45 protein-coding genes (1 of these 45 only partly in view) are annotated in these 47,375 nt (G+C 71.2%); 14 read left to right on the forward strand and 31 right to left on the reverse strand.

Annotated features, from left to right (window positions below):
- The 8 genes from ACFE8Y_RS03025 to ACFE8Y_RS03060 all read right to left on the reverse strand — a co-directional run.
- On the reverse strand, window positions 1–347 hold the 5' portion of the coding sequence (locus ACFE8Y_RS03025; RefSeq protein WP_375462907.1) for an FAD-binding oxidoreductase. 1,033 nt of this gene lie to the left of the window's left edge; 347 of the gene's 1,380 nt are visible here — the first part of the coding sequence; its start codon is at window positions 345–347; its stop codon lies off the left edge, out of view.
- A gap of 1 nt (window position 348) precedes the next feature.
- Window positions 349–1,320, reverse strand: coding sequence for an isopenicillin N synthase family dioxygenase (locus ACFE8Y_RS03030; protein WP_375462908.1), 972 nt, complete (start codon window positions 1,318–1,320; stop codon window positions 349–351).
- A 19-nt stretch (window positions 1,321–1,339) separates the two neighbouring features.
- Window positions 1,340–2,317: an ABC transporter substrate-binding protein gene (locus ACFE8Y_RS03035; protein ID WP_375462909.1), complete on the reverse strand. Its 978-nt coding sequence runs from the start codon at window positions 2,315–2,317 to the stop codon at window positions 1,340–1,342.
- Window positions 2,318–2,591: 274 nt separating this feature from the next.
- Entirely contained in the window at window positions 2,592–3,536 is a 945-nt protein-coding gene (locus ACFE8Y_RS03040) for an isopenicillin N synthase family dioxygenase (protein WP_375462910.1), read from the reverse strand.
- Window positions 3,537–3,714: 178 nt separating this feature from the next.
- Window positions 3,715–4,788 (reverse strand): Rieske 2Fe-2S domain-containing protein, encoded by a 1,074-nt coding sequence (locus ACFE8Y_RS03045; protein WP_375462911.1) that lies wholly within the window; start codon window positions 4,786–4,788, stop codon window positions 3,715–3,717.
- Window positions 4,789–4,846: 58 nt separating this feature from the next.
- On the reverse strand, window positions 4,847–5,638 hold the full coding sequence (locus ACFE8Y_RS03050; protein WP_375462912.1) for an ABC transporter permease: 792 nt from the start codon (window positions 5,636–5,638) through the stop codon (window positions 4,847–4,849).
- Window positions 5,635–6,516 carry an ABC transporter ATP-binding protein gene (locus ACFE8Y_RS03055; RefSeq protein WP_375462913.1) on the reverse strand — a complete coding sequence of 294 codons (882 nt, stop codon included), beginning with the start codon at window positions 6,514–6,516 and terminating at the stop codon, window positions 5,635–5,637. The genes ACFE8Y_RS03050 and ACFE8Y_RS03055 overlap by 4 nt, the downstream gene beginning before the upstream one ends.
- A gap of 7 nt (window positions 6,517–6,523) precedes the next feature.
- On the reverse strand, window positions 6,524–7,534 hold the full coding sequence (locus tag ACFE8Y_RS03060) for an ABC transporter substrate-binding protein (RefSeq protein ID WP_375462914.1): 1,011 nt from the start codon (window positions 7,532–7,534) through the stop codon (window positions 6,524–6,526).
- A gap of 359 nt (window positions 7,535–7,893) precedes the next feature.
- On the opposite strand from ACFE8Y_RS03060, the gene ACFE8Y_RS03065 reads away from it, so the two are divergent.
- Window positions 7,894–8,799 carry a LysR family transcriptional regulator gene (locus ACFE8Y_RS03065; protein WP_375462915.1) on the forward strand — a complete coding sequence of 302 codons (906 nt, stop codon included), beginning with the start codon at window positions 7,894–7,896 and terminating at the stop codon, window positions 8,797–8,799.
- Between the two features lie 41 nt (window positions 8,800–8,840).
- Window positions 8,841–10,205 carry a cytosine deaminase gene (locus ACFE8Y_RS03070; RefSeq protein ID WP_375462916.1) on the forward strand — a complete coding sequence of 455 codons (1,365 nt, stop codon included), beginning with the start codon at window positions 8,841–8,843 and terminating at the stop codon, window positions 10,203–10,205.
- A gap of 45 nt (window positions 10,206–10,250) precedes the next feature.
- On the opposite strand, the gene ACFE8Y_RS03075 is transcribed toward ACFE8Y_RS03070, so the two are convergent.
- Complete coding sequence (locus tag ACFE8Y_RS03075; RefSeq protein ID WP_375462917.1) at window positions 10,251–10,685, reverse strand: ureidoglycolate lyase; 435 nt, start codon at window positions 10,683–10,685, stop codon at window positions 10,251–10,253.
- Window positions 10,686–10,855: 170 nt separating this feature from the next.
- On the opposite strand from ACFE8Y_RS03075, the gene ACFE8Y_RS03080 reads away from it, so the two are divergent.
- From ACFE8Y_RS03080 to ACFE8Y_RS03100, 5 genes are all read left to right on the forward strand, one after another.
- Window positions 10,856–11,761, forward strand: a complete 906-nt coding sequence (locus ACFE8Y_RS03080) for an aromatic ring-hydroxylating dioxygenase subunit alpha (RefSeq protein WP_375462918.1) — start codon at window positions 10,856–10,858, stop codon at window positions 11,759–11,761.
- Window positions 11,762–11,783: 22 nt separating this feature from the next.
- Window positions 11,784–13,538 (forward strand): Rieske 2Fe-2S domain-containing protein, encoded by a 1,755-nt coding sequence (locus tag ACFE8Y_RS03085; RefSeq protein ID WP_375462919.1) that lies wholly within the window; start codon window positions 11,784–11,786, stop codon window positions 13,536–13,538.
- Between the two features lie 9 nt (window positions 13,539–13,547).
- Window positions 13,548–14,195, forward strand: coding sequence for a glutathione S-transferase family protein (locus tag ACFE8Y_RS03090; protein WP_375462920.1), 648 nt, complete (start codon window positions 13,548–13,550; stop codon window positions 14,193–14,195).
- A gap of 246 nt (window positions 14,196–14,441) precedes the next feature.
- Window positions 14,442–14,804 (forward strand): ArsR/SmtB family transcription factor, encoded by a 363-nt coding sequence (locus ACFE8Y_RS03095; RefSeq protein WP_375462921.1) that lies wholly within the window; start codon window positions 14,442–14,444, stop codon window positions 14,802–14,804.
- A complete protein-coding gene (locus ACFE8Y_RS03100) occupies window positions 14,801–14,974 on the forward strand; it encodes a metallothionein (protein WP_375462922.1) in 174 nt (57 codons plus the stop codon). The genes ACFE8Y_RS03095 and ACFE8Y_RS03100 overlap by 4 nt, the downstream gene beginning before the upstream one ends.
- A 57-nt stretch (window positions 14,975–15,031) precedes the next feature.
- Here the strand turns inward: ACFE8Y_RS03100 and ACFE8Y_RS03105 are convergent, their stop codons facing one another.
- A complete protein-coding gene (locus ACFE8Y_RS03105; RefSeq protein WP_375462923.1) occupies window positions 15,032–17,173 on the reverse strand; it encodes a TonB-dependent receptor in 2,142 nt (713 codons plus the stop codon).
- A gap of 829 nt (window positions 17,174–18,002) precedes the next feature.
- Here ACFE8Y_RS03105 and ACFE8Y_RS03110 point away from each other — a divergent pair.
- On the forward strand, window positions 18,003–18,338 hold the full coding sequence (locus ACFE8Y_RS03110) for a hypothetical protein (RefSeq protein WP_375462952.1): 336 nt from the start codon (window positions 18,003–18,005) through the stop codon (window positions 18,336–18,338).
- A gap of 163 nt (window positions 18,339–18,501) precedes the next feature.
- Complete coding sequence (locus ACFE8Y_RS03115; RefSeq protein ID WP_375462924.1) at window positions 18,502–18,966, forward strand: DUF3597 domain-containing protein; 465 nt, start codon at window positions 18,502–18,504, stop codon at window positions 18,964–18,966.
- A 179-nt stretch (window positions 18,967–19,145) separates the two neighbouring features.
- On the opposite strand, the gene ACFE8Y_RS03120 is transcribed toward ACFE8Y_RS03115, so the two are convergent.
- The 5 genes from ACFE8Y_RS03120 to ACFE8Y_RS03140 form a co-directional block, all read right to left on the reverse strand.
- Complete coding sequence (locus ACFE8Y_RS03120) at window positions 19,146–20,048, reverse strand: hypothetical protein (protein ID WP_375462925.1); 903 nt, start codon at window positions 20,046–20,048, stop codon at window positions 19,146–19,148.
- A 173-nt stretch (window positions 20,049–20,221) separates the two neighbouring features.
- A complete protein-coding gene (locus ACFE8Y_RS03125; RefSeq protein WP_375462926.1) occupies window positions 20,222–21,439 on the reverse strand; it encodes a cytochrome P450 in 1,218 nt (405 codons plus the stop codon).
- Window positions 21,436–22,746, reverse strand: coding sequence for an NAD(P)/FAD-dependent oxidoreductase (locus tag ACFE8Y_RS03130; RefSeq protein ID WP_375462927.1), 1,311 nt, complete (start codon window positions 22,744–22,746; stop codon window positions 21,436–21,438). Before ACFE8Y_RS03130 ends, ACFE8Y_RS03125 begins: the two co-directional genes overlap by 4 nt.
- Window positions 22,743–22,949, reverse strand: coding sequence for a ferredoxin (locus tag ACFE8Y_RS03135; protein WP_375462951.1), 207 nt, complete (start codon window positions 22,947–22,949; stop codon window positions 22,743–22,745). The genes ACFE8Y_RS03130 and ACFE8Y_RS03135 overlap by 4 nt, the downstream gene beginning before the upstream one ends.
- 552 nt (window positions 22,950–23,501) lie before the next feature.
- Window positions 23,502–23,678 carry a hypothetical protein gene (locus tag ACFE8Y_RS03140; RefSeq protein WP_375462928.1) on the reverse strand — a complete coding sequence of 59 codons (177 nt, stop codon included), beginning with the start codon at window positions 23,676–23,678 and terminating at the stop codon, window positions 23,502–23,504.
- Between the two features lie 198 nt (window positions 23,679–23,876).
- On the opposite strand from ACFE8Y_RS03140, the gene ACFE8Y_RS03145 reads away from it, so the two are divergent.
- Window positions 23,877–24,104, forward strand: a complete 228-nt coding sequence (locus ACFE8Y_RS03145; RefSeq protein WP_375462929.1) for a hypothetical protein — start codon at window positions 23,877–23,879, stop codon at window positions 24,102–24,104.
- Window positions 24,105–24,107: 3 nt separating this feature from the next.
- On the opposite strand, the gene ACFE8Y_RS03150 is transcribed toward ACFE8Y_RS03145, so the two are convergent.
- The 5 genes from ACFE8Y_RS03150 to ACFE8Y_RS03170 form a co-directional block, all read right to left on the reverse strand.
- Window positions 24,108–24,554 (reverse strand): hypothetical protein, encoded by a 447-nt coding sequence (locus tag ACFE8Y_RS03150; protein ID WP_375462930.1) that lies wholly within the window; start codon window positions 24,552–24,554, stop codon window positions 24,108–24,110.
- Between the two features lie 165 nt (window positions 24,555–24,719).
- Window positions 24,720–28,472: a methionine synthase gene (gene metH, locus ACFE8Y_RS03155; protein ID WP_375462931.1), complete on the reverse strand. Its 3,753-nt coding sequence runs from the start codon at window positions 28,470–28,472 to the stop codon at window positions 24,720–24,722.
- 115 nt (window positions 28,473–28,587) lie between these two features.
- Window positions 28,588–28,809 (reverse strand): hypothetical protein, encoded by a 222-nt coding sequence (locus ACFE8Y_RS03160; protein ID WP_375462932.1) that lies wholly within the window; start codon window positions 28,807–28,809, stop codon window positions 28,588–28,590.
- A 27-nt stretch (window positions 28,810–28,836) separates the two neighbouring features.
- Window positions 28,837–29,757 carry a methylenetetrahydrofolate reductase [NAD(P)H] gene (metF, locus tag ACFE8Y_RS03165; RefSeq protein ID WP_375462933.1) on the reverse strand — a complete coding sequence of 307 codons (921 nt, stop codon included), beginning with the start codon at window positions 29,755–29,757 and terminating at the stop codon, window positions 28,837–28,839.
- Between the two features lie 64 nt (window positions 29,758–29,821).
- Window positions 29,822–30,832, reverse strand: a complete 1,011-nt coding sequence (locus ACFE8Y_RS03170; RefSeq protein WP_375462934.1) for an ArsR/SmtB family transcription factor — start codon at window positions 30,830–30,832, stop codon at window positions 29,822–29,824.
- Between the two features lie 143 nt (window positions 30,833–30,975).
- On the opposite strand from ACFE8Y_RS03170, the gene ACFE8Y_RS03175 reads away from it, so the two are divergent.
- A complete protein-coding gene (locus ACFE8Y_RS03175; RefSeq protein WP_375462935.1) occupies window positions 30,976–32,046 on the forward strand; it encodes an NAD(P)H-dependent flavin oxidoreductase in 1,071 nt (356 codons plus the stop codon).
- Window positions 32,047–32,143: 97 nt separating this feature from the next.
- Here the strand turns inward: ACFE8Y_RS03175 and ACFE8Y_RS03180 are convergent, their stop codons facing one another.
- Together ACFE8Y_RS03180 and ACFE8Y_RS03185 are read right to left on the reverse strand one after the other, a co-directional pair.
- Window positions 32,144–33,067 (reverse strand): ROK family protein, encoded by a 924-nt coding sequence (locus ACFE8Y_RS03180; protein WP_375462936.1) that lies wholly within the window; start codon window positions 33,065–33,067, stop codon window positions 32,144–32,146.
- Window positions 33,067–34,437: a dicarboxylate/amino acid:cation symporter gene (locus ACFE8Y_RS03185; protein ID WP_375462937.1), complete on the reverse strand. Its 1,371-nt coding sequence runs from the start codon at window positions 34,435–34,437 to the stop codon at window positions 33,067–33,069. Before ACFE8Y_RS03185 ends, ACFE8Y_RS03180 begins: the two co-directional genes overlap by 1 nt.
- A gap of 274 nt (window positions 34,438–34,711) precedes the next feature.
- Here ACFE8Y_RS03185 and ACFE8Y_RS03190 point away from each other — a divergent pair, with 274 nt between their 5' ends.
- Entirely contained in the window at window positions 34,712–35,140 is a 429-nt protein-coding gene (locus ACFE8Y_RS03190; RefSeq protein ID WP_375462938.1) for a L,D-transpeptidase, read from the forward strand.
- A 135-nt stretch (window positions 35,141–35,275) separates the two neighbouring features.
- Here ACFE8Y_RS03190 and ACFE8Y_RS03195 read toward each other — a convergent pair whose 3' ends face one another.
- From ACFE8Y_RS03195 to ACFE8Y_RS03220, 6 genes are all read right to left on the reverse strand, one after another.
- Complete coding sequence (locus ACFE8Y_RS03195) at window positions 35,276–36,199, reverse strand: hypothetical protein (protein ID WP_375462939.1); 924 nt, start codon at window positions 36,197–36,199, stop codon at window positions 35,276–35,278.
- Between the two features lie 271 nt (window positions 36,200–36,470).
- Entirely contained in the window at window positions 36,471–36,905 is a 435-nt protein-coding gene (gene msrB / locus ACFE8Y_RS03200; protein ID WP_375462940.1) for a peptide-methionine (R)-S-oxide reductase MsrB, read from the reverse strand.
- Between the two features lie 60 nt (window positions 36,906–36,965).
- Window positions 36,966–38,138 carry a YihY/virulence factor BrkB family protein gene (locus ACFE8Y_RS03205; protein ID WP_375462941.1) on the reverse strand — a complete coding sequence of 391 codons (1,173 nt, stop codon included), beginning with the start codon at window positions 38,136–38,138 and terminating at the stop codon, window positions 36,966–36,968.
- Window positions 38,139–38,260: 122 nt separating this feature from the next.
- Entirely contained in the window at window positions 38,261–39,781 is a 1,521-nt protein-coding gene (locus ACFE8Y_RS03210) for a malonyl-CoA synthase (protein ID WP_375462942.1), read from the reverse strand.
- A 40-nt stretch (window positions 39,782–39,821) separates the two neighbouring features.
- Entirely contained in the window at window positions 39,822–41,225 is a 1,404-nt protein-coding gene (locus ACFE8Y_RS03215; RefSeq protein WP_375462943.1) for a malonyl-CoA decarboxylase, read from the reverse strand.
- Between the two features lie 201 nt (window positions 41,226–41,426).
- Complete coding sequence (locus ACFE8Y_RS03220; RefSeq protein ID WP_375462944.1) at window positions 41,427–41,630, reverse strand: hypothetical protein; 204 nt, start codon at window positions 41,628–41,630, stop codon at window positions 41,427–41,429.
- A 327-nt stretch (window positions 41,631–41,957) separates the two neighbouring features.
- Between ACFE8Y_RS03220 and ACFE8Y_RS03225 the strand changes: the two genes are divergently transcribed.
- Window positions 41,958–43,148: an MFS transporter gene (locus ACFE8Y_RS03225; RefSeq protein ID WP_375462945.1), complete on the forward strand. Its 1,191-nt coding sequence runs from the start codon at window positions 41,958–41,960 to the stop codon at window positions 43,146–43,148.
- On the opposite strand, the gene cobD is transcribed toward ACFE8Y_RS03225, so the two are convergent.
- Window positions 43,141–44,175: a threonine-phosphate decarboxylase CobD gene (gene cobD, locus ACFE8Y_RS03230; RefSeq protein ID WP_375462946.1), complete on the reverse strand. Its 1,035-nt coding sequence runs from the start codon at window positions 44,173–44,175 to the stop codon at window positions 43,141–43,143. The genes ACFE8Y_RS03225 and cobD overlap by 8 nt on opposite strands.
- Between cobD and cbiB the strand changes: the two genes are divergently transcribed.
- On the forward strand, window positions 44,152–45,144 hold the full coding sequence (gene cbiB / locus ACFE8Y_RS03235) for an adenosylcobinamide-phosphate synthase CbiB (RefSeq protein WP_375462947.1): 993 nt from the start codon (window positions 44,152–44,154) through the stop codon (window positions 45,142–45,144). The two genes, cobD and cbiB, sit on opposite strands and share 24 nt — an antisense overlap.
- A gap of 29 nt (window positions 45,145–45,173) precedes the next feature.
- Here cbiB and ACFE8Y_RS03240 read toward each other — a convergent pair whose 3' ends face one another.
- Window positions 45,174–46,544 (reverse strand): MFS transporter, encoded by a 1,371-nt coding sequence (locus ACFE8Y_RS03240; protein WP_375462948.1) that lies wholly within the window; start codon window positions 46,542–46,544, stop codon window positions 45,174–45,176.
- Between the two features lie 203 nt (window positions 46,545–46,747).
- Window positions 46,748–47,026, reverse strand: a complete 279-nt coding sequence (locus ACFE8Y_RS03245; RefSeq protein WP_375462949.1) for a hypothetical protein — start codon at window positions 47,024–47,026, stop codon at window positions 46,748–46,750.
- Between the last annotated feature and the right edge of the window lie 349 nt (window positions 47,027–47,375).

Genomic DNA, 47,375 nt, shown 5'->3' on the forward strand with positions numbered 1-47,375 from the left:
ACGGTATCGAGACCGGACACGTCGAGGACGACACCCCCGTGCAGCGGCACGGCCTGCCCGTAATTGCCGGTGCCGCCCCCGCGCAGGGTCAGCGGCACGCCGTGGCGGGCGCAGGCGCCAGCCACGGCGACGACCTCGGCCTCGCTTGCCGCCTCCGCCAGGATGTCGGCCGACAGCCCGTTCAGCTCCGCGTCGAGGATGGGCGAGTACCAGAAGAAGTCGCGCGAGCGCTTCCGCACGCGGGCCGGGTCCTCGACCAGGACGACGCGGCCGGCGAGGTCGGCCTTCAGGGCGGCCAGGGTCTCGGGCGAGGGGCGCGCGTGCCCGTCCTTCGCAGCCTGGGTCATGTCAGGGCCTCGCCGTGAGGTTCATGGAGGTTTGCAGCTTCGACATGACGTACGCGCCGGCGTTGACCGGCTCGAAGCGCGCCGGGTTCCCGGCATCGCAGCAGCTCGGCAGGCAGGCGACCTCCGCGCTCTCGTTCGGCCCGGTGAAGGCGACCATCGACAGCCGCGCCGTCGAGCCCGTGAGCCCGCGGTCCGGGTTGGAGACGCGGTGCAGCGTCGAGCGCCAGCGTTCGTTGGTCCAGCGCGACATGAGATCCCCGACGTTGATCACGAAGGAATTCGGCACGATGCCGGCCTCGTGCCACCGGCCCTCGCGGTCGGCGACTTCGAGGCCGCCCGGGGATGCGTCCTGACGGAGGATGGTCAGGCCGCCGTAATCGTGATGCGCGCCGTAGCGCAACTGGCCCGGGGCGGGCGGCTCCGGCTGATCGGGATAATGAACGAAGCGCAGGACGAGCGAGGGGTCGTCGTACCACGGCGCGAAGTAGTCCTCGGGCAGATCGAGCCCGAGCGCCGACAGCGCCGTGAGCCGGCCCGACAGCTCCACGATCGCGCGCGTCCACGCCTCAACGAGGCCGCGGAGTTCCGGCGGCGCGGACGGCCAGACGTTGGGCCTGCCGGTCCCTCCCTCGCGATGCGGCGCGGTGAACACGAGCGCCTCGCACAGGTCGCTCGGCGTTTCCCCCGCGAGCGTCCTGGCGACGCTCTCGATGCCCATCGGCAGGTAGCCGCGCCCCTTCGTCTTCTCGGGGGGGCTGTCGCGCAGCTTGGTTTCGACGGCCTGCGCGAAGTAGCGCTTCATGGCGTCGTAGACGTCGGTGGCGAGCCGCTCCGGAACGCCGTGACCGACCACCACCGCGAAGCCGGTCGTCTCGAAGGCGTGGCCGAAGGCGCGCCCCACCGCCTTCCGGGCCGCGGCGTCGCCCGACGCGAAGGGCGCGATGTCGACGATCGGCAGGTCCATCCTCGTCATGATCGGCTCCTCCCGGTCCTCAGCGCTTGCCGAGGAAGTCGAGCGTGTAGGCCTGTCGCACGTCGAGGGAGGCCGGATACACCCCGGCCTTGGCCATGACGTCGAAGAAGGACTTCCAGCGCGCGTCGGTCATCGCGCCGAGGCCGAGCGCGGCGGCGTCGCCGCCGTCGACGAGCCCGCGCTTCTTCATCTGGTCGATCTTGAACCGGAACAACTCCTCGCCCCCGGTCGGCACGATCTCCAGGATCGCCTTCATGGCCGGCGTCGGGTCGCCGCTCATGCACGCCTCCCAGCCCTTGCGGCTGGCGTCGACGAAGGCTTGCACCGTCTTCCGGTGGGCGGCGATGTAGGCCTCGGTCGCGAAGATCGAGGTGGCGTAGTTGTCGTAGCCGTAATCGGCGAGCAGGACGGAGACCGGCGGCTCCGGCAGCGCCTTGCCCAGCAGCGCGGCGTCCTCCGTGATGTAGCCCTGCTGGACGGCGCGCTTGTCGGCCAGGAACGGGGCTGCGGAGTAGGCGAACGGCCGCAACTGCTCGTCGTCGAAGCCGTAGCGCGCCTTCAGGAACTGCCAGAACTCGTTGCGCGAGAACCCGCCGACCATGATCGGCCGGCCCTTGAGATCGGCCAGCGTCGAGACGCCCTGGCCGGGATGGGCGACGAGGGTCTGCGGGTCCTTCTGGAAGAAGGCCGCGACCGTCCGCGCCTTGATCCCTCTGTTGACGAGGTTGAGCGTCGTGAAGCTCGACCCCATGCCCATGTCGAGCTCGCCCGAGGCGACGAGCAGGGGCATGTTCACGTTGGGGTTGCCGGGCCGAAGCTCGACGTCGAGCCCGGCCTTCTCGTAGAGGCCGGTGGCCTTGGCCTGGAAGAAGCCGCAATGCTCGGCCTCCGGCACCCAGTTGAGGCCGTAGGAGACCTTGTCGAGGGCGAGGGATGGGCAGGCCGCGAGCGTCCAGAGCGCGACGGAGACCGCTGCGGTACGCCTGCTCGCGCCCACCCTCCGATGCGACACGAGGGCCGATGCGCGTGAAACCAAGCCGGCGGACAATGCCCTCGCCGGGCTGAACCTCGTGGATCGCATCCGTACCCTCCACCCTGTGTCTGACACTTGGCGAAACCACACTTGGCAAGATCGTACTTGGCGGAACCAAGCTTGCCGAAACTGCGCTCGGCGAGACGCACAACCTGCTTCGGTGGCGGCTCGGGAACATCCAGGCGGCGCAATCAGGGGCCTGGAGCCGCGATCCGTTTCGACGCGATCGGGCGCGGCCCTAGGCAGCCCGGGTGAGGCGGACCATCTCTGCCAAATGCTCGCTGACGGACAGCGGCGCGTAGCGCGGGCTCTCTCCGGCCCGCAGGCAGGTCGGAACGGTCTGTGAGACATAGTCGCCTCGTCCATCGAAGAAGAACGGAACCGAGTAGCGCTCGCGGCCCGAGCGATTGATGACGCGATGAACGGTCGATCGGTACAGGCCGTTGGTCCAGCGCGGCATCAGATCGCCCAGATTGACGACGAATGCGCCCGGTAGCGGAGGCGCCTCGATCCATCCGTCGCCTTCCTTCACCTGCAGGCCGCCGACCTCGTCCTGCAACAGGATGGTGATCGCGCCCCAGTCCGTGTGGGCTCCGGCCCCGCGCGCGTCCGCACCGGCTTCGGCGGGCTGGGGCGGGTAATGCAGCAGCCTCAGACTGGCGATGGAATCCACGAAGCAGGCGTCGAAATAGGTCTCCTCGACCTCGAGCGACAGCGCGATCGTGCGCATGATCGTGCCGGCGAGGTCCAGCATCCTCGCGTAGTAGCCCTCGACCCGCTCCCGCCAGCCCGGAAGATGCGCCGGCCAGACATTGGGCCCATGGTGCGACCAGCGCGCCTGGACGCGCCAGTCGTCGGCTGGAAGGTCGAGCCCGACCATGAAGCCTTCCTTCAGATCCGCCTGGGCACCCGCTTCGAGCCTCTGCCCGCGCAGTCTCTCGTAGCCGCGGCCGGCGAGGGACAGGTCCGACGACACGGCGCGCTTCTCATGCTCGGCCCGTGCGAAGAAGGTCTCGGCGGCCGCGAGGATGTCGTCGGTCGCCTCGCGGGGGATGCCCGTGTGGGTCGCATAGAAGAAGCCGTTGTGGATGCAGGCGGCGCGCAGGGCCGAGGCGACCTGCTTGCGCTCGGCAGGGTCCGGCGATTTGGCGAGCGAGAAATCGATCAGGGGCAATTGGCTCATCGCATCATCCTCACGGGACGGCAGGGCGGGCTCGGGGGGCTCATGCGTCGTTCGCCCGTCGGGCGCGGGCCTGCGGCTCCCCTCGTCCGCCAGCGGCTGGAGGACGCCGTCCCGGGGGACAGGCCGCACGGCCGCCCTGGGCCGGCCGCCGCGGTCAGCGCCGTCGCGAGACGCCTCATCAGGCCACCTGCTCGTGCGGCATCAGGGTCGGCGCGCTCGGCACCGAGACCGCGGGCACCGTCTCCGCGACCTCCTCCTCGCCGTGCTCGCGCAGGAGCGCGAGCAGGCGGCGGCGCATGATCATACCGGGCCGATCGGAGGGCATGTGGCTCTCGACCTTGCGGCCCATGTCGACGGTGGCGTCCGGGTCGGTCGATTCGAGGATGTCGCGGTCCTCCTCGACGATCACCGCGTCCCAGGCGATCAGCGCCTCGGTCGAGCAATCCGCCTCCGTGTCGTTGCGGTAGAGGATCTGCGCGAGGCGGATGGTGCCGTCGTCGATGGGGGTCGCCGAGTTGAAGATGATGTGGCGCAGGCCCGACGGGTATTCGATGTCGAGCCGGCGGCAGAACGGCATGAACCACTTGTTGCGCATGTGGCGCTTGGTGGTGGGCTCCGTGGTCCCCGAGATGCGGTGGGCCATGGGCGGGTTGGCGATGGTGATGAGCGTCTCCGCCTCGAAGCCGTAATCGGTCTCGGTGATCTCGTACTTCTCCGGGATCGGCTGGTCGATCTGGCCGAAGGTGTTCTGGTGGACGAACGCGAAGTGCGCGTTGTCGAACGAGTTCTCCATCAGCCGCAGCGGCGAGGTCTTCCAGATGTCGTGGAACTGCTGGATGCGGCGGTAGCCGGGCATCGTGTCCTCGGGGATCACAGGGATGTCCGCGTAGGGCTCCTCCAGGCAGACCCAGGCGTAGCCGTAGCGGGCTTGGCAGTGGTAGGACCGCACGGCGAGCCGGGGCACGACCTGCTCGGGGGTGAATTGCGGGATGCGGGCGAGCGCCCCCGAGCGGTCGTAGGACCAGCCGTGGTAGCCGCACACGATCAGGCCGGCCTCGCACCGGCCCTTGGAGAGCTTGGCCGTGCGATGGCAGCAGCGGTCCATCAGCGCCGCCGGCTCGCCTTCGCCGTCGAGGAACAGCACGATCCGCTCGCCCATCAGCGTGAACGGCTTCGGGCCGTCCTGGAGATCGGTGATGCGCAGGGTCGCGTACCAGTAGTGGCGCCAGAGCTTCTGTCGGGTGGTCAGCATGCAAAGTCTCCTTCGATGATGCCCGGCGTGAAGCCCTCCGGCACGGTGGTGGACGCGCTCACGCGCGTTCGACGTTCCCCCAGGAGCCGAGCGCGAGGCGGCTCAGCCCGCTCATGGCGAGGAACAGGAGGATGCCGGCGGCCGTGATCAGCGACAGCGCGGCGAACATGCGCGGGATGTCGAGCTGGAAGCCGGCCTGGAGGATCTCGTAGGCCAGCCCCGCGCTGCGCCCGCCGGTGCCGGCGACGAACTCCGCCACCACCGCGCCGATCAGCGCCAAGCCCGAGGAGATGCGCAGGCCCGCGAAGAAGTAGCCCAGCGCGCTCGGGATGCGCAGGCGCAGGAGCGTCTGGAGGCGGCTCGCCCGGTAGACCCGCATCAGGTTGACGAGGCCCGGATCGACGCTGCGCAGGCCCACCGTGGTGTTCGAGATGACGGGGAAGATCGCGATGATGGTCGCGCAGATCACCAGCGCGACCTGCGTGTCGCGCACCAGGATGATGATCAGCGGCGCCACCGCGACGACGGGCGTCACCTGGAGCATCACGGCGTAGGGGAAGAAGCCGCGCTCGATGAAGCGGCTCTGCACGAACAGGAAGGCGACGAGGGTGCCCAGCACCGTCGAGGCCAGGAACGCGATCAGCGTCACCCGCAGGGTGCTCCACAGCGCCCGCAGCAGGTCGGGGCCGTTCTGACCGAGCGAGGCGGCGACGGCGGAGGGCGCCGGGAACAGGTACTCGGGGATCGCGAAGCCCCGGCAGACCAGTTCCCACAGGCCGAGCGCGCAGATCCCGACGACGACGGGCGGCATGATCGCCTGGAAGCGGGGCGAGCGGGCGAGCGGCGTCATCGGACGGCGGCAGCGGTCGTCGGATCGCTCGCCAGCGACGCCTCGGTCAGGATCGTCGAGAGCTGCTTGCAGGATTCCGCGAAGCGCGGGCTCCGGCGGAAGGCGTCCCCGCGCGGGTGCGGCTCGTCGATCGTGATCTGCGAGAAGATGCGGCCGGGCCGCGCGGCCATCACCACGATGCGGGTGGACAGGAACACCGCCTCGTAGATCGAGTGGGTCACGAACAGCACGGTGAGCGAACGGCGCCACCACAGATCGACGAGGTCGGCGTCGAGCCGGTTGCGGGTGAATTCGTCGAGCGCGCCGAAGGGCTCGTCCATCAGGAGCAGGTTCGGCTCGGTGACGAGGCCGCGGGCGATGGCAGCCCTCATGCGCATGCCGCCGGAGAGCTGACCCGGGTACTGCCTGCCCTGCCGTCCGAGGCCGACGAGGTCGAGGGCGGCCTGCACCCGGGGGGCGGCGTCGGCCCTCGAAACGCCCGCGAGGTCGAGGGGCAGGCGCACGTTGCCCGCGATGCGCAGCCACGGCATCAGGGTCGCGTCCTGGAACACGACCGACATGCCCCGGCCGGCGGCGCCGACGCGGTCGAAGCCGCCGCGCCACCACAGCAGGCGCCCGTCGCTCGGTTCGTTCAGGTTGGCGACCAGCGAGAGCAGGGTGCTCTTGCCGCAGCCGGACGGACCGATCAGCGACAGGAACTCGCCCTCGCGCACGGTCAGGTCGATGGGCGCGAGGGCGCGGGTGCCGTCGGGAAACACCTTCTCCGCCGAGAGCACCTCGACGGCCGGCGCCGCGTCGGCGGCGGGCCGCGTCATCCGCTCGAATGCCGAGGACGCGGCGGGCGCCGCGAAGCGCCTTGCTTGCAGCAGGGCCGACATCGCGCCCTCATTCGGCCTTGGCGGTGAGCACGGGCATGAAGTCGAGGCTGTAGGCCTTGTGCCAGTCGGTGCCCGCCTTGAGGAGGCCGGCCTCCACGAGGTAGTCGTAGCTCGCCTTCCAGCGCGCCTCGGTCATGGTCCCGATCGGCACGTTCTCGTCGCCGCCGAGAACCTTCAGCGCCCGCATCTTCTCGATGCCGAAGGCGATCTGGCCGTCGCTCATCTTCGGGTTCTGCGCCTTGATCAGGGCGTTGGCCGGGCCCGGGTCGCTCATGTAGCCCTTCCAGCCCTCCATCGAGACGGCCACGAAGCGACGCATCACGTCGGGCCTGCTCTCGACCATCTTCCGCGTGGTCACGATGGTCGTGCCGTAGGGCGGGTACCCGTCCTTGGCGAACAGGTAGAAGTTCACCGGCGTGCCCTTCTCCTGGGCCTGGTACGGCTCGGAGGACGGGTAAGCTTGCTGGACGGTGGCCTGATCGGCGAAGAACGGCTGCAGGTTGAAGGTGTAGGCGCGGACCTGGGAGTCGGTGAGCGCGTACTTCTTCTTGAGCCAGGGCCACCACGTGGTCATGCCGGACGCGGAGACCAGGATGGTCTTGTCCTTGACCCCGGCGAGGCTCTTCACGTCCGCGTGGGTCATCATGCCCTGAAGGTCGTACTGAAACGAGGCCGCCACCGTGACCGCGGGCAGGCCCTTCTCGACCGCCTGGAGCACCTGGATGTCGTAGCCCAGGATCGCGTCGGCCTCGCCCGCGAGCAGGAGCTGCATGCCGTTGACCTGCGGTCCGCCCATGCGCACCTCGACGTCGAGGCCGGCCTTCTCGTAGAGGCCGGTGGCCACGGCCTGGTAGAAGCCGCCGTGCTCGGCCTGCGCGTACCAGTTTGTCAGGAGCACGACCTTCTCGGCGGCCGAGGCCGGCGCGGCCAGCGCGAGGGCGGCGCCCGAGACTGCCGCCGCGAGCAGGTACCGCCGGTGCGGGCGGCGGCGCGCGGGGGCGATGCTGATCGTCGGCATGTCAGGACCTCTCCCCTTCGCGGCCCGCGATGGCCGCGGCTTCACGCGAAGCATGGGCCGTGCCGGAACCGGGCATGGCGGGATTCAAACCCTGTTGAGCGCTGCTTGAAAAGCATCAATTTCCGCTCATCCTGCGCGCAGAATGCGCGCGCTGCATCGATCCTGTGCCTCTGCCTAATCGTAACGCTCGGGGTTCCGGGCGACGGGCCGCGCGCCGGCGCCGTCCTGGAGCGAGGGGTCGCGGACGGCCGGCAAGGTCCGCTTAGCAAGGTCCGATTGGCAAGGTCCGCTTGGCAAGATCCCTGCAACCGCGTGTCGGCCGCGAGCCGGCCGAGCGCGACCGAGGGACGCCGGATCTCATGCTGCATCATCGCCTGCTGGGCTACCTCGACGAGGTCGCCCGCAGTGGATCGATCCGCCGGGCGGCCGCCCGGCTCAACGTCGCGTCGAGCGCGGTCAACCGCCAGATTCTGTCCCTCGAGGCGCAGATGGGCACGCCCCTGTTCGAGCGCCTTCCCCGCGGCCTGCGCCTCACCGCCGCCGGCGAGGTGTTGATCCGCCACGTGCGGGAGACCCTCACGGCGCAGGAGCGGATGATGGCCCAGGTCGCCGCGCTGAAGGGCCTGACCCGGGGCCAAGTGACGATCGCCACGATGGGGAGCCTCGCCGTGGGCGTGCTCGCCGGCGTGATCCGCGCGTTCCGCGAGAGCCATCCCCGCATCGTCGTCAAGGTTCTGGTCCTGCCCGTGGACGCCATCGGCGCCGCCCTCGTGTCGGGGGAGGCCGACCTCGCCCTGGCCTACCGGCTGCCACCCAACCCGCGGATGCGCTGCATCGCCGCGTTCGAGCACCGCCTCGGGGCCGTGATGGCGCCGGGCCACCCCCTCAGCGGCCGCTTCCACGTGCGCATGGTCGAGTGCCTGGACTACCCCCTCGTCGTGGCCGACCGCTCGATGACCCTGCGCGACGTGATCGAGCGTCTCGTGCCCGAAGGCGCGAGCCTCTCGCCCGCGGTCGAGACCAACTCGATCGAGTTGATGAAGCAGTTGGCGCAGGCGCCGCCCCACGTCACCTTCGTGAACCTGTCGGACGTCGGCGAGGAGATCGGCCGCGGGGTGCTCGCCTTCACCCCCCTCAGCGATGCCCGCGCCACCACCCAGACGGCGTGCCTGATGCAGCGCGCCCGCTCGGCCCTCGACGGCCCCGCCCACCTCGTGGCCATCCGCATCGCGGCCGCCTTCGAGACGTACGGCGCCGGCGACTGACGCCTCCCCCGCACCGCCCCGAACCCGCCGAAGGTCCTGCCATGACCCAGCCCCGCTTCGCCCTGCCCGAGACGACGGCCTACGCGCTGCGCAACGCCCGCGTGCCGCGCGCCTTCCTCGGGGGGCCTGCGCCGGAGGGCGCGGAGGCCGACGCCGACGGCGGCGTGCTCCTCGACATCACGGTCGAGGCGGGCCGCATCGCGCGCCTCGCAGGGGCCGGGGGCGGGGCGCCGGACTGTCCCGCCGTCGACCTCGCGGGGCGCCACGCGTGGCCGCGCCTCGTCGATGCGCACGCCCACCTCGACAAGGGCCACAGCGTCGCGCGCACGCCCAATCCCGACGGCGATTTCCCGGGCGCGCGGGACGCCACGACGGAGGATCGGACGCGCCACTGGGACGCGGAGGATCTGCGCCGCCGCATGGCGTTCGGGCTCGCCTGCGCCGAGGCGCACGGGGTGGCCGCGATCCGCACCCACCTCGACAGCCAGGAGGGCGGTCCCCTGCGCGATCAGGCCGCCGTCACCTGGGCGGTCTTCCGGGAGATGCGCGCGGCCTGGGCCGGGCGGGTCGTGCTCCAGGGCGTCGGGCTGACCCCGATCGACGCCTACGCCACCCCGTACGGGGCCCGGCTCGCCGACCTCATCGCGGGCTCCGGCGGCCTGCTCGGCGGTGTGACCCGCCCGACCGGCGGCCTGCACGGCGGGGCACTGGCCGAGATCGACGCCCTCCTCGACGCCCTCTTCCGCTTGGCCAAGGCGCGGGACCTCGACGTCGACCTGCACGTCGACGAGACCGGCGACCCGGCGGCGGCCTCCCTCGACGCGGTCGCCCGCGCGACCCTCCGCCACGGCTACGAGGGCCGCGTCACCTGCGGCCACTGCTGCAGCCTCGCCGTGCAGCCGCCGGAGGTCGCCGCCGCGACGATCGCGCGGGTGGCGCGGGCCGGCATCCGCATCATCACGCTGCCCACCGTCAACATGTACCTTCAGGACCGCGCCCGCGGGCGCACGCCGCGCTGGCGCGGCACGGCGCCCGTGCAGGAACTGCTCGCCGCCGGCGTGGCGGTGGCGATGGCCGGCGACAATTGCCGCGACGCCTTCTATGCCTACGGCGACCACGACGTGCTCGACACCTTCCGCGCGGGCGTGCGCATCCTGCACCTCGACCATCCCCTCGACCGCGCCCCCGCCCTGGTCGGGCCGGTGCCGGCCGCGATCATGGGGCTGCCCGAGGCCGGAACGATCCGCACGGGCGGGCCCGCCGACCTGATCCTGCTGCCCGCCCGCAGCCTCAACGAGGTGATGGCCCGGCCCCATCCCGACCGGATCGTGCTCGCCCGCGGCCGGCGCGTCGCCGCAGCACCCCCTCCCTACGAGGCGCTGACCGGCGAGGTCGCGCCCTGGTAGGGCGTCCCGGGGAAGGCACCGTCGGGCCCGATGGAGGCTCGCGCCTCAACCGACGAGGCGCAGGGCCATGCCGTAGATGTCCGTCAGGAGGCAGGTCCGGTGGTCGACGAGGTTGATGTCGGCGAGTTCCAGGTTGAAGAAGCTGCGCACCTCGCCCTCGGGGAAGAGCGGACCGGCGTGCCACGCGCCGCGATGGAGCATCACGGCAACGTCCCCGGGGATGCGGAAGGCGCGGATGTCGGCGAGCGCCGGTTCGGCCGCCGGGTCGTCCAGGCCCTCGGGCGGGGCCACCGCCACCACCCACGTCCCGCCGCCGACGGCGGCCAGGGTCTGCGTGACCCGGCGATGGCGGGTGATCCCGCCGACGGTCAGGCCGCGGCCGGGGATCGGCATGATGTAGAAGCGCGGCGTGCCCTCGCTCAGCACGAGCCGGGCGTCGCCGGGGCCGAAGGGGGTGCCGTCCGCGCCGGCCTCGATCACCGTGCCGAGCGGTCGTGCGTGTCCTCGAAATCGGCGACGGCGGCGCGCGATCGGTCGCTCATCGCGGATGTGCCTGTGTTGCCAGACGAAACCGGTTGCGCGATGCTGGCCCGCGGACCGGACCGGGCGCCGTCGAGACGGTCCCAGAGGCGGTTGTAAGGAACAGGCCCATGCGCGCGGCGCCCCTCCCCGATCCGGTGACCCGCGATCTCTGGCACCCGATCGCCGCGATCGGGGACCTCCGCCCCGGCGTCGCCGCGGCCACCCTTCTGCTCGACCGGCCGGTCTCCTACGCGGTGGACGCGGACGGCTCGGCCGCGGCCTGGGAGGCGCGGGCCGACCTGCCCGCGGGCGGCCCCGTCACGGCGTCGGCCGTCGCGCCGGCGCTGCCGACCCGCGTGGCCTACGGCTATCTCTGGACCTGCCTCGGCACGCCCGCGGCCGCGCTGTTCCCGATCCCGGAATACGCCGAGCCCGACCGGCGCAACGTCGCGGCGGCCTCCATCGGCGTGAACGTCTCGGCCCCGCGCGCCATCGAGAACTTCCTCGACATGGGGCACTTCCCCTACGTCCACACCGGCATCCTCGGCGCCGAGCCGCACACGGAGGTGAAGGAGTACGACGTCGCGATCGCGCAGGATCGGGACGAGATCCTCGCCACGCGCTGCCGCTTCTTCCAGCCGATGTCGTCCACCGTGGCCGAGGGCGGGATGGAGGTGGAGTACGTCTACCGGGTGCCGCACCCGTTCTGCTCGGTGCTCTACAAGTCGAGCGCCCTCGATCCGGCGCGGATGGACGTCATCGCGCTGTTCGTCCAGCCGATGGGGCAGGAGCGCGTCCGCGCCCACATGATGCTGAGCCTCCTCGACGACCGGAACGACGACACCGTCATCCGCCGCTTCCAACTGATGATCTTCGGGCAGGACAAGCCGATCCTGGAGAACCAGTTTCCCAAGCGCCTGCCCCTCGATCCCCGCGCCGAGACGCCGATCCGCGCCGACAAGTCGGCCATCGCCTACCGGCGCTGGCTCGCGGCCAAGGGGATCACCTACGGCACCATCCCCGCCGCCGCCTGACCCACGCGAGGGAGGAGACGCCGTGAGCCCCGACCCCTGGCACCCGATCGCCGCCTGCACGGACCTGCCGTTCCGGCACGTGTTCCACGGGCAGCTCCTCGGGCAGGAACTCGCGGTCTGGCGGGCCGACGACGGCCACGTCAACGTCTGGGAGAACCGCTGCCTGCACCGCGGCGTGCGCCTCTCCATCGGCGTCAACGACGGCCGCGAACTCGCCTGCCAGTACCACGGCTGGCGCTACGCCAACCGGACGGCGGGCTGCACCTACATCCCGGCCCACCCGGCCGACGCGCCCGCCCGGACCATCGCCAACCGCACGTTCCCGGCGCGGGAGCGCTACGGCCTCGTCTGGGCGGCCCTCGGCCCCGGGGGCGCCGTGCCCGAGCATCCGGGACTCGACGCCCCGGCGCGCCTCGTCCTTCGGGCGATTCCCGTCGACGCGGCGCCCGAGCGCGTCCTCGCGCACCTGCGGGGCTACGCCTTCCAGCCGAACGGCGACCTCGGCGGGACGGGCGCGGATGTCGCCGTCGAGGGGCAGGACGCCGCCTCGGTGAGCCTGCGCGCACGCTCGGGCGCGCACGAAACGCGGGCCGTGCTCCTCGTCCAGCCGGTCGATGGCGGCCGCGCGGTCATCCGCGGCGTCCTCGACGCGGGCGCTGAGGCGCGCGACCGGATCGCGATCCTGCGCCACCACGACGCCCGGCTCTCGGCCCTGCGCGAGCGGATCGAGGCCGAGGCGGCGCGGGCGCCCGCCCCGGTGCCGTTCGAGCCCGTCTACGCCCGCGTCGCGCCCGAACTCGCCGAGATGCCGGCACTCGCCGCCCCCGGCCGCCGCCCGGCGCTCCGGGTCCAGGTCGCGCGCAGGTGGGCGGCGGCCGAGGGCGTCGCGGGCTTCGAACTGCGGCCGATCGACGGGCTGCTGCCCGCCCCCCAGCCGGGCGCGCACATCGACGTCCACCTGCCGAACGGGCTGGTGCGTCCGTACTCCCTCGTCAACGGGCCGGGCGAGACCGCCGCCTACGTCATCGGCGTCAAGCGCGCGGCGGCCTCGCGCGGCGGCTCGCAGTGCCTGCACGAGGCCGTGCGCGCGGGCGACGTGCTCGCCATCTCCGAGCCGCGCAACAACTTCCCGCTGCGGCGCGACGCGGTGCGGACGCTGCTCGTCGCCGGCGGGATCGGGATCACGCCGCTGCTGGCGATGGCGCAGACCCTGGTCCACGGCGGGCACGCCTGCGAACTGCACCACTTCGCGTCCGGTCCCGAGGGACTGGCGTTCCCCGAGCGCCTCGCCGCCCTGGGAGACGCCCACATCCCCCATCTCGGCCTCGACCCGGAGGAGACCGCGGCGCGGCTCGCCGCCCTGCTGGCCGCGTACCGGCCCGGCCTGCACGTCTACCTGTGCGGGCCGCCGCCGATGCTCGAGGCGGCCCGGAGCATCGCGGCGCGGGCCGGGTGGCCCGAGGCGGCGGTGCACGCCGAGTACTTCGAGAACACGACGCGGCTCGACGCCGGCACCAGCTTCGAGGTGGCGCTGGCGCGCTCGGCCCTCACCCTCACCGTGCCGGCCGGCCGCACGATCCTCGACGTCGTCCGCGCCCACGGCATCGACCTGCCGTCCTCCTGCGAGCAGGGCGCCTGCGGCACCTGCCGCGCCACGCTCATCGCGGGCGAGCCCGACCACCGGGACGTCTACCTGAGCGCGGCCGAGCGCGCAGAAGGCGCGATCATCACCTGCGTCTCGCGGGCGCGCTCGGGCCGCCTCGTCCTCGACCTGTGAGGGGGGCGCATGCTCACGCTGCACGACTACGAGCTGTCCGGGAACTGCTACAAGCTGCGCCTGTTCCTGGCCCTCCTCGGCCTCGCCTACCGGACGGTGCCGGTCGATTTCTACCCCGGCGCCGAGCACCGGTCGGCCCGGTTCCTGGCGCTCAACCCCCTCGGGCAACTGCCCGTAATCGAGGATGACGGGCTCGTCCTGCGCGACGCGCAGGCGATTCTCGTGTACCTGGCCGCGCGCTACGACCCGTCCGGCCGCTGGTACCCGCGCGACGACGCGGCCCTGCTCGGGCGGGTCGGCGCGTGGCTGGCCTTCGCCGAGGCGCTCAACGGCACCGCCGCGGCCGCGCGGCTGCACGAGGGCTTCTTCCTCGACGTCGACGCGCCCCGCGCGCGGGCGGGCGCGCACCGCCTGTTCCGCGTCCTCGACCAGCACCTCTGGTTCGGCGAGGCCGAGGGGCGCGACTGGCTCTGCCCGGGCGCGCACCCGACCATCGCCGACATCGCCTGCTTCCCGGCGGTCGTCCTGTCGGAGGAGGGCGGCGTCCCGCGCCAGGACTACCCGGCGATCCGGCGCTGGACCGACCGGGTGAAGCGCCTGCCCGGGTTCGTCGTCATGTCCGGCGTCTTCCCCGCCGGACCCGGCCGCGCGGCATGAGCGACGGGCGCGATCGGAGCGGCTGCGGAACCGCCGGGGCGCGGGTGGGCTCATCCCCTCAGGGGGCGGTCAGCACGCGGCGGCACGCCTCGCGTCGGGCCAGCGCACATAGGCCGATCGGGAGCCGTCGCGGTTCATGAGGGAGCGCCCTCCCGAGGGAAGCGTCGGGGCGCCTGCGCAGCGCTTGAGATCGCCGATCCGGCGCGCAACACATCAATACATGCTCATGCGTTGAGGCAATGACGGGTGCCGCCGCTGTCCCAGGAACAGGTGAGGGACGTGGCCGAGGTGTTCAGGCTGCTCGGCGAGCCGAACCGTCTGCGGATCGTGCTGGCCTGCCTGGATGAGCCGCAGGGCGTCGGCGGGATCACCGAAGCCCTCGGTCTCTCGCAGTCGCTGACCTCGCACCATCTGCGCCTGCTGCGGACCGCGCGCCTCCTGCGCGCGGCGCGGCAGGGCCGGCACGTGGCCTACGCCATCGACGACGATCACGTCGGCGACGTCCTGCGCACCATGATCGCCCACCTCACCGAACCGCACGAGCATGCCCACGCCTCGGCTGCGCAGGCAGCCGGGAACCCCAACGAGCCGGAAGGAGAGAAGCGATGACGAGCGTCGGTGTCGAGATGGTGAAGTGCGCCTGCACGGACTGCGTCTGCGTGGTCTCGCTGACCAAGGCGGTCAGGCGCGGCGAGAAGGCCTACTGGTGCGACGCGTGCGCGGACGGTCACACGGATCACGCCGGATGCGATCACGCCGGCTGCGCCTGCCGCGGTTGAGTCGGAGGCGCGCCTCTCCGACGGGGCGCGCCGTGTCCGTGGGCGCCCCCCGCCATCCTAGAAGCGTGCGGTCAGGAACAGCCGCACGTTGCGGCCCGGCAGCAGGATCTCGTCCTTCTTGAACGAGGCCGAGTTGCGGATGTCGTCGTCGAGCAGGTTGCGGCCCTGCACGCCCAGCGTCACCGTGCTGGCGCCGTAGACCAGGGGGTCGAGCGCCTTGGTGTAGCTCACCTCCGCGCGCAGGTCGTCGTAACCAGGCGTGTCCGTCTCGAAGGCCGCGATCTCGGTGTGCGCGAAGGCGTGGAGCCAGTTCACCCGCGCGAACCAGCCGTCGGCCCGCACGAACACGCCGCCGCCGAGGCGGTAGGGCGGGATGCGCGGCACGTTGGTGCCGTCGTCGAGCTGCGCGCGCACGACGTCGAACTGCCCCTCGACGCCGAACCAGCCGTTGCCGACGGGGATGGCGTCGACCTGCGCCGCGATCTCGGCGCCGTAGAAGGTCGCGTTCTGCTGGCTGTAGACGATCTGCCGGTTCTCCGTGCCCGCGCCGCAGGAGGCGAAGTCGTCGTCGCACAGGAGGCCGGTGTAGTTCCGGTAGATGAAGCCGGTGTAGCGCGTGACGTAGCCGGTCGCGTCGAGCCGCAGCGGCCCGTCGGCCCTGCGGAGGCTGACCTCGACGGTGCGCGCCCGCTCCAGCTTCAGGTTCGGATTGCCGATCTCGAAGGTCGCCGTGGCGTCGTGGGGGCCGTTCGAGAACAGTTCGTAGGACGTCGGCCCGCGCTCGACGTAGGAGCCGTTGACGCTGGCTACGAAACCGTAGGGCAGGTCCTGGAGCGCGCCGATGCTGGCGCTCTTGGGTGCGAACCGGCGCGTCAGCGCGTATTGCAGCGGGTCCTGATCGGGCACGGGCACGTAGCCCGCGGGAAACTGCGTCGCGGTGCTGTTCAGGCGGTCGCCCTCGATGCGGCCCGCCGCCTGCACCCGCGTGCCGGGCCGCAACTCCAGGTCCTCGAACAGGTAGACCGCGTTCGAGCGCGACTCGATCGGCGGCAGGAAGGCCTCCAACTGGCTGTTCAGCACCCGCCGTCCGGTCTGGAAGCCGAGCGCCCCGGTGAGCCTGCCGAGATCGGTGAAGACCGGCACGTGCTGCAGCTCGATCCGCGCCTCCGCCTCGCGGTTCTTGAAGATCGCCTGGATGCCCTCGACCCCGTCCTCGCCGATGCCGATCTCGTCGTGGCGGTAGACCGAGGTGCCGGCCCAATAGCGGATCACCTCGAAGGGGCCGTCGAGCGGGCGGTACTCGCCGCGGGAGGTCACCTTGTCCTGGCGCGGGTCGAGGCGGGTGCGGTTCTGCTCGGCCACGCCGCCGGGGATGGCGTAGAGGCTGTCGTAGTGGCTGAAGGAGACGCCGACGAAGCCGCGGTCGCCGATCGCCGAGATGCCGACGGCACCGCCCTGCGACGCGTTGTATGAGTTGCGCTGGATGCCGCCCGGGATCGCGTAGCTGTCGTTGGCGGTCTTGAAGCCGTCGGCATGCACCGCGATGCCGTCGCCGCCCGCATCGACGGTGGCCGCGCCGAGCCGCCCGTTGTCGACGCTGCTGAAGCCGCTCGTGACTTGACCCGTGACGCCGCCCGCCGGGATGAAGGTCGGCACCCGGTTGTTCTCGGAGGAGACGACGCCGCCGATCGAGCCGGAGCCGTAGCGCAGCGTCGCGGGTCCGCGGATCACCTCGATGCGGTCGGAGACGAGCGGGTTGATCGGGACCGCGTGGTCCTCGCCGAGGTCCGACACGTCGCCGGTGACGATACCATTCTCCTGGATGCGCACCCGGGCGTTGTCGAGGCCGCGGATGATCGGCCGGGAGGCCGCGCCGGGTGCGTAGGTCGAGGAGGAGATGCCGGGCCGGTCGAACAGCGCGTCGCCGAGCGTGCGCGGCTGATCGCGGCTGATCTGCTCGCGCGTCACCACCGTCACCGGGGCGTAGGTGCTGGTCACGACCGGGAGCACGCCCGTTGGGACGTCGGCGGTGGAGACCGGTGCGCCCGCAGCGGGCTGGATCGGGCTCGGCGAGGTCACGCTGAGCTCCTCCAGGGTCACGGATGGCTGCGCGTGCGCTCCGGAGCTGAGGAAGCCTGTCGCCGGCAGGACGGTCAGGATCGTGCCGGCGACGAGGGTCGTGCGGAGGGAAGTGGCCATCGTGGTCCAACCAATCGTTATAACATTACAAATGCTACGCTGGGGCGCGTCGAGGCAAGGGTGCTGCGGGGCCGGGCGTCAGGATGAAGACGGCCGTAACAATGTTGCAACAGGGCCGCTGCGGCGATGCCGGGCCGGGCGAACGCGGGCGGGTCCGACAGCCTCACCCGAGCCGAAGTTCGACGGGCCGCCGAGGTTTCGGTGCGCATCGACGCGCCGGGATCGTCCGGCGGTTCGGGGCGTCGGGACCGCGCGGCTCGCAGGGCACGCCGCACGATGGGGACCTGCATCCAGCCTATGTCAGCGGCAGGGATCGCGCGCGGGTACGGGACGGGAGCGCGCTCGACCGGGATCAAATTTCAAGCCGAGACACGACCCGACGACGGACCCGTCACCGGCGACGGGGATTCCGACGTGGTGATCGTCGGCTCCGGCACGGGTCTGTCCTGCGGCCTCAGCCTCGCCCGCGGGCACGGCATCAAGGCTGATGGTGCCGAGGCCAAGCGCGTGTTCTATTTAGACCGCCGATCCCGGAGCACCCGGCAAGCGGTCGAGGTGCCTGCCCGTCCGGCCGACGGACGACGTGCTTGCCCCCCTCGGCGTCGCCGTTCCGTTCGAGACGGAGCGTGGCCACGCGCCTCCGGGCACGACGGGATGACGGCCGGCCCGCCGGGCGGGGACCTCAGTGGCCGCGCTGATGGCCGGGAGCGCCGCCGCGATCGATCCCGCCCCCGACGTTGTCGGCCGTTCGGGCCGGTATCGTGCTGCGGTGTCGGGCGGGCGGCGCTACTGAGGGCCGATGTCTCAGCGAAACGCTGGAGGAACCACGATGTCAGCCCTGATATTCTCCGTGCGCGCGCCGGGCAGCAGCGAGGTGCATCGCATGGAAGCGACGCACACCGGCCGCGGCGTTCGCCTCACCTGCACCTGCTCGGACGGGACGGAGGGGCGGCACTGCGAGCACCGGCTCGCGCTGCTGCTCGGCGATGCCGCCAACCTCGTCGCGGTCGACCGGGAGGCCGTCGAGGCCCTGGCCGCCATGACGAAGGGATCACCCCTGCTCCGGGCCGTCCACCGGCTGGTGCAGGCGGAGGCCGCCGAGGCGGAAGCCAAGCGCGACGCCGATCGCGCGCGGCAGGTCATCGCCACGATCCTGATGGGGTGATGCGGTCCCGCGCGAGGACGCCGCACGTCCCGCGATCCGAAGATCACGGGGAATGCCCGCCTCGGGCCCGTCCCTGATCCGGGCGACGCGGAACGCCTCGTGATCGGCTCCCGTTGTCGCTCGCCAAGCCCCGGCCTTCGGGGCGCGATGAGGTGGAATGGTCATGAGCATTTTCGGATCGATCGTGTCGAAGATCTTCGGCGGCAGCGCACAGGCTGCGGCGCCCCATGCCTCGGAGACCCCGAACGTGTCGGCGGCCTCGGTCGGGTCGGCCGGCGCCGGGGCGTCCTCCAGCAGCGCGTCCGCTCCGTCGACGGCGGGCGCTGCCGCACCGGCCGCGGCTGCGGCCTCCGGCGGCGCGCAGGCGAGCGTGGATGTCGGCCAGGTCCTGAGCGACATGGCGGCCGGGAAGGGCGAGCACCTGAACTACAAGCAGTCGATCGTCGACCTGATGAAGCTCCTCGACCTCGATTCGAGCCTCACCGCCCGCAAGCAGCTCGCCGACGAGTTGCACTACACCGGCGACAAGGAGGACTCGGCCGCGATGAACGTCTGGCTGCACAAGCAGGTGGTCCAGAAGCTGGCCGAGAACGGCGGCAAGGTGCCGGCCGACTTCCATCACGCCTGATCGACCCGCTCATACCAAGTCTCATGGGTCGTGACCCATGAGGTCCGGCGGACCGCCGCCGCCCCGCAGTCGCGGGGGCCGGATCTCAAGGAGTCGGGCACATCGAGATCCGGTATCGGAGCAGGACTTCCGATCCGGGTCTCGCAATCAGGCGTGTCCCGACGCGGCTCGATCAAGCCCTACGGCCGTGCCCGATCCGACGCGGACGGGCACGGTCCCAGGTACTGCGCGGCGATGTCGGAGAATTCCGGCGTCCGCAGGTAGCCGTACGACTTGTGGTGATTGGGCTCACCGCTCCGGCGGCGATATTCGTTCATCACGGCGCGGTCGCGGACCCGGACGCCGTGATCGTTGGGCGCGTAGTCCCCGGCGAGGTCGCCCGCCACCGTGGCCACGTCCCGCCTGTCGGCCAAGTTCGTCCACCGATCGACGTTGTTCGGCGTGCGCGCGGCTCCGTTCTCGGCGGCGATCTTCAGCTTCACCTCCGCCAAGCCCAGCGGCGAGCCGAGGGTGACGAAGTCGCGCACGCGAACGGACGGCGCCTCGCGCTCGAGCATCCTCAGGACGTCGTAGGCGATGATCGAGCCCATCGAGTGGGCCACGAGCAGGATGGGACGCCCGCTCAGGGCGCGCAATCGCTCGGACAGGCGTTCCCGCACCATTCGGGCGAAGCGCGTCTCGGAATGGTAGTGCCACAGGTCGTCGAAGCGGGCCTTGAGGATCAGGTCGTCGACCGGCGTGGTCCGCGTCGTGGTCTGAACCCAGTCCAGCCCCTTGTAGACGCCTTCCATCATCGTGTTGACGGACGGGCCCTCGGCCGGATCGGGCCTCGGGAAGGGTCCGATGCCCGGGTCGGGATAGTAGGGTTCCTCGTTCTCGTCGGCGGCGACGGGCGCGTCGTAGCGCAGGTCCGCCCAGTAGACGAACTCGAACGGGAGTTGGTCGTCGGCGCGGGCGCCGTTGCGGCGCAGGCCCTCGACGATGGCGGATGTCCACCAGCGTCGCTTCTCGTCGACCGGCGGCTTGTTCTCCAGGCCGTGGATGCCGAGGATGACCCCTCGCGCGTTCGTCCCGAAATCCATCGCTGCTTCGATTCCGCTCCGATCCCGACCCGTCAGGGGACTGTCCGCGCTCTGCGCACCACGGACAAGGCCCTAAGCAGACTTGCGTTGGCAGGCCAACGCAAGTCTGCTTAGGGCCTTGTTTTGTCGCAGGTTTTTGTCGGAAAACCGCGGGGCACTTTTCCGAAACCTGCTTAGCGCAGTCCGGCCGTCGCGACCCGCAGCCGCTGCGGCCCGCGAAGCGACGCGCCCGGGCGGTAGGGCGGCGGCTCCTCGACGAGGCGCGGATCGCGCAGGCGCTGCGCGAGCGCGACGAGCGCCGCCTCGGCCTCGAAGCGGGCCAGCGGCGCACCGACGCAGTAGTGCAGGCTGCCCCCGAATCCGAGGTGCCGCACCCCGCGCCGATCCGGATCGAACCGGTCGGCGTGCGGGAAGGCGGTCTCGTCCCGGTTGCCCGCGGCGAGCAGCAGCACCAGGGGCGCGTCCTTGGGAATGGTCACGCCCGCGATGGGAATGTCGGCGAGCGCCTTCCGGGTCCGGAACTGCACCGGCGGATCGTAGCGCAGCATTTCCTCGATCAGGCCGGGCGCCCGCCCGGGATCGTCGCGCAGGCGCCGCAGCTCGTCGGGGTGCCGCAGCAGGGCGAGCATGCCGTTGGCGATCAGGTTCACCGTGGTCTCGTGCCCCGCGACCAGCAGCAGGATCGCGGTGGAGATCAGGTCGTAGTCGCCCATCGTGCCGAGGCCCGAGATCATGTCGTCCTGCGGGTGCCGGCGCTTCTCCTTGATCAGCCCGCTCATGTAGGCGGAGATGTCGTCGAAGGTCCGGCTGTTCGTGGCCCGGACCTCGTCGTCGTCGAGGCTGTCGGGTTCGAGCGCGGTGGCGAGTTGCGTCGCCCAGCCGTGGAACTGCGGCTCGTCCTCGGACGGGATGCCGAGGAGTTCGCAGATCACCGTCACCGGCAGCGGGTAGGCGAGGTCGTCGACGACATTGATCTCGCGGGCCTCGCCCTGCTTGTCGAGGAGTTCGGCCACCAAGCCGTGCGAGCGGCGGCGCATGGCCTGCACCCGTCCTTGCGAGAACTCGCGCATCACGGCGGCCCGCAGCGTGTCGTGGTCGGGCGGGTCGCGGAAGATGAAGGGGCGGTGCGTGTCGGTAATGTGATCGCGGATCGGCTTGACGATCCAGTCCTTGAACGGGTTGCCGGTCCGCGGCCGGTCGGCCGCCGGCAGGTTCTCGGAACTCACCCGCGGGTCGTGCAGCAGGCTGGAGACCGCCGCGTGGGTGGAGGCGACGAAGGTGCCGTCGTGCTGGCGCGCCACCGGCGTCTCGCGCAGGCGCGCGTAGAGCGGGTACGGGTCGGCGCGGTTGGCCGGGTCCTTGACCTGATCGAGCAGGGTGTCGTCGCTCATGCGGGCTGCTCGGGAAAGCCGGGGGACAGGACGCCGAGATGCCGCGGCTGGTCCGCGCCGTCGCGGATCGGCGGGAAGGGCGCGCGCGCAGCGATCTGCTCGGCGTAGGCGGGAAGCCAGCGCCCGCTGTCGAAGGAGACGGCGGCGATGCAGCGGCCCTCCCGGCCGTAGACGGCCAGGAAGCGGCCGGACTTCGGCTCGCCCTGCGCGATGACGAGGCCGTCCGCGCCGTCGGTCAGCCCGACGGACTTGATGTTGACGCCGTACTGCGTCGACCAGAAGCTCGGCATCGCCGCGTAGGGCGCAGCCGGCGCCGCGCCGGCGATCCCGCGGCCGGCGTGCGCGGCCTGCGCCACGGCGTGGCTCCAGTGCTCCAGGGCGACGCGGCGGCCGTCGTAGAGGGGATGCGGGAAGCGGGCGACGTCGCCGGCCGCGAAGATGCGGGAATCGGCAACGCCCCGCGCGTCGAGGGCGTGACCGTCCGCGTCGCAATCGAGGCCGCCCGCATCCGCGCTCAGCCCGGACCCTTCGAGCCACTCGGTGTTGCGGACGGCGCCGAGGGCGACCACCACCACGTCGACCGCGAGGCTGTCGCCGTCGGCGAGGTGGGCCCGTGCCACCCGGCCCCGGTCGTCGCCTTCGAGGCGCTCGACCTTGCCGGAACGCAGGGTGACGCCGCGACTCGCGTGCATCGTGCCGACCACAGCCCCGAGATGGTTGCCGAGTACCCGCGCCAGCGGCGTCGACGCGGGCGCGACCATCGTGACGGCGAGGCCGAGGGTACGGCAGGCGGCGGCGACCTCGCAGCCGATGAAGCCGCTGCCGATCACGAGGACGTGCCGAGGTCCCGCCGCGAGCGCCGTCCGCAGGGCCGCCGCGTCGTCCCGGTCCCGGATGGTGTGGACGCCCCGCAGCCGGCCCTCGTCCGGGTTCGGCCAGGGCCGGGCCCGCGTGCCGGTGGCGATCAGCAGGCGATCGTAGGCAAGGCTGCCGCCGTCGCCGAGGTGGAGGGTGCGGTTCTCCCGGTCGAGGCGGGTCGCCGCCGTGCCGAGCCGCCACTCGGCCGCGAGCGGCACGAGGTTCGGAAGCGTCGTGGCCCCCGCCGCCGTGCTGCCCGTGAGGACGTGCTTGGACAGGGGCGGCCGATCGTAGGGCGGATGCGCCTCGGCACCGACGAGGGTGAGGGACCCGGCAAAGCCCGCCGCCCGCACCGCCTCCGCCCCGCGCAGGCCCGCGAGGGAGGCGCCGACGACGACGACCCGCTCGCCGGCCCCGAGAGGCGCGGCCTCGGCCGGCTGCGTCCTCATGGTCGACCGACCGGTGCGTCCTCGACGCGGATCGCCTGGACCGGACAGGCGATCCGCGCCCGCTCGATCTCGGCGCGGGCCGCGGATGACGGCGCCGGGTCGTAGGCCAGGGCCTCGTGTCCTTCGATGGCGAAGTGATCGGGCGCCGCGTAGCAGCACTGGGCGTAGCCCTGACAGAGGTTCAGATCCACGGAGACCTTCATCGACGGCAGGCCGCGCAGGTCCGCAGCCTCCGGCTGAGCGGGTCGGTCCTCGATCGGTCCGGGCACGTGCGGGGATGTGTCGGCCATGTTGCTGCAAGGTGGGGCCATCACGGTCCGCGGCCAAGATCCCTGCGTCACCATTCATGCGGCGTCGGTCGGCGTGCCCGCGGGCAGTCCCGGATGCGCAGTGCCAGCCCGGCCGTTCCCTCACGCCGCCGCCGGTGGATCGGCGTTCGACCCGCGAGGTCATCTCGATCGGCGGCCGGTTCGGCCTCCGACAGGTTCCGGGCGCAGAGGACGTCCGCCGCGGCGGCGCCCGCCGCCGCGGGCCGCTGCGCGATCCCCCGGTTGACCCCGGTCGATCCTTCGACAGGCTCAGGATGAGGACCCGCGGAGAGCCCCAGGCGACAACCGGCTCGGCAACCGGATCTTCGCTGCCTCAGAGGCCATCCTCGATCATCGCTGCGATGCCTGAAACAGGCGCGTCGTGCCCATCGGGCTGCGCACCTAGGTCCATGAGTGCCGATCAGTGTGAGTTGATGTAAGCCATCGTCACGGGCTCTGATGTCCGAGCGTGCCAGCTTCGCCCGACGCGCTGATCCGGTTGCAGATCGCGCCGCCTCCGTCCTCCGAGCCATCGGTCTTGGGGACCGTGCTCAGGCGCGGCTCGGAAGCGGCTTCGATCCCGGAAGCGGAGCCGATGCCTGTCCGCTTCAGCGTCGAGATCACGTTTTCCGACCGCGGGCCGCGCATCCTTCGTCAGGACGCCCGGGATCGCGACGCGGAAGCCCCTGGTTTCCGCCGACCTGATCGGTCATGGAGGAGGGCCTCAAGGCTTGGCGCGTCTCACGAAACGACGCGCGCGTCCTCGCTTCCGCTCGCGCTGAGGTCGTCTCATGAGAAACTCTCAGGCGGAACGGTCCTGCGATGGGTGATTCGAGCCGAAACGCGGGACAGGAACGCGGCTGGAGCCTTTCGGCGGCGGCGGCGGGAGACGGCGTACGCCTGGAACTCGGGCTGCCCGATCTCGGGGGCGAGACCGTGACCGCCATTCTGAGCCTGAGCCGGGCCGAGGCCCGCGCCTTCGCCCGGGCCCTGCTCGCCGCGGCGGGCGACGCGGCGGAGCGGAGCTTTCCAAGACCGCCCGAGACGTGACGATCAGCGGAAGGCGGCGCCCGGACCGCCGCGTCCCGGCAACCGCGGCACCTTGGTGCCCCGCTTCTCGATCGGCCCGCCGCAGGTATATACGAACTCGCTCTGAAGATCGGTGAAGACCGTCTCACCGGTGATCCTGCAATCCTCGCGCACGGTCTCGTCGAGGTAGGTCCGCGCCGCGAGGCGGAAGCGGGTCACCCGCGTCTCGCCGGGATCGCGGTCGGCGTAGCGGTCCCCGATGCCGCAGCCGGTGACCTCGCGAACCGCGTTGGACACGATCAGCAGCCGACGCTGCTGGCGCTGATCGTAGACCTCGTACGGGTCGTTGCAGCCGATCGTCACCACCTGCGGCCTCAGGCTGACGTAGGTCTTGGAGATGTAGGAGAACCCGGTGCAACCGGAGACGCCGAGGGCGACCCCGAGGGCGACGGCGAACGCCGGCCGCTGCATATCCGCCTCCCACGCATGAGCCCGACGCCGTCCCGCTGGGAGCATTGAAACCGCCACGCTTGCCCGGTCAAGCGCTCCGAGGACACAGGTGCCGGCTCATGACGGTCCATCGCTCCCTCGCGCGTCGACGGATCGAACGGTTCGGCGCCCGCGGAGGGCCGCGCCCTACTCCGCGGCCGCCGCGAGGTACCGCACCGGGTCGTAGTTCAGGATCGGTCCGAGCCAGCGCTCCACGGCCTGCACGTCCATGCCTTTGCGCGCCGCGTAGTCCTCGACCTGATCGCGCTCCACCTTGGCGACGCCGAAGTAGTGCGCTTGTCGGTGGGCGAGGTAGAGGCCGGAGACCGAGGAGCCCGGCCACATCGCGTAGGACTCGGTGAGCTTCACGCCGATGCGGCGCTCGGCCTGCAACAGGTCGAATAGCGTGACCTTCTCGGTGTGATCGGGCTGCGACGGGTAGCCCGGCGCCGGGCGGATGCCGTCGTATTCCTCGCGCTGGAGGTCTTCGGGCGAGAAGGTCTCGTCGGGCGCGTAACCCCAGAACTCGCGGCGGACGCGCTCGTGCATGCGCTCGGCGAAGGCCTCGGCGATGCGGTCGGCGAGCGCCTTGACCAGGATCGAGCGGTAATCGTCGTTGGCCCGCTCGAAGCGCTCACTGATACGGACCTCCTCCAGCCCGGCGGTGACGACGAAGCCGCCGACGTAGTCACGGATGCCGCTCTCGGCCGGCGCCACGAAGTCGGACAGGCAGGTGTTCGGCCGCCCGTCGCGCTTCGAGAGCTGCTGGCGCAGGCCGTGGAAGGTCGCGAGTTTTTCGGAGCGGCTCTCGCCCGTGTAGAGGCGGATATCGTCACCGACGCTGTTGGCCGGCCAGAACCCCAGGATCGCCTTGGGGTTGAACCAGCGCTCGGCGACGATCTGCTTGAGCATCCCCTGCGCGTCGTCGAACAGGGCCTTGGCCGCCGGCCCCTGGTTCGGGTCCTCGAAGATCGCGGGATACCGGCCCTTGAACTCGTAGGTCTGGAGGAACGGCGTCCAGTCGATGTAGGGCACGAGGTCGGCGACCTCGTAGGAGCCGTAAGTCCGCGTGCCGGTGAAGGACGGCTTCTTCGGTGCGTAGCCCGACCAGTCGATCTTGAAGGCGTTGGCGCGGGCCTTGGCGAGCGGCAGCCGCTGCTTGTCGAGCTCCGAGCGGGCGTGCGCGTCGGCGACCTTGCGGTACTCGGCCTGCACCGTCTCGATGACGCCGCCGCGGGTCTCCTGCGAGATCAGGCTCGACACCACCCCGACCGCGCGGCTCGCATCGGTGACGTAGATCGCCTGTCCGCGATCGTAGGCGGGGTGGATCTTCACGGCCGTGTGGACGCGGCTCGTGGTGGCGCCGCCGATCAGGAGCGGCACGGAGAAGCCCTCGCGCTCCATCTCGGCGGCGACGTGCACCATCTCGTCGAGGGAGGGCGTGATCAGGCCGGACAGGCCGACGATGTCAACGTTCTCGCGGCGCGCCACGTCCAGGATCCGGGCGGCCGGCACCATCACGCCGAGGTCGATAATCTCGTAGTTGTTGCAGGCCAGCACGACGCCGACGATGTTCTTGCCGATGTCGTGGACATCGCCCTTCACGGTGGCCATCAGCACCTTGCCGGCCGCGCGCCGCTTGCCGTCGCCGCCGTTGGCGAGCTTTTCCGCCTCCATGTACGGTTCGAGGTAGGCCACCGCCTGCTTCATCACGCGGGCGGACTTGACCACCTGCGGCAGGAACATCTTGCCGGAACCGAACAGGTCGCCGACGACGTTCATGCCGGCCATCAGCGGGCCCTCGATGACGTGGAGCGGGCGCGCAACGCCCTGGCGCGCCTCCTCGGTGTCGGCGAGGATGTATTCCGTGATGCCGTTGACGAGCGCGTGCTCGATGCGCTTCTCGACGCTTGCTTCCCGCCACGTCAGGTCGGCGGTCCTGGCCTGGGCCGAGGCACCGCTCTTGAAGCGCTCGGCCGCCTCCAGCAGCCGGTCCGTCGAGTCGTCGCGCCGATTGAGGACCACGTCCTCGCACAGATCGCGTAAGTCCGCGGGCAGTTGGTCGTAGACCGCGAGCTGGCCCGCGTTGACGATGCCCATGTCCATGCCGACACGGATCGCGTGGTACAGGAACACCGCGTGCATCGCCTCGCGCACCGGCTCGTTGCCGCGGAAGGCGAAGCTGAGGTTCGAGATGCCGCCCGAGATGTGGGCGTGGGGCAGGGTCTCGCGGATGATCCGGGTCGCCTCGATGAAGGCGACGCCGTAGCCGTTGTGCTCCTCGATGCCGGTGGCCACCGCGAACACGTTCGGATCGAAGATGATGTCTTCGGGCGGGAAGCCGATCTCCTCGGTGAGCACCGTGTAGGCTCGTGCGCAGATCTCGACCTTGCGCTCCAGGGTATCGGCCTGTCCCTGCTCGTCGAAGGCCATGACGACCACCGCCGCGCCGTAGGAGCGGCAGACTTTGGCGTCGGCAATGAACTTCTCGACCCCCTCCTTCATCGAGATCGAGTTCACGATGGCCTTGCCCTGGATGCACTTCAGGCCGGCCTCGATGACGTGGAATTTCGAGGAATCCACCATCACCGGCACGCGGGCGATGTCGGGCTCGGCCGCGACGAGGTTGAGGAACTCGACCATCGCCTTCTCGGAGTCGAGCAGGCCCTCGTCCATGTTGACGTCGATGATGGTCGCGCCCGCCGCGACCTGATCGCGGGCGACATCGAGCGCGGCGGCGTAGTCGCCCGCCGTGATCAGCTTGCGGAACTTGGCCGAGCCGGTGACGTTCGTGCGCTCGCCGACGTTCACGAAGGGGATCTCCTTCGTCAGCGTGAACGGCTCCAGGCCCGACAGCCGCATCAGCGGCGCGATCTCGGGGATTTTTCGCGGGCTCTTGCCGGCGACTGCCTCGGAGATCGCGCGGATATGGTCCGGCGTGGTGCCGCAGCAGCCGCCGACCATGTTGACGATGCCGCCGTCCGCGAACTCGGCGACGAGCTTCGCCATCGCCTCCGGGCTCTCGTCGTAGAGGCCGAACTCGTTGGGCAGCCCCGCATTCGGGTAGGCGCAGACCAGGGTGTCGCACACGCGGCTCAGTTCGGAGATGTGACCGCGCATCTCGCGGGCGCCGAGGGCGCAGTTCAGGCCGAAGGTCAGCGGATCGGAGTGCCGGAGCGCGTTCCAGAACGCCTCCGGCGTCTGGCCCGAGAGCGTGCGCCCGGACAGGTCGGTGATCGTGCCGGAGATCTGGATCGGCAGCCTGACCCCGCGCTCGTCGAACACCTGCCACGTGGCGGCGACCGCGGCCTTGGCGTTCAGGGTGTCGAAGATCGTCTCGATCAGGATCAGCTCGGCGCCGCCGTCCATCAGGCCGCGGACCTGCTCGGCGTAGGCCTGCTTGACCTGATCGAAGGTCACGGCCCGGTAGCCGGGGTTGTTCACGTCCGGCGAGATCGACAGCGTGCGGTTGGTCGGGCCGACGGCGCCGGCCACGAACCGGCGGCGGCCGTCTCGGCGCTCGGCGAGCGCCGCCGCCTCGCGGGCGAGCCGTGCGCCCTCGCTGTTCAGGTCGTGGATGATCGATTCCATGCCGTAATCGGCCTGGGCGATCGTGGTGCCGGAGAACGTGTTGGTCTCAGCCACGTCGGCGCCGGCGAGGAAGTAGTCGAGGTGGATCTGCCGGATCGCGTCGGGTTGCGTCAGGATCAGGAGGTCGTTGTTGCCCTTCTGGTCGTGGCCGTGGTCCTTGAAGCGCTCCCCGCGGAAGTCGGCCTCGCCGTAGCCGAGCCGCTGGATCACCGTGCCCATCGCCCCGTCGAGGACGAGGATTTTTTCAGCCGCACGCTGGCGGAGCGCGGCTTCGATCTCGGTGCCGTCGACGGGGCGGAGTTCGGTCATGACGTCGACTTTCCAAGTGATGGCCGGTTCTGATCCGGCCCCAGCGATGTGGTATCTTTCCGGCCTGTCGACCGGTCGAGACGGATCGGGAGCGTGTTTCGAGTGCCGCCAAGCGCTACTCGATCACTTCGAGACGCTCCTCGACTTCAGCGGCGGCGTAGCGCCCGAGCACCGACTCGCCGTTGATCGCCTCTCGCATGTTCGCAAGACGACCTTCCATGCGTTCAAGACGCCCATTGACGCCTTCAAACTGCCGCTCCGTACTCCTGCCAAGATCTTTGATCTCGGACCGGATCTCACGCAGCAGCGGCAGGATCATGTCTTGCGGACCAGCCATCGGAGCGCTCCTCGATACACCTGTGATTCAGGCCGCCTTGGCCGCGACCACCTTCGGCACCTGCGCGCGCAGGCCCAGAAGGTGGCAGATCGCGTAGACCAGATCCGAGCGGTTCATCGAGTAGAAGTGGAAGTCGTTGACGCCCTCGTCGACCAAGTCGAGCACCTGCTCGGCCGCGACCGCAGCGGCCACGAGCCGGCGGGTCTCCACGTCGTGCTCCAGGCCCTCGAAGCGGGCGGCGAGCCAGTACGGCACCGAGGCGCCGGTGCGGCGGGCGAAGTTGGCCGCCTGCTTGAAGTTCTGCACCGGCAGGATGCCCGGGATGATCGGGATGTCGATGCCGGCAGCCCGCACCTTGTCGACGTAGCGCAGGTACACGTCGTTCTCGAAGAAGAACTGCGTGATCGCCTGATCGGCGCCGGCATCGACCTTGGCCTTCAGGGCGTCGATGTCGGCGGACAGCGAGCCGGCCTCGGGGTGCTTTTCCGGGTAGGCCGAGACCGAGACCTTGAAGTCGCCGATGCGCTTGATCCCGGCCACGAGGTCCGAGGTCTGGGCGTAGCCGCCGGGATGGGCCCGGTAGGCGTTGCCGGCGCCCTCGGCCGGGTCGCCGCGCAGCGCCACGATGTGACGCACGCCCGCATCCCAGTAGGACTGCACCACCGCATCGATCTCCTCGCGGGTGGCATCGACGCAGGTGAGATGGGCGGCGGGCTTGAGGCCGGTCTCGCTCACCATGCGCGCGACGGTGTTGTGGGTGCGCTCGCGGGTCGAGCCGCCGGCGCCGTAGGTCACGGACACGAATTTCGGGCCGAGCGGCGCGAGGCGCTCGATCGAGGACCACAGGATGCGCTCCATCTCATCGGTCTTGGGCGGGAAGAACTCGATCGAGACGCGGATCGGGTGGTAGCCGTCGCGGCTGGCGCGGTGTCGGAAGGCGCTGGGCATCGGTTTCGTCCTCTTGCAGTCGCTCGCAAACGATGTCTCGTCGGTTCAAGCCGGTGCGGGCCGCTTAGGCGACGGCACGCACGGCGGAGTCGGTCTCGGTCGCCGCGCGCTTGTCGGCGGCGAGCCACAGGGTCACGGTGAGCTGCCCGCGGTCGGTGGGGCTCAGGTCGCGGGTCTCGATCGTGTCGAGGCCGGCCTCGTCGAGCCAGCCCGCGATCTGCTCGGCGGCGAAGCCCAGCCTGCGATGGGCCTGCGCCTCGCGCAGGAACTCGAGGTCGTGGGGCGCGAAGTCGACCACCAGCATCCGGCCGCCCGGCGCCACGAGGCGGGCGGCCTCCCGCAAGGCACGAGCCGGGTCGTCGAGGTAGTGCAGCACCTGATGCACCACGACGAGGTCGAAGCTGCCGCGGGGAAACGGCGGCGCGTGGATGTCGCCCTGACGCAGGTCGACCCGCGACAGGCCCATCCGCTCCAGGTTCGCCCGGGCCACCGACAGCATGGCGTGGCTCGAATCGAGGCCGGTGGCCCGAGAGGCCAGGGGCGCGAGCAGGCCCAGCATCCGCCCCGTGCCGGTGCCGAGGTCGACCAGGCCGCGGACCGGCCGATCCCCGAGCGCGGCCAGGACCGCGGCCTCGACGGTCGCCTCCGGCACGTGCAGCGAGCGCAGCCGGTCCCATTTCGGGGCCAGCCGCGCAAAGAAGGTCTTGGCCGTCTCCGCCCGCTGCGTCCGCACGGCGTCGAGGCGGGCGCGGTCCTCGGAGAGCGGCGCGCTGCCGCGCTCCAGGCCGGCGATCAGCGGATCGACGAGGCCGGCGCGTCCTTCGGCGAGGCGGAAGAACGCCCACGCGCCCTCGCGGTGGCGCTCGATCAGGCCGGCCTCGACCAGGAGCTTGAGGTGGCGCGAGATCCGCGGCTGGGACTGGCCGAGGATGTCGGTGAGGTCGGAGACCGACAGCTCGCCCTCGAACAGCAGGGCCAGGATGCGCAGGCGCGTCTCCTCCGCCGCCGCCCGGAGGACGCCGAGGGCGTTCGGGAACGAGACCGTGGCCGTCGTGCCGGTGCGATCGATAGACATAAAGATATGTTTATGTCCGTTTTCCGCCGATGGCAAGCGCCTTTCGGACAGCGCATACACTGCTCAGTCACTGCGTCGGGACCATGGCCGGAACCGGGGGAACGCGGCATGCTGCCGGGGCGAACGCGACAGCGGGCGGAACCATGGATAAGACCGGCATCCTCCTCGACCGGCTCGGCATCGCCCATCCGATCGTCCAGGCGCCGATGATCGGGCCGAAGCCGGCGCTCGCCGCCGCCGTGTCGGCGGCGGGCGGCCTCGGATCGCTCGGCTGTGCCGCCTCGAGCCGGGATCAGGTCCGGGCGGACGCGGAAACGATCCGCGCGCGGACGGACCGGCCGTTCAACCTCAACTTCTTCGCGCACAGGCGGCCGCCCCCGGACGCGGAGCGCGAGGCGGGATGGCGCCGGCGTCTGGCGCGCTACGATGCCGAATTCGATCTCGATCCGGATACGCAGGTGGCGGTGGCCGAGCGCGCGCCGTTCGATGCGGCGATGGCCGGCCTCGTGGCCGAACTCCGGCCGGCGGTCGCGAGCTTCCACTTCGGCCTGCCGGACGAAGCGCTGCTCGCGCCGGTCCGGGCGGCCGGTTGCGCGATCCTCGCCTCGGCGACCACGGTGCGCGAGGCGCGCTGGCTCGCCGAGCGCGGCGTCGACGCGATCATCGCGCAGGGGGCGGAGGCCGGCGGCCACCGCAGCATGTTCCTGACCGAGGACGTCGCGGGTCAGATCGGCACCTTCGCGCTGGTGCCTCAGGTGGCCGATGCCGTGGACCTGCCGGTGATCGCGGCCGGCGGCATCGCTGACGGCCGCGGCGTCGCCGCGGCACTGATGCTCGGTGCGGCCGCGGTGCAGGTCGGCACCGCCTACCTGCTCTGCCCGGAGGCGGGCATCTCGGCCCTGCACCGGGCGGCGCTCCTGGCCGCCGGGGACGAGGACACGGCGCTGACCAACGTCTTCACCGGACGGCCCGCGCGGGGACTCAGGAACCGTGCCCTGCGCGAGCTGGGCCCGCTGAGCGCCGACGCGCCGGCCTTCCCCCGGGCGGCGGCAGCGCTTCAACCGTTGCGCGCGGCGGCGGAGGCCCGCGGGTCGGCCGACTTCACGCCGCTCTGGTCGGGACAGGCCGCCGCGCTGGCGCGCGAGACCGGCGCCGCCGACCTCACCGCCGCGCTGGCGCGGGCCGCAGCGCAGACGCTCGGCATGCAGCCTTGAGCCGTGCCCGATCCCGTCGGATCGGGTCAAGTCTCGAAGTCCTTGCTGTGTCGCGCTCCCTGACGACGAACCGGCGTCCACGTCGTCGGAGAGGGCTCTAAGCCGACTTCCACAGCCACGCGGCGCCGCGCACGCCCGAGGCGTCGCCGTGCAGGCTCGCGCGGATCGGCGTGTCGAAGCGGTCCGTGAACACGTGCGGGGCGGTCGTGGGCGGCAGGCCGGCGAACAGTTCGGGCACGCGCGACAGGCCGCCGCCGATGACGATCACGTCCGGGTCGAGGATGTTGACGACGTGCGCGACGCTGCGCCCGAGACGATCGAGGAAGGCGGTGAAGGTCGCGCGCGCCTCCGCGTCGCCCGCCCGCATCGCCGCGACGATCGCCTCGCCCGACAGGGGCCGGCCGGTGCGCCGGGCGTGGTCGGCGGCAAGCGCCGGCCCCGAGACCCAGCGCTCGATGCAGCCGGTGCGCCCGCAGTAGCAGGCCGGCCCCGGACGCTCGTCGTCGCGCGGGGCCGGCAGGGGGTTGTGGCCCCACTCCCCGGCGATCCGCCCCCGGCCCGCGATCGAGCAGCCCCGCATTGCGATGCCGGAGCCGACCCCGGTGCCGAGGATCACCGCCCAGACCAGGGGAGCGCCGGCGGCCGCACCGTCGACGGCCTCGGAGACGGCGAGGCAGTTGGCATCGTTCTCGACGCGGATCGGGCGACCGAGCGTCCGTTCGAGGTCGGCCGCGAAGGCCCTCCCGTTCAACCACGTCGAGTTGGCGTTCTTGACGAGGCCGGTCCCGGGCGAGATCGCGCCCGGCATGCCGATGCCGACGCTGCATCGTCCGCCGGCCGTCTCCTCCAACAGGGTCGCCAAGTCGGCGATCGCGCGGAGGGTGCCGGCATAGTCGCCCCGCGGCGTCGGCACCCGGCCCTGGCTCAGCACGGCTCCGCCGGCATCGAGGACGATGCCGGCGATCTTGGTGCCGCCGAGATCGATGCCGAGGCGAAGGGGCGCCCCGGCCGCCGGCAACATCACTCCGCCGCGGCGACCGTGGGTGCGGAGGAGCCGCCCGCGCGCATCGGCTCGGGCGTGTCGTCGGAGATGAGCGTGCCGATCGAGACCGGGTTCGCCATCACCTGATTGAGCTTGGCCACGTCGAGCTCGCCCTCCCAGCGGCTGACGACGACGCAGGCGACGCCGTTGCCGACGAGGTTGGTCAGCGCGCGACACTCGGACATGAACTTGTCGATGCCGAGCACCAGCGTCATCGCCGCCACCGGGACCGGGCTGTCCGGGATGGCCTGAAGCGTCGCCGCGAGCGTGATGAAGCCGGCACCGGTGACGCCCGAGGCACCCTTCGAGGTCAGCATCGCCACGATCAGGATCGTCGCGTACTGCGCGAAGGTCAGCTCGACCCCGATCGCCTGCGCCAGGAACAGCGTCGCCAGCGTCATGTAGATGTTGGTGCCGTCGAGGTTGAACGAGTAGCCGGTCGGGACGACGAGGCCGACGACCGAGTCCGAGGCGCCGAGGCGGCGCATCTTGGTCATCATGTGCGGCAGCACGGTCTCCGACGACGAGGTGCCGAGCACGATCAGCAGCTCGTCCTTGATGTAGGCGAGGAAGCGGAAGATCGAGAAGCCGGCAACCCGCGCGATCGCACCGAGCACCACGACGACGAACAGGATCGAGGTGACGTAGAAGGTGCCGACCAGCCACGCGAGATCGTAGACCTTGCCGATGCCGTACTCGCCGATGGTGTAGGCCATCGCGCCGAAGGCGCCGATGGGGGCGAGCTTCACGATCAGCCCGATGATGCGGAAGAAGACCTGTCCCGCCGTGTCGATGGCGCGGTTGATGCCGGCGGCGCGCTCGCCCATGCCGGTGACGACGACGCCGGTGAGGATCGAGACCAGCAGCACCTGGAGCAGGTCGCCGCTGGCGAAGGCGTCGAAGAAGCTCTTCGGGATCAGCCCCAGGATGTGGGCGACGGTCGAATCGGCGGCGGCCTTGCTCGCGTAGGTCGCGACCTTGCTGGCGTCGAGCTTGGTCGGGTCGGCGTTGAAGCCGGCACCGGGCCGGACCACCTCGCCGACGAGGACGCCGATCAGCAGCGCGAGGGTGGAGACCACCTCGAAGTAGAACAGCGCCTTCAGCCCGACGCGACCGACCTTCCTGAGGTCGCCGATCGAGGCGATGCCGTGGACGATGGTGCAAAAGATGATCGGAGCGATCATCATCTTGATCAGCGCGATGAAGGCGTCGCCGAGCCACTTCATTGACTTGCCGATGGCCGGATCGAAGAAGCCCAGGGCCACGCCGAGCAGGATCGCGATCAGAACCTGGATGTAGAGCATCTTGTACCAGGGCTCGTGGGCGGCAGCCTTCGCCGCAACGCCCATGCTCGTCGCATTCTGCATCGCTTGCGCCATGATTTCACCCGTGCACGTTCCGTGCACCCTCCCGTTGCGCCGGAGGCTAACGGCGTTGCGTCCGCGATTCAACGGCGCGTCAGTATTCCGACCCGGCAAAACAGTGACAAAAACCTGTCAATTCTTGGGCATGCACCTTTGCAGGGCACGCGTCACCCGGCACTCAGGTCATCGCGGTCGAATCGAACGCGACGCCGGACATCTCCGTCCCTCGACCGCCGTCGTCACTCGCCGGAGCCCCGCCGTGCCCCTCGCCCCAGCCGCCCGTACCGCCGTGCTCGGCGGACTGTTCTGCCTCGCCCTCAACGCACCGGCGCTGGCCGGGATCGTGGCCCAGATCGATCAGTCGCGCCAGCGCATGCGCGTTTTCGTGAACGGCACGCTGTCGCACGAATGGCCGGTCTCGACCGCGCGCCGGGGCTACGTCACGCCGAACGGCTCCTACCGGGTCGGCCTCATGGCACCGATGTGGCGCTCGCACAAGTATCATAACTCGCCGATGCCGCACGCGATGTTCTTCCGCGGCGGCTACGCCATCCACGGCACCTACGCCGTCGGGCAACTCGGAAACCGCGCGAGCCACGGCTGCATCCGGCTCAGTCCCGGCAACGCCAGCCGGCTGTTCAGCCTCACGCGCAGCCACGGCGGTGCGAGCGTCGTGATCCGCAACTGAGAGGCGTCACGAAACGCCCGACGCATCGTCGTCGCCCGCGTGAGGGGACGCGGTGGACCGGGCCTCTCGTGCGGCGCTCCGGGTCCTTGACCGGCAGACGCGGAGAGGGCGACCGCGACCGGTGGCCTCGGCGGATCAGGTCTGCTGCGTACGGCGCGGGCGCACGGTCCAGCGCTCGAACGTCGAGGCCGGGTCCTCGGCCTCCGCCGCCGGCTCGTGCGGCTGATGGATGGCGGCGCCGAGGGCCTGGGACAGGCTCTCGATCACGTCGTCGATGCGAGCGTCGGGCAGCGGTGCCTCCGCGGCCGGCTCGGGCTCGGGCTCCTGGACCGCGGCGGGCTCGGGCGGAGCCGCTTCGGGTTCGGCCGTTTCGACGGGCTCCGCCTCAACGGCGGGCGCCACGATCACGGCGGCCGCGGCCACGGGGGCCGCCGGCGCACCGGCCCCGGTGATCCGGCGGAGCGCATCCACGACGCCGTCCTTGTCGGCGGGCTTCTCGCCCGAGCGGACCGCGGCGCCGTAGCGGCCGAAGCCGAAGCGCGGCTCGATCAGATCGAGCACGGCATCGAGCGCGGCGTTGCTCAGCCCGATCTCGCCCGGTGCGGGCGTGCCCTGAAGCGCGAGGGCGTGACGTTCGTAGGCCGCGTCGTCGCTGACCTCGGGCCCGAACCAGGCCGGAGCGGAGAAGCCCGCGGCGTCGCCCTCGTTGTCGAAGCCGACGCTGATCAGATCGAGGCTGCCCGGGCTGACGTAGCGGTCGATCAGGGCCTCGCGGCCGCCGAGCGTCACCGCCGTGCGGTCGTAGGCGGCCCTGCCCGCGCAGACGTCGAGAAGGGCATCGCCGTGAGCCCGCGGCACGTCGGTGCGCTCCTCGGCCGAGACGCCCTGGGCATCCTTGGTGATGAGGATAAGATGGCATTGCTGCCCGTCGACGCGGACGAACGAGGTTCTGCCGCCCTGCGGCGCGAAGTAGCCCTCGGTGATCCGGGCGCCGCCGCGCTCCTTGCGGATCAGACGCACCAGGGCCGGTGACACGAGAAACCGCCGGACGACGCTCATACGCAAACCTCCGCCTTGGGATGTCCCACGGTGCGGAGACCGAAGGACGCGCAAGCCATTCTCCTCTGCCGGCGCCGCGGCACGGACGGAGACATCTCAAGGTCCGACGAGACGCTTCGCCGAAACCCGGGTTTAAGTCTTCGCCTCGTGCCGTGTTGTCATGGGCCGGCAGAGCCTTCGCGGCCTATCGGCCTCAAGGGACTAAGCAAAAAGACGCCGAAATCAAGACCGGAACGCGTGGAAAACCTTGTCGATCCGGCGCCATCCCGCCTCAAACGGCCTCGGAGCCGGAACTCTTCGGCGTGAATGCGAGGGCCGCGCCGTTCATGCAGTAGCGCAGGCCGGTCGGGGCCGGGCCGTCGTCGAACACGTGGCCGAGGTGGCCCTTGCACCGGGCGCAGTGGGCCTCGGTGCGGACCATCCAGTGGCTGCGGTCGACCTGGGTCTCGACGGCGCCGGGCAGCGGCTCGAAGAAGCTCGGCCAGCCGGTGCCGGATTCGAACTTCGTCCCGGTGACGAAGAGCGGCGTGCCGCAGCCGGCGCAGGCGTAGGTGCCGGCGCGCTTCTCGGCGAGCAGGCAGCTCGTCCCGGCGCGCTCGGTGCCGTGCTCGCGCAGAACCCGGTACTGCTCCGGGGTGAGGACCGCCCGCCACTCGGCCTCGCTGCGGGCCTCCGGCGTCATCGTCGCCGCGTCCGATTCGGTCATGGAATCCTCCAATCGTTGCATGGCTTTATATGGGTGCGCCGGCCGCGCCGCGCGAGGTGGTCAGGCGGCCGCGCCCACCGTATCGGCCATGCGCGCGGCGCGGGCTCCCATGGGCCGGGCCGGGCCGGTCGTCGTGTCCTGCCCGGTCTGGTGCTCGATCTCTGCGTTGATCTCGCCCCCCAAGAGCACGATCGTCGACGAGATCCAGATCCAGGTCATGAAGCCGATCACCGCGCCGAGCGACCCGTAGGTCTCGTTGTAGTTGCCGAAGCTCGACACGTACCAGGAGAACAGCAGCGAGGCCACGAGCCAGAGCAGGCCGGCCACCGCGCTGCCGACGCCGACCCAGCGCCAGCGCGCCCGCTCGCGGCTCGGGCCGTAGCGGTAGAGCAGCGACAGCCCGCCGAGCAGCACGACGACGAGCGCCGGCCAGCGCAGGGCCGCGATCAGCCACGCGCCGCCGCCGATCCCGATGAAGTTGAACACCACCGGCAGCACCACGATCGCGACCAGCGCCAGGATCACGAACACCAGGGCGCCGATGGTGAAGGTCAGCGAGCGCAGGTTGAGCATGACGAAGCTGCGCTTCTCGTCCTCCTCGTAGACGACGTTCAGCGCGTCGAACATCGCCTTCATCGCGGCGTTCGCGCTCCACAGCGACAGCACGAGGCTGGTGAAGAAGGTCAGGCCCAGGGTGCCGCCGCCCTTGGCGGCGATGCGCTTGACCTGATCGCCGATGATGTCGATGGCGCCCGCGGGCAGGACGCCCTGGAGGGTATTGAGGTGGTCGTTGATGACGCCGACATCGGCAAACAGCCCGTAGCAGGAGACGAGCGCCGCGATCGCGGGGAACAGCGACAATAGCGTGTAGAAGGTGACGCCGGCTGCGACCGAGAGGACGCGATCCTTGTTGAACTCCAGAAAGGTGCGGACGGCGACGTCCTTCCAGCCGACGCGGGTGATCCCGGTGGGGCTCGTCGCGGTCCTGCCCCGCTCCGGCTGCGTCGCCGCGACGAATTCTGCCTCGCGGCCGGAATGGGAGCGGGCGCCGCCGTCGTCCCGCCGCTTGGCCGGCGCGCCCGCATCTCCGGCAACGGGATCTGGCCCATCGGCGGCGCGCCTGGGCGCGACCACGAGCGCGATCAGGGCGGAGCCGAGCATCAGGGTCCACAGGACCGAGGCGGAGCCACCGTCGGTGAGCGGAGCGAGCGGGCGGGAAGGCGGGGAGGACATCGCGGGATTCGCAAGCTCTGCGGCCGCGGCTGGTCGCGACGCACGGGGGCTGAAACGTCGGCGCAGGCGCGCCGTTCCGCGCCAGCCTCGCCGAAGCCGCGCCCGCGCGCAAAGGGCCGCCCCTATCCCCGGTACAGGGCCGCGTGGGTCTCGCGCAGAACGTTCTTCTGCACCTTGCCCATGGCGTTGCGGGGCAGATCGTCGGCAAACAGCACGCGCTTGGGGCACTTGAAGCGGGCGAGCCGCCCTGCGAGGTAGGCCAGCACCCCCGCCTCGTCCGGGCCATCGTCCGAGCCCACCACCACCGCGGTGACGCCCTCGCCGAAATCGGCGTGCGGCAGGCCGATGACGGCGGATTCCACGACGCCCGGCATCGCGTCGATCTCGGCCTCGACCTCCTTCGGGTAGACGTTGAAGCCGCCGGTGATGATCAGGTCCTTGCCGCGCCCGACGATGTGGAGGTAGCCGCGGGCATCGACCTTGCCGAGGTCGCCGGTGACGAAGAACCCGTCGGGCCTGAACTCGGCCGCCGTCTTCTCGGGCAGGCGCCAGTACCCCTTGAAGACGTTGGGCCCCTTCACCTCGATCATGCCCACCGCCTCCGGGGCGACCGCGGCGCCGGTGTCGGGATCGACCACGCGCAGCGCCACGTCGGGCAACGGGAAGCCCACCGTGCCCGCCACGCGCTCGCCCGCGTAGGGGTTCGAGGTGCTCATGTTGGTCTCGGTCATGCCGTAGCGCTCGAGGATGGCGTGGCCGGTGCGCGCCCGCCACGCGGCGTGCGTCTCGGGCAGCAGCGGCGCCGAGCCGGAGGTGAACAGGCGCATGCGCGCGGTCGCTGCCTCGGTCAGGCCGGCCTCCTTGAGGAGGCGCGTGTAGAAGGTCGGAACGCCCATCATCGCGCTCGCCCGCGGCATCAGCCTCAGGATCAGCCCGGCATCGAGCTTTGGCAGGAACAGCATGCTGGCGCCGCTCGCGAGCACGGTGTTGACCGCCACGAACAGGCCGTGGGTGTGGAACACCGGCAGCGCGTGGATCAGCACGTCGTCGGGGGTGAAGCGCCAAGCGTCCACGAGCGTGCGGGCGTTCGAGGCGAGGTTGTCGTGGCTCAGCATGGCGCCCTTCGAGCGCCCGGTGGTGCCGGAGGTGTAGAGGATCGCGGCGAGGTCGTCGGGGGTCCGCGCCACGTCGGCGAAGTCGGTGCCGTGTGCGTCCGCGGCCTCGGCCATGGTGCCGTGGCCGGCGGCGTCGAGGGTGAGGACGCCGCAGGTGCCGGCCTTCTCGGCGACCGGCGCCAGCGCCTCGCGCTTGGCGGGATCGCAGACGAACAGGGCGGGCTCGGCATCGTCGAGGAAGTAGGCGACCTCGCCTGCCGTGTAGGCGGTGTTGAGCGGCAGGAACACCGCGCCCGCGCGCAGTGCGGCGAGGTACAGGAACACGATCTCGGCGCTCTTCTCGACCTGGGCCGCCACCCGGTCGCCGGGCTTCACCCCGGCGGCCGTGAGCGCATTCGCGTAGGCTCCGGTGCGCGCCAGCATGTCGGCGTAGGTGCAGCGCCGCCCGTCCGGCGTCTCGATGAGAATCCTGGCCGACGGGTCCGCGGGCAGGGTCTCCCGGACCAGGGCGAAGAAATGGTTCGTCATGACGTCAGCCCAACACGACACGTGGTATCCAGCCGGTGCCTCACGCCTCGGCGAGCACGACCGCGCGCGGCGGCGGCAGGTTGGCCCGCAGTTCGCGCGAGACCGCGCCGGAGGCCGAGACCGTGCCGAGATTGGCGTAGGTCTCGTGGTTCTTCTCGATGGCCGAGAGATCGTAGAGGTAGTTCACCATCAGCCCGAAGGACTGCTTCAGGCCCTTGGCCGAGGTGTCGCCGAGGAAGTTGATCCGCTCCAGCCGCGCGCCGTTGCCGAGATGGAAGCGCGCCACCGGATCAAGCGGGCGGCCGCGCTCGTTCTTGGCGCGCAGGAAGTAGGCGGCGGCTGCCGGCAGCAGCGCCTTGCGCACCGCGTCCGCCTTGGCCTTGTCGGTCGACCACTCGGGATCGTCGAGGAGGCGCAGGACCTCGACGTCCTCGCGGGCGAGTCCCTGCGGCGCATCGGCCCGGCGCTCGCGGTCGAGCCAACGCGCGAAGCCGGGCACCGGCGAGAGGGTGACGAAGGTCTTCAGGGTGGGGATCTCGCGGGCAAGGTCCTCGACCACCTGCTTGATCAGGAAGTTGCCGAAGGTGACGCCGGCCAAGCCCTTCTGGCAGTTCGAGATCGAGTAGAAGATCGCGGTGGTGGCCGCCTTCAGGGCCAGCGGCTCCCGCGCCTGGGACAGGATCGGCGCGATGGCGGGCGCGATGCCCCCCGTCAGCGCGACCTCGACGAAGATCAGAGGCTCGTCGACGAGGGCCGGGTGGAAGAAGGCGAAGCAGCGCCGGTCGGCGGGCTCGATCCGGCGGCGCAGGTCGTCCCAGCCGGCGATCTCGTGGACCGCCTCGTAGCGGATGATCTTCTCGAGGATGTGCGCCGGCGTCGTCCAGTCGACGTGGCGCAGCACCAGGAAGCCGCGGTTGAACCAGGACGCGAACAGGTGCTCGAAGTCGGCGTCCAAGCTGTCGGCGGCGTCGATCAGGACGACTTCGCCCTCCTCGCGCAGCGTCCGGCGCAGGTCGAACAGGTCCCCGCGCATGCGGACGAGGCTCAAGGTCCCGTCCCGGGCGAGGTTGAGGCGGCGGATCAGCTCCTGCGAGCGCGGCTCAGCCGCCTCGTGCAGCGATCCGAGGCGGGCGCGGGTCGGGTCGGCCCGGTAGGCCGCGATCGCCGCGTCGACGGCGGCATGGTCCGCGTCGAACTCGACGGCGATCAGGCGCAGGAAGGCGTGGCGCTCGGGTGCGGCGAGCGTGGCGTAGCGGTCGAGGATCAGCCGGGCCAGCGCGACGCCGGAGGCCTCGCCCCGCCGTGAGATCAGGTCCTCGCACAGCCTGACCAGTTCGGCGGCGTTCGCCCGCGCGGCGAGGTCGCCGCGGCCGAAGCCGATGAGGTCGCGGCCGCGGTCGCTGATCGTCTGGAGCAGGTCGCCGAAGAAAGAGATCGCCGCCATGGAACGCCGTCCGCGCCTCGCTTCGAGCCCGGCGGCCGGTCCGGCCGCGCGTTTCCGCGGCGGTGCCGCTGAATCGACCGTTTAGGGGGTGACGCGACGCGGGACCAGAGGCAAGTGCGGGATGCCCGATGCGCGGCGAACCGAACCCGGGGACGTTGGCCAGACAGCCTCGGCAGACGCGCCTTGCGACGCGGAGCCGCGTCAGCGTCGGTCGTCGTCCATCGCGGCCACGACGGCGCAATCGGCGCGTTCGCGCCAGTCGCCGAGGCCGTACTGGCGGGCGAACTTCAGTTCGGCCGCGCGCCGCGCACGATCCGGATCGCGCGCGCTCTGGATCTCCACCGTCCCGATCGTGAACGGCAGCCCGAGAATCTGCTTGGCGAAATCGACGCGGTAATTCGGCATGCAAGCATCCCTGTTTCCGGTGGGTTCGACGCTGTCCCGGGCACGAAGCGCTGCGGGCGATCCTCTTTGGCCGTATCGGGACCCGAATGCGCCCGATCGCCGAACCAGCGCGCTCGGACGAAGGCTGGCGACACGGGGGACTTGAACAACGATATAGGGAGGCAATGCCGGCAACGGAACCGGGTGCGCCACTCCCACGCGCCCGTGCCCCGCATCCGGCGCCGTTGCCAGGGCCGGCCGCCGCGCCTAGGCGAGGCGCCTGCCCCCAGACCCGAGATCGTCCATGCTCGCGCAGCCGACCTGCTCCGCCGACCCGCAGGCCCGACCGTGAACGGTGGGATCGCGGGACCGCCCGGGCCGGAGCTCACCGCCAGGGCGCGCCTCGGGCTGACGCTGATCGCGGGCGGCGCGGTCGCCAACATCTACTACAACCAGCCCCTGCTCGGGCTGCTGGTCGCCGAGTTCGGGGAGTCCGCGGCCCTCTGGGTGCCGACCGCCAGCCTCATCGGCTACGGCTTCGGCCTCGTCGGCCTCGTGCCGCTGGGCGACGCGCTCTCGCGGCGAACGCTCATCCTCGGCCAGTTGCTGGGCCTGTGCGTCGTGCTGATCGCCGCCGGCCTCAGCCCGAACCTCCCGGCGCTGGCGCTGGCGAGCCTCTTCATCGGCGTCCTCGCCTCCGCCGCGCAGCAGGCGGTCCCGTTCGCGGCCGAACTCGCGCCGGACGCCACGCGGGGGCGCATCGTCGGGCAGGTGATGACCGGACTGCTCTCGGGCATCCTGCTCGCCCGAACCCTCAGCGGCTTCGTGGGCGCCCATCTCGGCTGGCGCGCGGTGTTCCTCGCCGCCGCGGGCGTGGCGCTGGCGATGGTGGGGATCGCAGCCGCGACCCTGCCGCGCACGGTCCGGACCCAGCGCCTGCGCTACCGCGCCCTGATGCTCTCGATCCTGCACCTCGTGCGCACGCAGCCGGTGCTGCGCAGCGCCAGCCTGTCGCAGGCCCTGCTGTTTGCCGCCTTCAACGCCTTCTGGGTGACGCTCGCGCTGCTGGTCGAGGCGGAGCCGTTCGGCCTGTCGGCGGCGGGCGCCGGCCTGTTCGGCGTGATCGGCGTGTGCGGTGCGCTCGTCGCGCCGGTCTCGGGGCGCTTCACCGACGCGCGCGGGGCCCGCCCGGTGGTGATCGGCGGCAGCCTCCTCGTCGTCGCGGCCTTCGCCGTGCTCTGGGCCGGAGGCACGTGGTCGCTCGTGGCGGTCGGCCTCGGCGTCCTCCTGCTCGACATCGGCATCAACGGCGCGCTCATCGCCAACCAGACCCGTGCCTACGCCCTCGTCCCCGGCGCGCGGGGGCGGATCAACACGGCCCTGTTCACGATGATGTTCGTGTTCGGGGCGCTGGGCGCCTATGCCGGATCGCACGCCTTCCTGCTGGCCGGATGGCCGGCCGTCTGCGCCGTGGGAACGACCTTCGCCGGACTCGCGGTGCTCGTGGCGGTGCTGGATCGGCCGTCGCCCGCTACCTGAGGATTCGCGACAGCCGGCACCACTGCGCCCGGTCCGCCGGCAGGCCGAAGCGCAGGCGCGACGGGGCTTCAGCGAACCGCCGGACGTGGATGCCGGCCTCGCCGAGCGACCGGTGCAGGCCGGGCGCATCGGGAAAATCCGCGGTGCGGAACAGGACCGTGCCGCCGACGATGGTTCCGCCCGCGCGGCGGATCATCCGGTCGAGGCGCGCGGCGTCCCGCCCCCGCACGACCGCGGCCTCGGCGCGCCAGGGGGCGTCGTCCAGCGCGGTCCGGCCGATGACGAGCGCGGCCCCCGACACGGCCCAGGGCCCGAGCGCGGCAGCGATCGCCCCGGCGATCTCCGTCCCGGCCACCGCGAAGCCGAGCCTCAGCCCGGCGAGACCGAACGCCTTGCCGAAGGAGCGCAGCACCACGATCCCCGGGCGCAGCCGCGGGCACAGGCTCTCGACGGCCTCCAGGTCGGCGAAGGCCTCGTCGACGACGAGCAGGCCGCCGCGGGCGGACAGCCGCTCGGCGCAGGTCAGCAGCGCCGAGGCGGGCCACGTCCGGCCGTCGGGATTGTTCGGGTTGACGACCACGACCACCCGCGCCGTGCCCGCCTCGGAGAGGTCCGGCACGGTGGAGACCGCGTGGCCGGCCCGCCCCCAGGCAGCCGCGTGCTCGGCGTAGGTCGGCCCGACGACAGCGACGCCGGTCGGCGCGACGAGACGCGGGAGGGTCTCGATCAGGATCTGCGTGCCGGGCGCCGGCACGACGCAATCCGGATCGGCCGCGCCGTAGGCCCGCGCCGCCGCCCGGCGGAGCGCCGCGTGGTCGGCGGCCGCGGGCAGCCGCCGGAACAGGCTGGCCTCCAGCGGCGGGCAGGGATAGGGGACCGGATTGATCCCGGTCGAGAGGTCGATCCACGGCTCGGACGCCTCGGGAAACATCCTGCGCGCGGCGTCGAGGTCGCCGCCGTGGGCGATCGGCACCGCATCCCCCCCGCCGGCCACCCGAAACAGATGCCCTGGACCGCGCTCGCTCATCCGCCCGCCACGCTGGCCCTCCTCGCCCTCGCCCTCGCGGTCGAGGCGGCGGTCGGCTACCCGGACGCGCTCTACAGGGCGCTCGGCCACCCTGTCACCTGGATCGGCCGGCTGATCGCCGCCCTCGACCGGGTCCTGAACCGCGGCGGGGGCGGGGCGCGGCGACTCGGGGGCGTCGTGGCGGTCGCCGTCCTCGTGGCCGTCGCGGGCGGGGCGGGATTGAGCCTGACGCGCCTCTGCGCGCTCGCCGGACCGCTCCCCGCACTCGTTCTCTTGGCGCTCCTGTGCGCCAGCCTGCCGGCGCAGCGAAGCCTTCACCAGCACGTCGCCCGCGTCGTCGCGGGCTTGCGGGACGCGGGCCTGCCGGGCGGGCGCCGGGCGGTGGCGATGATCGTCGGGCGCGATCCCGAGACGCTGGACGAAGCCGGCATCTGCCGCGCCGCGATCGAGAGCCTGGCGGAGAACTTCTCCGACGGGATCGTCGCGCCGGCCTTCTGGATCGGGATCGGCGGCCTGCCGGGGGGGGCGATCTACAAGGCCATCAACACCGCCGACAGCATGATCGGCCACCGCACCCCGCGCCACGCGGCCTTCGGCTGGGCGGCGGCCCGCCTCGACGACGTCGTCAACCTGCCGGCCTCGCGGCTGGCCGCCCTGCTGATCGCCGCCGCAGCACTCCGGCCCGGCGCCTCGGCCGCGGGCGCATGGCGCACGGTGCTGCGCGACGCGCGCCGGCACCGCTCGCCCAACGCCGGCTGGCCGGAGGCGGCGATGGCCGGCGCCCTCGGGCTGCGGCTCGCCGGCCCGCGAATCTACGGCGGCGTCGCGGTCGAGGATGCCTGGATGGGCGACGGGCGGCCCGCGGCCGGTCCCGCCGACGTGGAGCGGGCGCTCGCGGTCTACCGCACGGCGTGCGGGCTGCTCTGGCTCCTCGTCGCATCGACGGCGATCCTGATCGCCGTCGTCTGAGGCACCCGCGTCGGAGGCGCATCCCGTGCTCAGGCGTGGCGGATGCCCTCGGGCGCCGTGCCCGAGGCGTCCGCGACCCGCCGGCTCGCATCCCGTCGCAGGGCCGCCAGCACGACGAACACCATGCAGGCGCCGAGCATCAGGCAGATGGACAGGAACATCATCGGGACGAGGTCGCTGCCGCTGCGGTCGCGGATCATCGGCACCGCGTTCTGGGCGATGAAGCCGCCGAGGTTGCCCACCGAGTTGATCGCCGCAATGCCGGCGGCGGCCGACGCGCCCTTCAGGAAGGTCGGCGGCAGGGACCAGAACACCGGCTGCGCCGAGAAGATGCCGGCGGCGGCCACGCACAGGCAGGCGAACTTGAGGGCCGAGCCCGGCACCACGACGCTCAGCGCGAGCGCAGCGGCGGCGACGAGCCCCGGCCCGACCACGTGCCACGTCTGCTCGGCCGTGCGCGCCGCGTGGCGCGGCACCCACCACAGGGCGAACCCGGTCACGACCCACGGGATGATGTTGATGAACCCGTTGACGGTGTTCGAGACGCCGAAGCTCCGCACCACCGTCGGCAACCAGTAGCTCAGGCCGTAGGCGGCGAGCGGAAAGGCGACGTAGACGGAGGCCAGCATCCACACCCGCCGGTCGAGCAGCGCCGCGAACGGGTTGCCGTGCTCCACCTTGCCGCCGGTGTCGCGCTCGCGCAGCAGGGTGTCGGCCAGCCAGTCGCGACCGGCCCGGTCGAGCCAGGGCGCCGCCTCCGGCCCGTCGGGCAGGGCGCGGAGCACCACCACCGCGAGCACCAGGGCCGGCAGCCCGGTGCTGAGGAAGACCCATTGCCAGCCCTTGAGGCCGAGGGTCCCGTCGAGGTCGAGCAGCGCGCCCCCGACCGCGGCGCCGACGGCGTTGGCCAGCGCGCTCGCGATCATGAACCAGCCGATCATCGCGGCGCGGTGCGCCTGCGGGAACCACAGGGTCAGCACGAACAGCACGCCGGGGAAGAACCCGGCCTCGGCAACCCCCAGCAGGAAGCGCAGGGCGTAGAACATCGCCGTGTTCTGGGTGAAACCGAGGAGCACGGTGACGAGGCCCCAGGTCGCCATGATCCGGGCAAACCACAGCCGCGCGCCGACCCGCTCCAGGATGACGTTGGCCGGCACCTCGCACAGGAAGTAGCCGAGGAAGAACAGCGACGCGCCGAGGCCGTAGACGCTCTCGCTCAAGCCGAGGTCGCCGACCATCTGCAGCTTGGCGTAGGAGATGTTCTGCCGGTCGATGTAGGCGATCAGGTACATCAGCCCGAGCAGCGGCATCAGCCGCCACGTCACCGTCGCGATCGTGCGGCGGGCGAGCGCGTCGTCGGCTGCGGGCGGGTCGAAGGGGAGCGTCTGCGTCGGCGTCATCGGGCGTTCCTCGCATCCCGGCGGTCCCTCGTGGAGACCGCGCTTTGGCGCGAGATTAAGCAGACTTGCGTTGGCAAGCCAACGCTTCGTCCGCTTAGCTTCTTGTTTTATCGCAGGTTTTTGTCGGAAAACCGCGGGGCACTTTTCCGAAGCCTGCTTAGGCCGGGACGGCGCGGCGGCCTATCGGACGCGGCACGAACGCCTCAGCGGCGGCAACTGCCCCAGTACAGAAACCGTCCCGTGTAGCGGTTCCGGCAATAGACCCGCGGGCGAGAGGCGCTGCGGCAGCGGCCCCAGTACAGGAACCGACCGCTGCGCCGGTTGAAGCAGAAGGTCCGTGCCTCCTGAACCAGAGGGTTGCCGGCATTCGTCCCGAACAGTCCGGCGCCGCCGACCGGTGCTGCGCCTGCAAAGCCCTGCATCATCAGGAGAAGGGCACCGCACGCGAACGCGGTCGAAAAGCCCAAGCGCGGCATCGTCATTTCGCTCTCCCCGCGATTGAATGAAGATAAAACTTTTTACGAATGCCGAGACGGTTATTTTCCTGGCCATAAACCGAATCGAATTCTGTTTTCGATCGTATCGCGTCGGCGGGAAAAGGCGACGGCAAAATTCATCTGCTCATGACGGGCTCGGTTCGGGGCGTGATCGAGATCGCCGTGCTGGCGGATGCTAAGCAGACTTGCGTCCGCAGGCCAACGCTTCGTCCGCCTAGATCCTTGTTTTGCCGCAGGTTTTTGTCGGAAAACCGCGGGGCACTTTTCCGAAACCTGCTTAGAGCCTGTTTGAGTCCCTCAGTTGGCCGTCCCCATCTGTGTCGTGTGCAAACAC

This window comes from uncultured Methylobacterium sp. (genome assembly GCF_964242245.1).
Lineage (GTDB): Bacteria > Pseudomonadota > Alphaproteobacteria > Rhizobiales > Beijerinckiaceae > Methylobacterium.

Excerpts from the sequence above, each read along its gene's own strand:
- ACFE8Y_RS03030 (WP_375462908.1), bottom strand. The coding sequence starts at position 1,320 with ATGACGAGGATGGACCTGCCGATCGTCGACATCGCGCCCTTCGCGTCG.
- ACFE8Y_RS03040 (WP_375462910.1), bottom strand. The coding sequence starts at position 3,536 with ATGAGCCAATTGCCCCTGATCGATTTCTCGCTCGCCAAATCGCCGGAC.
- ACFE8Y_RS03045 (WP_375462911.1), bottom strand. The coding sequence starts at position 4,788 with ATGCTGACCACCCGACAGAAGCTCTGGCGCCACTACTGGTACGCGACC.
- ACFE8Y_RS03050 (WP_375462912.1), bottom strand. The coding sequence starts at position 5,638 with ATGACGCCGCTCGCCCGCTCGCCCCGCTTCCAGGCGATCATGCCGCCC.
- ACFE8Y_RS03055 (WP_375462913.1), bottom strand. The coding sequence starts at position 6,516 with ATGTCGGCCCTGCTGCAAGCAAGGCGCTTCGCGGCGCCCGCCGCGTCC.
- ACFE8Y_RS03060 (WP_375462914.1), bottom strand. The coding sequence starts at position 7,534 with ATGCCGACGATCAGCATCGCCCCCGCGCGCCGCCGCCCGCACCGGCGG.
- ACFE8Y_RS03065 (WP_375462915.1), top strand. The coding sequence starts at position 7,894 with ATGCTGCATCATCGCCTGCTGGGCTACCTCGACGAGGTCGCCCGCAGT.
- ACFE8Y_RS03070 (WP_375462916.1), top strand. The coding sequence starts at position 8,841 with ATGACCCAGCCCCGCTTCGCCCTGCCCGAGACGACGGCCTACGCGCTG.
- ACFE8Y_RS03080 (WP_375462918.1), top strand. The coding sequence starts at position 10,856 with ATGCGCGCGGCGCCCCTCCCCGATCCGGTGACCCGCGATCTCTGGCAC.
- ACFE8Y_RS03090 (WP_375462920.1), top strand. The coding sequence starts at position 13,548 with ATGCTCACGCTGCACGACTACGAGCTGTCCGGGAACTGCTACAAGCTG.
- ACFE8Y_RS03100 (WP_375462922.1), top strand. The coding sequence starts at position 14,801 with ATGACGAGCGTCGGTGTCGAGATGGTGAAGTGCGCCTGCACGGACTGC.
- ACFE8Y_RS03105 (WP_375462923.1), bottom strand. The coding sequence starts at position 17,173 with ATGGCCACTTCCCTCCGCACGACCCTCGTCGCCGGCACGATCCTGACC.
- ACFE8Y_RS03110 (WP_375462952.1), top strand. The coding sequence starts at position 18,003 with ATGTCAGCCCTGATATTCTCCGTGCGCGCGCCGGGCAGCAGCGAGGTG.
- ACFE8Y_RS03115 (WP_375462924.1), top strand. The coding sequence starts at position 18,502 with ATGAGCATTTTCGGATCGATCGTGTCGAAGATCTTCGGCGGCAGCGCA.
- ACFE8Y_RS03120 (WP_375462925.1), bottom strand. The coding sequence starts at position 20,048 with ATGGATTTCGGGACGAACGCGCGAGGGGTCATCCTCGGCATCCACGGC.
- ACFE8Y_RS03125 (WP_375462926.1), bottom strand. The coding sequence starts at position 21,439 with ATGAGCGACGACACCCTGCTCGATCAGGTCAAGGACCCGGCCAACCGC.
- ACFE8Y_RS03130 (WP_375462927.1), bottom strand. The coding sequence starts at position 22,746 with ATGAGGACGCAGCCGGCCGAGGCCGCGCCTCTCGGGGCCGGCGAGCGG.
- ACFE8Y_RS03135 (WP_375462951.1), bottom strand. The coding sequence starts at position 22,949 with ATGAAGGTCTCCGTGGATCTGAACCTCTGTCAGGGCTACGCCCAGTGC.
- ACFE8Y_RS03145 (WP_375462929.1), top strand. The coding sequence starts at position 23,877 with ATGGGTGATTCGAGCCGAAACGCGGGACAGGAACGCGGCTGGAGCCTT.
- ACFE8Y_RS03150 (WP_375462930.1), bottom strand. The coding sequence starts at position 24,554 with ATGCAGCGGCCGGCGTTCGCCGTCGCCCTCGGGGTCGCCCTCGGCGTC.
- metH (WP_375462931.1), bottom strand. The coding sequence starts at position 28,472 with ATGACCGAACTCCGCCCCGTCGACGGCACCGAGATCGAAGCCGCGCTC.
- ACFE8Y_RS03160 (WP_375462932.1), bottom strand. The coding sequence starts at position 28,809 with ATGGCTGGTCCGCAAGACATGATCCTGCCGCTGCTGCGTGAGATCCGG.
- metF (WP_375462933.1), bottom strand. The coding sequence starts at position 29,757 with ATGCCCAGCGCCTTCCGACACCGCGCCAGCCGCGACGGCTACCACCCG.
- ACFE8Y_RS03170 (WP_375462934.1), bottom strand. The coding sequence starts at position 30,832 with ATGTCTATCGATCGCACCGGCACGACGGCCACGGTCTCGTTCCCGAAC.
- ACFE8Y_RS03175 (WP_375462935.1), top strand. The coding sequence starts at position 30,976 with ATGGATAAGACCGGCATCCTCCTCGACCGGCTCGGCATCGCCCATCCG.
- ACFE8Y_RS03180 (WP_375462936.1), bottom strand. The coding sequence starts at position 33,067 with ATGTTGCCGGCGGCCGGGGCGCCCCTTCGCCTCGGCATCGATCTCGGC.
- ACFE8Y_RS03185 (WP_375462937.1), bottom strand. The coding sequence starts at position 34,437 with ATGGGCGTTGCGGCGAAGGCTGCCGCCCACGAGCCCTGGTACAAGATG.
- ACFE8Y_RS03195 (WP_375462939.1), bottom strand. The coding sequence starts at position 36,199 with ATGAGCGTCGTCCGGCGGTTTCTCGTGTCACCGGCCCTGGTGCGTCTG.
- msrB (WP_375462940.1), bottom strand. The coding sequence starts at position 36,905 with ATGACCGAATCGGACGCGGCGACGATGACGCCGGAGGCCCGCAGCGAG.
- ACFE8Y_RS03205 (WP_375462941.1), bottom strand. The coding sequence starts at position 38,138 with ATGTCCTCCCCGCCTTCCCGCCCGCTCGCTCCGCTCACCGACGGTGGC.
- ACFE8Y_RS03210 (WP_375462942.1), bottom strand. The coding sequence starts at position 39,781 with ATGACGAACCATTTCTTCGCCCTGGTCCGGGAGACCCTGCCCGCGGAC.
- ACFE8Y_RS03215 (WP_375462943.1), bottom strand. The coding sequence starts at position 41,225 with ATGGCGGCGATCTCTTTCTTCGGCGACCTGCTCCAGACGATCAGCGAC.
- ACFE8Y_RS03220 (WP_375462944.1), bottom strand. The coding sequence starts at position 41,630 with ATGCCGAATTACCGCGTCGATTTCGCCAAGCAGATTCTCGGGCTGCCG.
- cbiB (WP_375462947.1), top strand. The coding sequence starts at position 44,152 with ATGCCCTGGACCGCGCTCGCTCATCCGCCCGCCACGCTGGCCCTCCTC.
- cobD (WP_375462946.1), bottom strand. The coding sequence starts at position 44,175 with ATGAGCGAGCGCGGTCCAGGGCATCTGTTTCGGGTGGCCGGCGGGGGG.
- ACFE8Y_RS03240 (WP_375462948.1), bottom strand. The coding sequence starts at position 46,544 with ATGACGCCGACGCAGACGCTCCCCTTCGACCCGCCCGCAGCCGACGAC.
- ACFE8Y_RS03245 (WP_375462949.1), bottom strand. The coding sequence starts at position 47,026 with ATGACGATGCCGCGCTTGGGCTTTTCGACCGCGTTCGCGTGCGGTGCC.